Origin of the sequence: Sandarakinorhabdus sp., from assembly GCF_032115815.1 — a bacterium.
In the GTDB taxonomy this organism is placed as follows: domain Bacteria; phylum Pseudomonadota; class Alphaproteobacteria; order Sphingomonadales; family Sphingomonadaceae; genus Sandarakinorhabdus.
In genome coordinates this window covers 1-55,769 of sequence record NZ_JAUMBI010000032.1, presented here as the reverse complement: position 1 = coordinate 55,769, position 55,769 = coordinate 1, and the positions used below count along the sequence as shown (strand labels likewise).

The following is a 55,769-nucleotide window of genomic DNA, read 5'->3' as shown; positions in this document are numbered from 1 at the left end:
CCGCGATGCGCCGTTGGCGATCCCGGCGCTGGTGGCCAGCCATGCCGGGGTGTGGATTGCCGCGCCGGATGGCAGCGTGCGCGGGGTGGGGCGCGGCGAGGCGATGGCCCGCGCCGGGGACAGCCCGCACCTGCTGCTGAATGCGCCCGTCACGGCGAGCCGGCTGGGCATTGGCGAATTGTCGGGCCTTGATCTGCTGGAGTTGTTCGCTTTTCTGTATCCGGCGCGCTTTGCCGTGCCGACGGCGCATGGGCTGGCGGCGGCGTTGGGGATCGCGCCGCCCAAGGGCGAGAGTGATGCCGGCTTCCTGCAACGGGCGGCCGGGGCGTTGCTGGCGGTGGCGGCACAGCCCGATTGGCCAGAACGGCATGGCGCGTGGACGTCATTGCAAAGCCTTGGCCGCCAACGCTGGGCCTGGGCGCCGCATCTGGCAAAGTTGATCGAAAAGCCGCGCGCGCCCGAACGCCACGTGTTCCAGTTGCTGCCCAAGTGGGAGGAAGCGCCGCCGCGCCCCACGCCGCGTGTGGTGGCGCTGGAGGATGGTGCGGTGGCGGCGGAACTGGCGCGGCTGGTGGGCAGTGGCGCCGAACAGCGCGATGGCCAGCGCGATTATGCGCGGGCCGCCGCCGCCGCCTTCGCCCCGCGCGATGCCAGCGGTGCGCCGCAGATGATGCTGGCCGAAGCCGGGACGGGCATTGGCAAGACGTTGGGCTACCTGGCGCCGGCCAGCCTTTGGGCGCGCGAGGCGCAAGGGACGGTGTGGGTGGCGACCTTCACCAAGGCGCTGCAACGCCAATTGGATGCCGAAACCGCGCGGGTGTGGCCCGATCCGGCCGAACGCCGTGCCAAGGTGGTGGTGCGCAAGGGCCGGGAGAATTATCTCTGCCTGCTCAACCTAGAAGACGCGGTGCAGGGCGGTTTCGGCGGGCGCGCGGCGGTGTTTGCGCGGCTGGCCGAACGTTGGGCCGAATACACGCGCGATGGCGACATGGTAGGGGGCGATCTGCCCGGCTGGTTGCCGCCGCTGTTTGGCCGCACCAGCTTTGCCGGGCTGACCGATCGCCGCGGCGAGTGCATTTATGCGGCCTGCCCGCATTATCGCAGCTGCTTCATCGAACGCGCGACACGGGCCAGCGCTCAGGCCGATCTGGTGATCGCCAACCACGCGCTGGTGATGATCAACGCGGCGCGCGGCCGGGCCGAAGGCAGCGGCCTCACCCGGCTGGTGTTCGACGAAGGCCATCACCTGTTCGACGCCGCCGATGCAACGTTCGCGGTGGCGCTGACCGGCCGCGAGGCGGTGGAGTTGAAGAACTGGCTGCTCGGCCCGGAACGCGCGGCCGGGCGCGGCCGGCGGCGCGGGCTCGCGGCGCGGCTGGCCGATGCGATCAGCTATGATGATGAGGCAGCGCAGGCGGTGGAACGTATTGCGGCGGCGGCGCGGCACTTGCCCGGCGAAGGCTGGCTGGGGCGGGTGGGCACGGATGAAGCCGAAGGGCCATTGGAAGGCCTGTTCGCTGCCGTGCGCGGCCAAGTGCTGGCGCGCGCCGAGGAGGCTGATCACGGCTATGGCCTCGAAACCGAAGTCGCCGAAGTCCTGCCCCGGCTGGTGGAGGCCGCCGCCGCCGCTACTGCAGCGCTGGGCGCGATGGTGACGCCGATGGCGCAGCTGGAAGGCCGGCTGGCGCTGCTGCTGGAGGATCCGCCCGATTGGCTGGATGGCGGGGCGCGAGCGCGAGTGGAAGGCGCGCGCGCCGGCTTGACGTTGCGGGCGCAGTTGCTGGGCGCGTGGCAGCAACTGCTGGCGCGCCTTGGAGGCCCGGCCGATCCGGATTTCATCGATTGGCTGGACCTGGCGCGCGCCGAAGGGCGGCTGCTTGATGTCGGTATCCAGCGGCGCTGGCTTGATCCGATGCGGCCATTCGCCGGTGCGGTGCTGGAGCCGGCGCATGGCGTGCTGGTGACGTCGGCCACGCTGCGGTCGCGGCCCGATGCGTTGGCCGATGATTGGCGGGATGCCGAACTGCGTACCGGCGCGGCGCGGCTGCCGCGCCCGGCCAAGCATTTCGCGGCATCGAGCCCGTTTGATTACAGCGCCCAGGCGCGCGTGCTGATCGTGACCGACGTGAAACCGCGCGATATCGCCGGGCTGGCCCATGCCTATCGCACGCTGATCGAGGCGGCGGGCGGCGGCACGCTGGGCTTGTTCACGGCCATCGCGCGCTTGCGGGCGGTGCATGCGCGGCTGGCGGATCCGTTGGCGCGCGCTGGCCTGCCGCTTTATGCCCAGCATGTTGATCCCATCGATACGGCAACGCTGGTCGATATCTTCCGGGCCGAGCCGGGGGCGAGTCTGCTCGGCACGGATGCGCTGCGCGATGGGGTGGATGTGCCGGGCACGTCCTTGCGGCAGGTGATCATGGAAGGCGTGCCGTGGCCGCGCCGCACGGTTCTCCACGCAGCAAGGCGGCTCGCGGGCGGGGGCAATAGCTTTGATGATCGGGTGGTGATGGGCCGGCTGGCGCAGGCGTTCGGCCGGCTGATCCGGCGCGCCGATGATCATGGCCATTTCGTGCTGCTGGGGCCGGCGGTGCCGTCGCGGCTGCTCGGCGCCTTCCCGCCCGGTGTGCCGATCGAGCGCGTATCGCTGGAGGAGGCGGTGCGATTGGTGAAGGCCGGCGTTTCGGCCTCTGGAATCGTCGCCGGTGATGTGCCAAGCCTTGGCCACACATGAAGACGCTCACGCTCTTGCGCCACGCCAAGTCCGGCTATGACGATCCCCTGCTGCGGGATTTCGATCGGCCGCTGAACGATCGCGGCCGGCGCGCGGCGATGAAGGTGGGGCAGTGGCTGGGCGCTGCGATACGGCGCGGCGACATGCCGGATTTCGCGCTGGTCTTTGCCTCGCCCGCCGTGCGTGTGCGCCAGACCATCGAAGGCCTGGAAGCCGGCATGAACCGGCCGCTGGCGCCGGTGTATGAACAGCGCATCTATCTGTCCTCATCCGCCACGCTGATCGAACTCTGCGCCGGTTTTTCCGACGAGTTTTCCGATGCCATGCTGGTCGGCCACAATCCGGGGCTGGAAGATCTGCTGCTGGAACTGGTGCCGCCGGGCGGGAAACTGCGGGCCGAGGCGGAGCTGAAATATCCGACCGCCACGCTGGCCCGGCTCGATATCGCCATCGATCGTTGGGCGCAGATCGATGGCGGCCGGGCGGAGCTGACCAAGTTCGTGCGGCCGCGTGATCTCGATCCGAGCCTGGGCCCGGACGATTAGAGTTTCAGCACCCGCCCCAGCCGCCCGCGCACGGCCCACATGATCGCAGCGCCCGTCAGCGGGAAGGCGGCGTGGAGCAGCCAGAAGGCGCTGATGTCCATCGTCTCGTAAAAGCGCCCCAACCAGCCCGATATGGTGCTGCCAAGAAACACCGCGAACTGCACCGCGCCCAGCATCACGCCGGTGATGGCCATCGGGGCGGCGCGGGAAAACAGCGCGTTCACCGTTGGGACGAGGTAGAGCCAGCCGACATTCAGCACCAGGTGGAAAGCGACGACCCACAAGATGGGCGTCTTTTCGGCACCGCTGCCCGCCGCCAGCCAGACAAAGGCGCTTCCCATCAGCGCCATGCCGATGCCGATCTTGCCCAGTTCTTTCGGCTCCTTGCCGCGTGCTGCCTGCCAGCGCCACAGCGCCAGCGCCGGCGGCACGGCGAGGATGGGGGCCAGGCTGTCAAACGCCTGCAGCCAGGTAACGGGGACGTCAAAGCCCAGCACCATGCGATCCAGATGATCGCGGCCCCACAGAGAATAAACGTTCCACACTTGGCTTTGCGCCAGCCAGAACAGGCTGGTGAGCAGCATGACGCCGATCAGCGCTGCGATCGTTTTGCCGTCGCCCGGTTGCAGCCGGGCGCTGCGGCGGGTTTCGGGTGGGGTATCGGCCGGCATCAGGCCGTTGCCCACCAGCAGCGTGATCGCGGCCAGCGCCATGCAGCCGGAGGCCGCGGCAAAGCCCCATTGCCAGTTTACCCGTTCGCCCAGCGCGCCGATGAGCAGCGGGCCGAGGAAGGCGCCGGTGTTGAGGCCGGCGGCAAGAATGGAGAAGGCCGCATCGCGGCGAGCATCGTCGCGGGCATAGAGATGACCGGTCTGTGCGTTCAGGTTGCAGCGCAACGCGCCCGCGCCGAATGCGCAGACCAGCAGGCCGGGCAGGAATGTTGCCGGGATCACCACCATCACCATGCCGGTCGTGGCCAGCACCGCACCCAGGATGCAGGTGAGGCGCGGGCCCCAGAGGCGATCGCCCAACCAGCCGCCCAAAAGCGGGGTGAGGAAGAACAGGCCAAGATAAAGCCCCATCGTCTGGGTGGCGAGCGCCTGCAGACTCATCGGGCCGAACAGGCTTTCCAGCAGGCCGCGCCACGCATCGAAGCCGCCAACACTGGCCAGCTGATCGGGCGTGAACAGGAAATTTGCCATGTAGAGGATCAGCAGCGCCTGCACGCCATAGACGCCGGCCGCCTGCAGCGCTTCCGCCACGGTGACGATTGTCAGGCCCACCGGATGGCCTGCGAAAGTGCGCGTTTCCCCCATGGCCGGCACCGTGGACGGTGGCCGCGTCACCCGCAAGGGGTGATTAGCGGGGTGTGTCCTCTGCAGCGCGCCGCCGCTCGCGTGCTGCACGCTTGGCGTCGCGCTCGGCCTGCTCATCCGCCTTGCGGGCGGCGCGGCCGCGCTTGATGTCGGCCTCTTCCTGGCTTTCAGTGGCGGTGTCGTAGATGATTTCGCCGGCCTTGATCGGCGCGGTGATGATGGTCTTGGCGGCGCTCATCAGGCACCCGGCGAGCAGCAGCGGCAGGGGAAGCAGAAGCAACGGGCGCAACAACATGGTTACCTCATAACAGCAGTTTGCTGACGCTTTGATGAAGCGGCCTCAGGCAATTGCGGTTGCCGGCAGCGCCAACAGCTTCGGAATCGCCGCCTTGAACGGAAAGAAGCCCTTTTTCGCGTGCGGCCAGGCCACATCATCCCACGCCCGCCGCAACCGCACCAGCTGCACGCCGTCGGCGGCCAGCGCGGGGGCCAGCACGTCGAGCCGGTCCTTAACCGGGCCTACGGGCGAATCGGCCGTGATGATCTGCGTCAGCCGGTGGCGGGCGGCCCAATCGCGCATGGCGTCCACGCCGAAGGTGGCGTCCACCCGTTCCGGTTCCAGCCCCAGCCGCGTGGCGGCGCGTTCAAGCCCGTCGGCCAGCATCGCCATGGCCACCTGGTGTTTCAGCGGCGCCGGGGTGCCGCCGATATCAGCTGTGGCAGCCAGCGCCACGATGGCACCGGGCAGGGCCAGCGTTTCAAGGCTGGTGTCTTCCGTGGTGACGAACAGACCGGTGCGGGCGGCGGGATCGGCCTGGATCACCGGTGCGGGCGGGATCGGTGGCGGGATGATGTCCGCTGGCCACGGCGCGGCCTCGCGGGCCAAAGGCGCATCCACGGCAAAGCGTCCGCCCGACAGATCGCGGATCAGATCGGCGCGGGCCAGATAAGTCTTCCCCGCCGTCTGCAGGCCCACCACCCAGCGCCAGCCAAGCGTGTTGCTGGCCGGGCAAGCATCGAGGAGGTGCTTGTAGAAGAAGGCTGCGCCCAGCTGCCAGGGCAGGCGCAAAGTGAAGCACCAGATGCTGGCAAAGCTCATCCGCACATGGTTGTGCAGCCAGCCGGTTTCGATCAGTTCGTGCACCCAGGTATCGAAACAGTCGATGCCGGTGTTGCCGGTGAGTGCCAGTTCGTACCGGCGCTGCCACTTGCCGTCCTCGGCCAGCATCGCCTCCATGCGCACCACATCGGCCTGCCATCGTGTCCAGATTTCCGGGCGCTGCTGCAGCCAGCCGACCCAGTAAGTGCGCCAGCACACTTCCTGCACGAATTTTTCGGCGCCGGTGAAACCATGAGCAGCGATGGCGGCGGCGGCGACTTCGGCTTCGCTCACCAGCCGGCGGCGGATGGCGGGGGACAGCAGCGACGTGGTCGCGTTGCCCTCTGGCCCGCTGTCATGATTGCGCCGCGCGGCATAGGCGCGGCCGGCCATTGGCAGGAAACCGTGCAGTCGGACAAGGGCGGCGTCGCGGGTAAGGGGAAAGCGCATAGCGGCGGCATAGCGGTTTCACCGCCCATCTGCGCGACGCTGCGATGCCGCAGGCCTCAGACGGTAAAGCTTTCCCCGCAGCCGCAGCTGCCCTTGGCGTTGGGGTTATTGAACACGAAGCCGGCGGTGAAATCATCCTCGCGCCAGTCCATCGTGCTGCCAATCAGGTACATCAGGCTGCCACCATCGACGAACAACGTGCCGCCAGGCGTGTCGATGCGCTCGTCTGCCGGCTTGGCGGCGGTGACGTAGGCCAGATCGTAGGCGAGGCCGGAACAGCCGCGGCGCGGGGTAGAGAGGCGCACACCAACGGCATCGGCGGGAGCGGCGGCGAGGATCGCGGCGATGCGGTTCGATGCGCCTTCCGTCACGATCAACGGCGCGGGGCGCGGGCGGCGCAGCGTGGTGGTTTCCATCACAACATTCCCATCTCGAGCTTGGCTTCGTCGGTCATCTTGCCGGGGTCCCACGACGGCTCCCACACCAGATTGACGTCGCAGCTTTGCACGCCCGGCACGGCGCACACGCGGATTTCGACTTCGCCGGGCATGGATTCAGCCACCGGGCAGGTTGGCGTGGTCAGCGTCATCGTCACCACGGCGTGGCCGTTATCGACCTCGACGCCATAGATCAGGCCAAGATCGTAGATGTTCACCGGGATTTCCGGATCGTGGATCTGGCGCAGGGCGGCAACAATTTCATCCACCAGGTCGCTGCTCGCGTCGGCAGGGGCCGGCTCGGGCTTCTGTTTCAGGAAGCCATCGAGATAATCCGGTGTGTGGCCACTCGATTCCGCTTCCTGCATGGCGCGGATGGGCGGCGCCTTGGCCACCGGCTTGGCTTCGCCCACTTCTTCGACTTCGAAAGCGCGTTCGCTCATCACTTCACCCCAAAAATACGGGAAACACGGGAAAGGCCATCCACCAGCCGTTCGACATCGCGCGGGCTGGAATAGAGGCCGAAACTGGCACGGGCGGTGGCCGGCACGCCGAGCAGGTTCATCAGCGGCTGGGCGCAATGATGCCCGGCGCGGATGGCCACACCCGCTTCATCCAATATGGTGCCGATGTCGTGCGGATGCACCCCCTGCAGGGTGAAACTGAGGATGCCGGCGGAATCTTCTGGGCCCCACAGGCGGATGCTGTTGAGGCCGGAGAGGGCTTCGCGGGCTTGTGCAACCAGCGCGGCTTCGTGGGCGTGGATGCGGTCGAGCCCGATGCTTTCCACATAATCGATGGCGGCGGCGAGGCCGATCACGCCTTCAATATGCGGCGTGCCGGCCTCGAAACGGCCGGGCGGCGGGGCATAGGTGGTCTTCTCGAACGTCACCGTTTCGATCATGGCGCCCCCGCCCTGCCACGGCGGCATGGAGCCCAGAATCTCGGCCCGCGCCCACAGCACGCCGATGCCGGTCGGGCCATACAGCTTATGGCCCGACAGCACATAGAAATCGCAATCGAGCGCCGCCATGTCGAGCGCGAGGCGCGGTGCGGCCTGGCAGCCATCGACCATCAGCAGTGCACCGGCTGCATGGGCGGCATCGGCGATACGGCGCACATCGCCGACGCCGCCGAGCACGTTGGAGACATGCGCGATGCTGACCAGCTTGGTTTCCGGGCGGATCAGGGCGATTAGCGCAGCTTCGTCGATGCGGCCATCGTCGGTGAGCGGGGCGACATCGAGCACGGCGCCGCTGCGTTCGCACAGCATCTGCCACGGCACGATATTGCTGTGATGTTCCAGCGCCGAAATCAGGATGCGGTCACCGGCCTTCAGGCGCTGGCCCCAGCTTTGCGCGACCAGGTTGATGCCTTCAGTGGCGCCGCGCACGAATACGACTTCATCCGGAGAGCCTGCGCCGATGAAGCGGGCGACGGTGGCGCGGGCCTCCTCAAACCGCAGCGTCATCGTGGCGGAGCGTTCGTACACACCGCGATGCACAGTGGCATAATCCGGGCCATAGACACGGGCGATGGCGTCGATCACCGCTTGCGGCTTCTGCGAGGTCGCCGCCGTGTCGAGATAGGCCCAATCGCCGGCCAAACCGGGGAAATCCCCCTTCAGATCGAGCAAGGCAGGCGCAGTCGCCACGGTCACGCTGCCGTCTCCAGCAGGGCGGTGATTTCGGCGTCAAGCGCTTCGGTGGTCGCTTCGTCCAGGCCTTCCAGCGCGTCTGACAGGAAGGCGCGGGTGAGCAGGGCGCGGGCCGGGGCCGGCGGCACGCCGCGGCTGGTCATGTAGAACAGCGCGTTGTTGTCGATCTCGCCGATGGCAGCGCCGTGGGCGCATTTCACATCGTCGGCGAAGATTTCCAGTTCCGGCTTGGCGTTGGCCGTTGCGCCGCGGTTGAGCAGGATCGCCTTGAACGACTGGCTGGCGTCGGTCTTCTGGCCTTCGCGCGCCACGGCGACCTGGCCCAGATAACTGGTCGTCGCCGTGCCGCCGGCCACAGCGCGCACGATCTGGCGGCTGGTGGCATTTGGACCAACATGGCGGACGGTGGTGACCAGTTCGATGGTTTGCGCGCCGTTGCCGATGAGGATCGCGCCCAACTGGAAATCAGCGCCGTCGTGCAGCGTCACATCAAGCGCGATACGGCCATAGGTGCGGCCCGAATCGAGGATGGTGATCCGACAGGCCCCGCCCGCGCCGATATTGATGGCGAGGTGGCGGATGCCTTCTTCCGTGGCCCGGATGATGTCGGCATGCGCCTCGCCGGCCGGCACGACGACCGGCTCGACCGCGACCGGCCAGTGGCGGGCGACGGCGGCGAGGTCGCTGTAGCGCCAGGCTTCGTCTTTCCGGGTGGGAAGCGTGCTCATGCTGCGATGGCGGAATAGCCTTCCGCCTCCAGCTTGTGGGCCAGTTCCGCGCCGCCCGAATGGACGATGCGGCCATCCATCAGCACGTGGATATGATCGGGCACGACATAATCGAGCAGGCGCTGATAATGGGTGATCAGCAGCGTGGCGCGCTCCGGCCCGCGCATGCTGTTGATGCCATCGGACACCACGCGCAGGGCGTCGATGTCGAGGCCGGAGTCCGTCTCGTCGAGCACGGCGAGGAACGGCTGCAGCACGTGCATCTGGACCATCTCGTTGCGCTTCTTCTCGCCGCCCGAAAAACCCTGGTTCACGGCGCGCTTCATCATGTCGAAGGGCAGGCCGAGCTTTTCGGCGGCGGCCTTGGCCAGCTTCATGAATTCGGCGCCCGACGCTTCCGGCTCACCGCGCAGCGTGCGCTGGGCGTTGAGTGCGGTGCGCAGGAACAGCAGGTTCGACACGCCGGGGATTTCCACGGGATATTGCAGGCCCAGGAACAAGCCGGCAGCGGCGCGTTCGTGCGGGGCCTTGGCCAGCAGGTCCTCGCCGCGGAAGGTGACGGAACCGCCGGTCACTTCATAGCCGGCGCGGCCGGCCAGCACATAGGACAGGGTCGATTTGCCGGCGCCGTTCGGCCCCATGATGGCGTGCACCTCACCGGCATTCACGGTCAGTGTCAGGCCCTTCAGGATGGTTTTGCCATCAATTTCGGCGGTGAGATTGTCGATGACGAGCATGGTGTTCCTAGCGGGTTTCATTCTGGCGCTTAACGATGGCGACCACCGCGTTTTCGCGCAGTTCTTTTTCGATGACGCCCACGCTGGCTTCGGCAACAGCCTCGGCCTGGTTGGCTGTGTGGTTCGGGTGGCCAAGGCGATCGAAGGAGGCGACCTTGAGCCTGAGTGCGCCACGCAGCGGGCGGCAGGCCTTCACCGCCTCGATGGCGATGCTGCCGGCCGGATCGTTCGACACATCGGCGGCGGCGACCTTCTCATCGACGCACTTGCCATAATCGGCAGTCAATTTGTCGAGCTCGGTGCGCAGCTGCTGGCCCTTGGGATCGGCACGCGGCGGTGCGGCATCGCAGGCGGCCAGCGATAGCAACAGCAAGGCTGGTACCAGCCTCATCCGACCGAGCCCTCAAGACTGATGCCGAGCAATTTCTGCGCTTCGACCGCGAATTCCATCGGCAGTTGCTGCAACACCTCGCGGCAGAAGCCGTTGACGATCAGGCTGACGGCGGCTTCCGCATCCAGCCCGCGCGATTGGGCATAGAAAAGCTGATCATCGCTGATCTTGGACGTGGTGGCTTCATGCTCGATGGTGGCGCTGGGGTTGCGCACTTCGATGTAGGGCACGGTGTGGGCGCCGCACTGGCTGCCCAGCAGCAAGCTGTCGCACTGGGTGTGGTTGCGCGCGCCTTCCGCCGTTGCTGCCACCCGCACAAGGCCGCGATAGGTACCGCTCGACCGGCCGGCGCTGATGCCCTTCGACACGATGGTGGACGTGGTGTTCTTGCCCAGATGGATCATCTTGGTGCCGGTATCGGCCTGCTGGCGATTGTTGGTGACGGCAACCGAATAGAATTCACCCACGCTGCCATCGCCCGACAGCACGCAGCTCGGATATTTCCAGGTGATGGCGCTGCCGGTTTCGACCTGCGTCCAGCTCACCTTGCTGTTGCGCCCCAGGCAGTTGGCCCGCTTGGTGACGAAATTGTAGATGCCGCCCTTGCCCTCGGCGTCGCCGGGATACCAGTTCTGCACGGTCGAATATTTGATCTCGGCATCATCGAGCGCGACCAGTTCCACCACGGCGGCGTGCAGCTGGTTTTCATCGCGCATCGGGGCGGTGCAGCCTTCCAGATAGGAGACGTAAGAGCCCTTGTCGGCGATGATCAGCGTGCGTTCGAACTGGCCGGTGTTGGCGGCGTTGATGCGGAAATAGGTGCTCAGCTCCATCGGGCAGCGCACGCCCGGCGGGATGTAGACGAAGGTGCCATCGGAAAAGACGGCGCAGTTCAGGCAGGCAAAATAATTGTCGGTGACCGGCACGACGCTGCCCAGCCACTTTTTCACCAGATCAGGATATTCCTTCACCGCCTCGCTGATCGAGCGGAAGATGACGCCGGCCTTTTCCAGTTCGGCACGGAAAGTGGTGGCGACCGAGACGCTGTCGAACACGGCATCGACGGCGATGCGCCGCGAGCCTTCGACGCCGGCCAGCATCTTCTGCTCCTCGATCGGGATGCCAAGCTTTTCATAAGTGCGGCGGATTTCAGGATCGAGTTCATCGAGCGAGGCCAACGTCGGCTTGGCCTTGGGCGCGGCGTAATAATAGGCGTCCTGGTAATCGATCGGCGCGATATCGAGCTTGGCCCAATCCGGGCTCTCCATCGCTTCCCACTTGGCAAACGCCTTCAGCCGCCATTCCAGCAGCCATTCCGGCTCGCCCTTCTTGGCGGAGATGTAGCGGACGGTATCGGTGGTCAGCCCCTTGGGCGCCATTTCCGATTCAACGTCGGTGGAAAAGCCCCATTTGTAGGTGGCCAGATCGGCAACCGCCGCCCGCGCTTCCGCATCCTGGATGGGGGCATCCTGAACAGGTTCATTGTCCACGGCAGTGGCAGACACGTCTTCAGACATCACTCGTCTCTTTCAGTCAGTCAGCCAGCGCCGGGGCGGGCGCCGCCAATGGTGCCGCCGCTGCCGCCGGCCGCACCAGATCGGCCAGTGTCACGGCGGCGAGCGCGCCGCGCACGGCCTGGTTGATCGGGGCCCAATGGCCCCGGATCGCGCAATGGCCTTCCATCGCGCAGTCATTCACATCGTTGCCGGCACAGCTGGTCAGCGCGATCGGGCCGTCCACCGCTTCCACCACTTCCGCCACGCTGATACTTGCCGGATCGCGGGCAAGGGTGAAGCCGCCGGCCACACCGCGCGATGCGGTGAGCAGCCCGCCGCGGGCCAGCGTGCCCATCAGCTTGGCCACGGTCGGCGCCGGGATCATCGTCAATTCCGCCACCCGCGCCGCCGACAATTTCACCCCCGGCTCACGCGCGGCAGCGGCCATCACGACGACGGCATAATCGGCAAGGTTAGTGAGACGAATCAAGCGTCGGTTCCCAGCGGTGCCCGCAAAGTGGACAAATCTGGTCTACTTATGCGGTTCGGGCCGGCTGGTGTCAAGTTTTGCGCCGCTTTGGGCCCGGCGTCACGCTCAGGCGATGCGCACCAGGCTGGGCAGGCCAGGCAGGTGCCGGCGCTGGGTCATAGTGGCGCGGGTGAGCGGGGCGAGCTGGGCCTGAAAGCGCGCCGGGGTGATGCCGGTGAAGGCCTGGAATTCGCGAATGAAATGCGCCTGATCGTAAAAGGCATCGCCCGCCGCGTCCGACCAGTTTTGGGCGTCGCCCATTCCCAGTCGCACCGCAGCGCCAAGCGCCCGATATTTGCGCGCCAACAGCTTGGGCGATGCGCCATAGAGCCGGTGGGTGAGCCGTTCGACCGATCGTGACGACATGCCCGACGCCGCCACCAGCGCATCCACCTGCGGATTGGGGCTGGAGGTGAGCCATTCATCGGCCAGCCGGGTAAACCAGCAGGCGGCATGGCGGTTGGCAATCAGCCGCGCCTGCAGGAAATCGGTGACGATCTTGCAGCGACTGGCATTGGTGGATGCGCTGGCCAGCGCGTCCATCAGGCTTGTTACCAGCGCCGGCGGCAACACGCTGCCCAGATCAGTGGCATTATCGGCGAGTTCGTTGGCCGAAATGCCGATCAGTTCGGCCCAGCCCAGAGGCAGCAGGCCAACGCCGAACAGGCGCAGCCGCGTGTCGGCCGTGTATTGGGTTGGGGCGGTGGTCGGGCCCTGCAGGATGGCCCCGCTGCCTTCCCAGTGCTGGCCCGATTTATAGTTGTTGCGGGCGACGCCATCGATCAGCAGCCGGATCTGGCCCAGTTCGGCGCGCATCAGATCGGCAAAGCCCGGCGCCGCCGTTTCGAACCAATAGAGCGATGAGACGTGCAACCGCAACGCCGCCGGCGGCTCGAAATACTGGATGGAAATCATGGCCTGCCCTCCCCGGCTGGTCATGCCCTGTCCGCTGCTGCCACAGCATTCATTGCAACCCTGTTATACTGGACGATAACAGAAAGAACCATTTTGGCAACGCGCCGCAAAAAAGCGGCCCGGACAGCAAAGCCATCCGGGCCGTTGAAGTGCGGGAATTCCGACAAAGGCCGGATTTCCACGGGTCGCAGATTGTTCATAGGATCCGTTGCTGGAAACCGATTGTAGAATTCCGACAATAGCGACCCGGCCCGTGCACTTGCGTCAGAGGGCAGGCACCGCCCAGGCCAGGCGCGCCGGTCCGCGGCCGGGCTGGCGATCAACCTGCACGCCGCGTGCGGCCAGCGTGGCCGCCAGCGCATCGGCGTCGCCGCTGGCCACCACGGCCAGATCAAGCCGCTCGGCGGCCCAGGCCACGGTTTCGGGATCGGCCGGATCGGGTGGCAGCGGCGGCGGCACCAGCAACACCCGCCAACCGGGCGCGGTGGCGGCCACCCGGCGTTCGAGCATGCGGAAACTCGACAGCCCGGCGCCCGGCAGCGACGCTGCCACCACGCGGGCCAGTTTGGCCTCTCGGTCAATCAGGATGGATTCGGCGGGCACGCCTGCCACCAGCGCCAGCCGTTGCGCCAGTTCGGCCCCGGGCCGGGCGGTGGGGCGGGGTTCGGCGGGCGTTTCGATCCCGCCCAGCGGCACTTGTTCCAGTGTCAGCGTGACCTCGCGACCGAGCGCGCCGGACAGGCGGGCTTCCAACGCTGATTCGACGCCGCGGCGCGGACGGGCGGTGAACACCAGCGCATTCACGCTGATTGGTGTGCTGTCCAGCACCAGCTCCACCTCTCCCAGCCGGCTGGGGCGCGGGAATTCGGCCATCAATGTTTCGCGCACCCGGCGTTGGGCCAGGCTTTCCCAGCCGATCTGGCGCAGCGCCAGCCCGAGCGGCACTGCCAGCGCCACCAGCGTGACCAGGATCAACGCGCCCTGCACGGCGCCCTGCCGCGGCGACAGGCTGGCACCAAAGCCATAGAGGCGCGCCATCGCCGCGCAGGCCAGCGCGATCGCCATCAGGTTGGTAAAGAACAGAAAAGCCGCGCCGCCGGCCACATCGGCGTTGGCCGTGGCGATCCCAAAGCCCACCGTGGCCAGTGGCGGCATCACGGCAGTGGCGATGGCCACGCCCACGATCGCGCCCTGCCGGCTGCGCAGCGTGGCAAAGGTGCCGGCCAGGCCCGACAGCAGCGCCACCACAAGATCGAACAGATTGGGCCGGGTGCGGGCCGCAATCTCGTCGGTCACGGTTTGCAGTGGCGAGAAGATCACCAGCAGCGCGGCAAAGCCCACCGCCACCGCCACGCCCAAAGCCAGCGCCACCAGCGCCCGCCGCATCGCCACCAGATCCCACACGGCCAGGCCAAAACCCAGCCCGACGATCGGCCCCATCAACGGGGACAGCAGCATCGCGCCGATCACCACGGCTGGGGACGACAGCAACAGCCCCAGCATGGCGATGCCGGCGGCGATCACCACCATGAACAGATAGCGCCCGGTCCAGCGCGCATCCTCCTCCACGCCGGCCAGTATTTCGGCATGATCGATGCCCTGGCGCAGCTGCGCCAGCCACTGGCGGGGCGAAAGGGAAAGCGGTTCAGCGGTCATGTCGATTGCGTAACCCCCTTGCGCGACGTGGCAAAGCCCCTATGCGCAGCCACCATGGGCAGCACCGACAATTCAGCGCAAGCCGGCGCGCGCTGGGCCTTTCCGGCCATGATTACCGGATCGGCCTGCCTCGCCTTTGGCCCGTGGCTTGTGCGGCTGGCCGATGTCGGCCCGCTGGCTTCGGCCTTCTGGCGGCAGGCGTTGGCGGTGCCGTTTCTGTTTGCGCTGGCCCTGGTGGCGGGGCGGCGGCAAGGGCATGCGCCTTTTGCCGGCAGCACTGTGGGGCTGGTTGGGCTGGCGGCGCTGGCCGGCTTCGCCTTTGCGGCTGATCTGTCCGTTTGGCACCTCGGCATCATGCGCACCACGCTGGCCAATTCGACGCTGCTGGCCAATGCCGCCACCTTCCTGCTGCCGCTTTATGGCCTTGTTGTGTTGGGGCAGCGGCTTACGCGTCCCCAATGGTGGGCGCTCGCTGCTGCGGCGGCGGGCGTGGCGTTGTTGCTGGGCCGCAGCGCGGAAGTTTCGGCGCGGCATTTTGCGGGCGACCTGCTCTGCCTGGCGGCGGCGGTATTCTACACCATCTATCTTATCGCCATCGAGAAAGTGCGTGGCACCCTTGATGCCATGCCGGCACTGGTGCTGGCGACTCTGGCTTCGGCCCTTGCACTCGCTCCGTTGGCGGCGAGTGGCGCCTTCTGGCCGCAGGATTGGACCCCGGTGCTGGGCCTTGCCATTGGCAGCCAGGTGGTGGGCCAGGGTCTGATCGTCTATGCCGTGCGCCACCTGTCGCCATTGGTGGTGGGCCTCACCCTTCTGGTGCAGCCGGCGATCAGCGCCATCATCGGTGCCCTGCGCTTTGGCGAAGTGCCCGGCCCGCTGGAACTGGTGGGCGCCGGGTTGGTGGTGGCGGCGCTGCTGATCGCCCGCCTGCCGTCCCGCGCCTAGAATTTCGGCTGCGCTGTCCAGCCCGGTTTCTGCCAGCGGTTGGCCACGGTCAGCCCCACGCGCCACGCGGCCTCGGCTTCCTGTGCGGCAGCTTCGAAGGTGAAGCTGCTGCGGACTTCATCACACGGCTGGTGATAGCAGCGCTGGTTGTAATCATCGATCAGCGCCTGCCCGGCCGTCACGCCGCCCATCACCAGATCGCGCCCGGCGCGGAAGGCCAGCGCCGGCACGCCGCGCTGCGCAAAGGGAAAGTGATCTGACCGGAAATACCAGCCGGCTTCCGGATTGGGTTCGGGCACCACCACTAGGCCCATGGCTTTCGCCGCATCGCCCAGATCACCTTCCAGTGTGGTACGGCCGCCGCCGATCAGTTCCAGGCTGCGGGTGCGCGGCAATTGCACGTGCGGATCAAGATTGATCACCGCCACGGTGGTGGCCAGCGGAAACAGCGGGTTGGCCGCATAATGTTCGGCGCCGAGCAGGCCCTTTTCCTCCGCCGTCCACGCTGCAAACACCAAAGTGCGTGCAGGACGCGGGCCGGCGGCAAAGGCGCGGGCGACCTCGATCAGTTCGGCAGTGCCGGTGGCATTGTCGATGGCGCCATTGCGGATGGCGTCGCCCTTGGCATCGGCCACACCCTGCCCGTTGGCATCCCAGTGCGCGCCGAACAGCACGGTTTCGCTGGCCTGGGTCGTGCCGGGCAGCTTGCCCACGACGTTGTAACTGGTGAACGGCGTCGCGGTCAGCCGGCCGCTCGCGCTGGCGGTGGCGGGCAGCGCCAGGGCGCGGAAATCAGCTTTGCGAGCGGCGGCCTTGGCGCGGGCCAGATCCAGGCCCGCGGCGGCCAGCAACCGCTGGCCCAGCCCGCCTTCGATCCAGCTGGCAAAGCGGAAAGCGCCGCCAAATGTCGTCGCGCCCGGCACCATCTGCGCTACGCGTTCGGTGCCGACCAGCTGCGCCAGCGGATAGGAGGCGGCGAAATCCTCGTGCAGCACGATGGCACCCACGGCACCGGCCTTGGCGGCCGCCGCCATCTTGACGCCCACGCGTCCGGCATAGGTGAGGCGGCGGCCCTCGAAGCCCAGATCGGCCCCAGCCTCGCCATCGGGGTCACCGGCCAGCAGCAGAACCACCTTCCCTGCCACATCGACGCCGGCATAGGGATCATGCCCGCCTGCCACCACCCCAAAGCCGGCAAACACCATTGGCGCGGCGCTGATCGCCATGTCGCCGGGCAGGCGCAGCGCCAGCGTGGCGTTTTCGCCCAGCCGCACCGGCAGCGCCGTGCCGTTCATCTGCACCGACAGTGCGACTCCCGGCGTGCGGTCCAGACGGATCAGCGGTACAGGCTGCAGCCAGCTGCCATTCGGCCCGGCCGGCTCCAGCCCGGCGGCCTGAAAGCGCGCGGCAAGCAAGGCCAGCGTTTGTGCCTCACCCACTTCGCCTGGCCCCCGCCCGCCAAAGGCATCTGATGCGAGGGCTTTCACGTCGTCGCCGATCCGGGCGGCGGTGAAACGGAACGGCTCGGCCGCAACCGGCGAGGTGACGAGCAGGGCGGAGAGAAGAAGAGTGCGCATGCTGGTCACCTTGGCTGTTTGCCCGCGTGCTCGCAAGCTCTGGCGGGTTGGCGCGGCTGCGGCTATGTTCATGGCTCGTTCCTGTTTCTGCTGGAAGCCCGTCAGAGGATCTGCACTTGACCGAAATCCTGATCGCCCTTGTCGCGTTGTTGTTTGGCGCCGCCCTTGGCTGGCTTGTGGCCGCGCGGCAGTTGGCGGCCCTGCGTGCCGAAGCGGCGCTGCACCGGGAAACCATTGGCCGTTCGGCCGTCGAGATCGAAATGCAGCAGAAACGGCTGGCGGCGTTGGAAGGTGCCGAGCAGGCGCGCGAAACCTTGGCCAACGAGCTTGCTGCGATCAAGGCCAGCCAGAGCGAGCGTGACCGTGCCCACGCGTCCGAACTGGCGCGACTGCAGGAAACGTTCGGGGCGTTGGCCGGCAAAGCGCTGGAAGCGGCGCAGACCAAGCTGGCGGAAAGCGCCGAGCAACTGATGGCCAGGCACCGCGAAGCGGCCGGGGCCGGCCTGGAAGCCAATCGCAACCAATTGGCCGAACTGATCGCGCCAGTGAAGGACACGCTGGTCAAATATGAAAGCCGGCTGGGCGAAGTGGAAGCAGCGCGCAACGAAGCCTATGGCAACCTGAAGGCGCAGCTGGCCAATGTCGTGCTGGGACAGGAACGGGTGAGCGGCGCGGCGGCCAAGCTGGAAACCGCGCTGCGGTCGTCCGGCAAGGTGGCCGGGCGCTGGGGCGAGGAACAGTGCCGCAATGTGCTGGAAGCCGCCGGCCTGGTGGAAGGCATTGATTTCGAAACGCAATGGTCGGTCGATGGCGAGGATGGCAAGCAGCAGCGCCCGGATTTCAAGATCAACCTGCCGGGCGGGCGTGTGCTGGTGATCGACGTGAAATGTTCGATCGACGCCTATGTGAGTGCGGCCGAATGCGATGATATTGCCGCGCGGCAGACCTATCTGGCCGCGCACGCCCGCGCCGTGCGAACCCATGCGGATGGTCTGGCCAAGAAGGACTATGCCAAGGCGGTTGGCGGTGCGGTGGAATTTGTCGTGCTGTTCGTGCCCGGCGAGAATTTCCTGGGGGCTGCGCTGGAACAGGATCGCGGGCTGATGAATGACTTCTTCAAGCGCCAGGTCGTGTTGGCCGGCCCGGTCAATCTGGTTGCCGTGGCGCGCACGGTGGGAGCGCTGCGCGATCAGGCGCGGCTGGCCAAGGAAGCCGCCGAAATCGCCAAGCTGGGCCGCGACCTTTATGATTCGCTGCGCATCATGGGGGGCAATTTCGCCGCCGTGCAGAAGTCGCTGGAAGGCGCGGTGGGCAATTGGAACAAGCTGGTGGGCCAGGCAGATTCGCGCGTGATGGCGCGGGCCCGGCGCTTCAAGGACATGGGGGCGGCCACCGGGCTGGATGATCTGACCGAGCTGGTTCCTGTGGCCCAGGTGCCGATGCTGCCAACATCGGGAGAACTTGCGACCGGAATGCTGCTGCCGCCCGCCGCCGAATGATCAGTCGAACACGCCAAGCACGATCAGGATCAGGAAATAGAGGCTGAGTGTGAAGGCCGCGGCGATCGACATATAGATGGTGCGCCAGCCGGCGCCAAACACGCCAAGGCCATAGGCACCGCGCAGCGCGACGAACATGTGCAGCGAGGGCGCCAGCAGCAGCGGGACCCAGAAGGCTTCAGTCACGATGTCAGCTGTCAACGCCAGGCTGCCGGCAATGAACAGCAGGCTCATGAAGCTTATCGAATAGAGAGCGAAAATGGCATGATCATACAGGCCAACACCGCGTTTCCACAGGAAGACCAGCCACAGCCACGGCAGCGACATCGGCACCAGCAGGAAGCTGAGTTTATAGGCCTTGGTCTGCAATTTGTAGAGCACCAACCGCGGATTCTTCAGGGCCTCGCTGCCCTTGGCGTCCAGCGCCTTGATGCCCGTATTGACCTTCAGCTTGCCTGACCGGGCGGCGACTTCAATCTCGTCGGCGATCTTGTCGGTGATGCTGACATTGGCGCCCGGTACGCCAACGGTTGTCACCAGGCGGCGACCGGCCTCGAGCTCAGCCAGTTTTGCCGTGTCACCCTTGGCCTTGGCTTCAACAATGCCGGCATCGATATCGGCCAGCGCCTTGACAATGCCGGCCTGGTCGCTGGCAACGGCAGCCTTGCCGGCATCCTGATTGCCCACGCCCACCGTATCGTTGATGCTGACGAACGACAGCACAAAGAACATCAGGAAGATGACCATCAGGAACAGCGGTACCGGCGTGACATAGCGGGCGCGGTGGCCGTCGATATAGCTGCGGATCAGCTTGCCCGGCCGGAACAGCAGCATCGGCAACGTGGTCCAGGCCTTGCCGTCGAAATGCGTGATGCCGTGCAGGAATTCGTGGAACACGTCGCCCACGCTGCGGTGCAAATGGGCGCGCTGGCCGCACTGGCCGCAGAACGGCCCGATGAGCGCCGCGCCGCAATTGGTACAGGCACCGCCGTGCGCGCCGCCGCTGCCCGCCGGCTGATCCAGCGCATTGGCAGCGAGGCCTGCCGTGACCAGGGCACCGGCCGCTTCGATCTGGTCAGACATCAAGCCCCCCGGTGCCTTTGAACAGGGCAATGTTTGGCGTGAAATCCACAGCAAAGGCAAGTGGACAAGCCGCCACCACATTGCTTCGCCTGTGCCCCGGCGCTAGGGTTCGCAGCAAGATAGGGAGATAATGATGGCGGGCGTGAACAAGGTGATCCTGGTCGGACGGCTGGGCAAGGATCCGGAATCGAAGACCTTTGCCAATGGCGGCACCGTGGTGCAGTTCACCATGGCCACGTCGGAAAACTGGCGCGACAAGGCCACCGGCGAGCGCAAGGAAAAGACCGAGTGGCACAACATCGTCATTCGCAACGAGAATATCGGCCGGGTTGCCACGCAATATCTGCGCAAGGGCAGCGAGGTTTACATCGAAGGCTCGATCGCCACGCGCAAATGGCAGGATCAGAACGGCGCTGACCGTTACACCACCGAAATCGTGATTGGCCCGTTCAAGGGTGAACTGACGCTGATCGGCGGTCGTGAAGGCGGTGGTGGCGGCGGCATGGGCGGCGGCGGCGGTCGTGGTGCCGATGATTTCGGCGGTGGCGGCGGTTATGGCGGCGCGCCGGCCGGCGGCGGCTTTGGTGGTGCCCCGGCGGGTGGCGGCAAGCGCCCAGGCGCGTTTGACGACGATCTCGACGACGATGTTCCGTTCTGATCGGGCCGTTCTGAGGTTCAGCTCTTCTTCAGCACCGCAAATGGGCTGCGCAGGGCCACCGCTTCGTCTTCGCTGATCACGCCAGGCACGCTGACCGGCAAGCGCGGATAGGGATCAAGGCCGAGCGCAAGGGCCTGGGCGGCAATCTCGCCCAGATCGACGATGTCACCGTCCAATGGTTCAACCTCGAGATCGGCGCTCGAAAGCTCGATCTCGCCGCCCCCAGGCGTGGCCTCAGTCAGCAGCAGCGCAATGCGTTCCTTCACCAGGAACGGTACTGGTTCGCCGCTGGCCACGCACGGCTGGTTGCCGGCGCCGTTTACTTCGCCTGTGATGCGGATGCCGCGCGACTCGCGCTTCACCTCCAGCGCCGCCGTCAGCCGATCAAGGCTGAGCAGGATGAAGCGCGTGGCCAGCGCGGCGCGTTCGCCGGCATCGGCTTCCAGCATATGCTGCTTGGGGCTGCCGATTTCGTGGGCGCGCACGATGTGACTGAATTCAGGGGCGGCGTTGCTCACGCGTTTGGCTCCAGCTGGCCGGCGGCCAGCCGGTCATAGGGGGTGGCAGACAAGCGGCTCCACAGGCGCAACGCCGCCGCGGCCACGAAAGCGACGGCGGCATCGGCCACCGGTTCGCCGCGATAGAGGTTGCGGCGCAGGGCCTGGCCCATGGCTTCGGCATCGCCGCGCGCGTCGCGATAGGCGCCGATCCGGCCACCCAAGGCTGCCATCATGCGGCCCATATGCTTGGGGATCACCTGATCGCCGATACCGTCCTGGCGCAGATTGCCTTCCATGTCGGTGAGGAAATGATCAGCCAGATCGGCGGACAGCTGCGCCGCCGGGTGCTGGGCATCGCCAACGGCGACCTCTTCCAGCCGCAGCAGCAGCAACGACAGCACCAGCACCACCATGTCGAAGCGGCCATCCAGCGTATCGGGTACTTCGCCTTCAACATAATAGGCCGGCTGCCGCGCTTCGGCCACCACGGCGGCATACAGTGGTTCCACCGCCGACGGCGATGCGCCGCCAACAAGACGTTTCAGGCTATCGAGCAATCCCATGTCGTGAGGCGCTAGCATAATCACGCCGGCTGACATAATGAACTTGCCGAAGAAGAATGTCGCAGCGGGGGCGTAGCGAACTTGGGGCGGCCGCTGGAGTGTGAGATGAAGACGAGACTTGCCACCATTGCCCTGATCGGCGCCGCTCTGGCTACGTCGGGCTGCTCGCGCATCAAAGCGCAGCAGGGCTATCTGATCGATGAAACCCTGTTCACCTCGATCCTGCCGGGTGTGGACAATCGCGAATCGGTGTCGCGCACCTTGGGCCGGCCCACCTTCGCCGCCCAGTTCGATACCGGCAGCTGGTATTATGTCAGCCGCCTTACCGGACAATATGCCTTTGTCGCGCCGAAAACCCTGCAGCAACAGATCCTGATCGTCAGCTTCGATGAGCAGGGCAATGTGTCGACCGTGCAGCGCCGCGGCATGGAAAAGATCGCCCGCATCAACCCGGTTGACGACAAGACCGCAACGCTCGGCAAGTCGGAAAGCTTCTTCCAGGAACTGTTCGGCAACGTGGGCCAGGTCGGCGCCGGCGGCGGCCCGCTGGGCGGCCAGCCGACAGGACGCGACGGCCCGCGCTGAGCGGCGCTGCCGCGATGCGTCGTGCGTTCTTGTTGGCCGGCCTGATCGCCGCTCCGGCGCTCGCTGCCGATCCTGTCCCCGATCCCGTTGCCCAACCACGCCTTGAGGGCCGCTGGCTGGGCCTTGCCGCATCCGATGCGCCGGCCGGTCTGTGGTGGGCCAGCCCCGCCCGGCGCGATGCCGCCGGACCCGACACGCTGGCCGAAGCGCTGGCCAGCGTTCCGGGCCTGATTCTCATCCCTGCCCCTGGCAATGGCAGTGCCGCACTTATCGTGCGCCATGGCCGCAGCCAGCCTGATCTCGCCTTCGGCCCAGTGGCCCAACCCGGCGCGCCGCTGCTGCTCGCCGGCCTGTTCGATCATGATCTGTTGCTGGTGGCTCCTGCCGGCGGGCTGGCTGGCGCGGCCGGTGACATCAGCCTGTCGCTGCGCCGGCCGGGTGACCGCCTGGCAGGGCTTGGCGAATTTGCCGCCGGCGCGTTCGGCAGCCGCAGGGCGCAGGCGCGGATCGACGTGCCGGTGGCCAAGGGCGTGCGGCTGGGGCTCGGCGGCCATCTCCAGCATGATCTGGGCTGGCTTCGCAACACCACCACTGGTGAACGTCTCAACCGCGGCTTGCGCGCCGGCCTGGCGGGCACGCTCGACATCGATCTGGCCCCCTCGCTGAGCCTGGCGCTGACCAGCCTCTATGCCCGCAGCAAGGCCGGCAATCTGCCGGCCTTTGCCTGTGACCCAAACGCGCCGGCGAATTGCGATGGGCGCTTTGCCAGCACCGGGTCGGCCGATCTCGCTACGCAGCCGCCGGGCCAGCGCGCCGATGTGGCGTTGTATGATTTGCGGCTGGTGCATCAGCGTGCGACGCTGCGGCTGGAACTGATCGGCACGCTGGCGCGGCAGACCGGACAGCTTGGCCTTGATCTGGGTGAAGACAGGCGCCTGGCCGCGCCGGTTGGCGGCGGATATGGCCTGATTGCCCGCACGGTTGAGGACAGAACGGGGCTTGATCTGATCGGCCAGGCCGATCTGGGCGTGCTTATCCTGCGCGCCGGTGCCGGTCTCAGCGCGGCTGAGACAAGCCGTGATGCGGCCGACACGCTGGCCGGCCTGGTGCTCGCCGATCGCCGCATCAGCCAGAACCGCGACAGCGTTCATGGCTTTGGCCAGATGAGGCTGGAACCCGGCCACGGCCTGGCGCTTGAGGCCGGGGTGCGGGTGGACCGGCAGACGCTGGCGCTGGCCGTGAGCGACCGCCGCCCGGCCTGTGCGCCCAATGCCATAGCGTGCTTGGTGCCCGCTGGCCCGGCCCGGCAGCAACGCACGCTGGTTACCCCCGAATTAGCGCTGTCGTGGGCGCCGTCGCCGCAATGGCGGCTGTTTGCCCGCAGCGCTCGCAGCGCCCGGCTGCCGGGCTGGAACCTGCTGGCGCGCACCAGCGCCGAACTGGTTTTGCTGCCGGCGGAAACCGGCTGGCACCACCAGGTTGGGATGAAGGCCGAACTGTGGGATGGCCGGGTGCGGCTGGATGCCAGCGGCTTTGCGGCGCGGACGCGGGCCTTGGTTTCGCCGCTGTTCGGCATTGATCCGCTGGCGATGGCCTTGGCGGCGACCCTGCGGCTCGACATGACCAATCACGGGGCGGACGTGACGCTGGAAGCGCGACCGCTCGACCGGCTGGAACTGGCAGCGACGCTGGGTTGGCAGCAGGCGCGCTGGACTGGAGCCGTGCCGGCAACAGCGCCCATGCGCCCGCTCTATGCGCCCGACTCCACGGCCAGCCTGTCGGCGGCATGGCGGCAGCCGCTGGTCGGCACCGGTTCCGTGCTGGTGCCGCGCGTGGCCGCGCGCTGGCGCAGTGCCATGGCGGTTGGGCCGGCGCTCGGTTTGACCGACGGGATGTCGCCCGGCGGTTGGCAGGTGGCTGCAGCCCTGCAGCTGGAGATCCCCGATGGTGGCTGGCTGATGAGTCTGGAGTGCGAGAATTGCCTCGACCAGATGCTGACCGAAGGCGCGGTGGTCGGCCTGCCCACGCTGAATCCACCGCGCTGGTGGCAGCTGCGCTTCACGCGTCGTTTCTGACCGCCTGTTGCGATAGGGTCGAAAGTGGCACGAAAGTCACGTTCTGGCGTCTTTTCGCGCTATATTGCGGTGCGATGACAAAATTCCGCTTGCACCGTGGGGGACAAGCCCGCTTTAAGCCATTCATCAGGGGAAAACTGATGCAGGGTGCCCCCCGCGGGGCGTGTTTCACGAGAAGGGGATTTTATGGCCACTGAAGCCAAGAGCGGACGCAATACCTCGGCGCTGATGAAGCCGCTGACGCCGCAAGGCCCGCTCGCCGTCATCGTGGGTGCCAGCCCGCTGCCGCGCGGCCAGGTTGTTGCCAAGGTGTGGGATTATATCCGCGCCAACAACCTGCAAAAGCCGACCGACAAGCGCGTTATCGTGGCCGATGCCAAGCTGAAGGCTGTGTTCGGCAAGGACGAATGCACCATGTTCGAAATGAACAAGTTCATCGCCCAATATCTGAAGTAAGATCTTCGGAAACTTCATGCGTGGGGCGCTGCCGGGTATGGCCCGGCAGCGCCCCTTTCGCGTTCAGCTGTCCAGTTTGCGGAAGCGGGCGATGAAGAAGCCGTCGATACCGCCCTCCACCTGGCCGGGCAGGGTGCGCACCCAGCCGTCTGCAGCGGGCATGAGGCCGGCCGGCAGTTCGCTGGCCTCGATCATCTCGCGCGGCAGGCCGGCAATCACGCGCTCGGCAATGCGCTCGCCTTCCTGCGGGAACAGGCTGCAAGTGGCATAGATCAGCCGGCCGCCGGGTTTCAGCCAGGCCGCTGCGCGGCGCAGCAAGGCGGCCTGTAACAGCGTGACGGGCGCGAGATCGGTGGTGCCTTTCAGGTGCAGAACGTCGGGATGGCGGCGGAAGATGCCGGTTGCCGAACAGGGCGCATCAATCAGGATATGATCGAACAGCTCCTCCGGTTGCCAGCGCAGTGCATCGGCGGCAACCAGATCGGCGGTGAGCCCGGTGCGGGCCAGATTCTCGCGCACGCGTTCCAGCCGGTGATCGGACACGTCAAGCGCGGTGACATGGCAGCCGCGCGCCGCCAGTTGCAGTGTCTTGCCACCCGGTGCCGCGCACAGATCAAGCACGCGGTCACCCGCCTTGGCCGGCAGCAGCCGCGCCGGGAGGCTGGCGGCGAGATCCTGCACCCACCAGGCGCCTTCGGCAAAGCCGGGCCATTCGGTAATGCTGCCCTTGCGCGCAGTGCGGACATGGCCGGAGGCCAGGCTGATGCCCTCCAGCGCCTGCGCCCAGTGTTCGGTCTGCGACGGGTCTTTCAGGGTCAGATCGGTCGCCGGTTCTTCGGCCAGCGCGGCACTGGCGGCTTCGGCGACGGCGACACCCCAATCGCGCGCCCAATAGACATCGAACGGATCGGGCAGGCGCGGCGTTGGCGGCAAGGTGGCCGGGCGGCGGATCAGGCTGCCGAGAACGCCATGCACCAGCCGGCGCGGCCCGCCTTCCACCAGCGGCAGCGCGGTGGCGACGACGGCGTGCGGCGGCGTTTCCAGCTTCAGCCAGCCGGCCAGCGCGACGCGCAGCGCATGGCGGGCGCGGGCATCGACGGGCAGCGGACGCGGCGTGGCGCTGTCGATCAGCGCGTCCAGTTCCGGCAGCCAGCGCAGCACGGTCAACGCCAGTAGCCGGGCGAGACCGCGATCCTGCGGCAGCGGCAGATCATCGGCGTGGCTGGTGGCGGCATCGAAGGGCGCGCCGCGATCGAGCACCGCCTGCACGATTTTGAGTGCGGCGCGTCGGGCGGCGACGCCAGTATCATCGCGATTGGTGGTCGGGCGGCCAGAGCGTTCCGGCTTGCGTTCGGGTTTGCGGGGGTTGTTCATGCTCGCGCCCCTTGCCGCAAATGGGGGCGCTTTCCCACCTATTTCCGCCTTCCAAGGAAATTGCCGATCACCTTGAAATAGGAAACCGGGAACAGCCGCACCATCCAATCGATGAACTTCGCATCCGGGCCGATCAGCACGCGGGTGCTGCGTTTGGCCATGCCGGTGACGATCGTTTCGGCGGCCTGCTCGGGCGTTGTCGGCGCGTTCTTCTCGAATTCGGCGGCGAAATCGGTGTTTGGATCCTGCCCGGGCAGCAGGGCGATCTGCTTGCTGTTCTTCGCGACGTTGGTCTTGATGCCACCGGGGTGGACGCGGATCACGGCGACATTGGGATCGGTCACCGCCAGTTCCAGCGCCATGGCTTCGGTGAGCCCGCGCACCGCATATTTGCTGGCGTTATAGGCGCTCTGGGTGGGGTAGCCCATCATGCCGAACACGCTGGAAATATTGACGATCCAGCCCACGCCGTCCTTGGCGGCGCTGGACCTGACATGCGGCAGCGCCGCACGGCAGCCGGCGACCACGGCATTGAAGTTAACGTTCATCACCCGGTCGAAATCCGCTTCCGGGCAATCGGCAAAGGGCGCCACCACGCTGAGCCCGGCATTGTTGATGATGCCATCCAGCTTGCCGAAATCCGTCACCGCGCCCGCAACCCAGGCGTTGAGCGCAGCCGTGTCGGTCACATCCAGCGCCGTGATGCTTGCCGGCCGATTGCCGAGCAGCCGCTTGGTCTCCGCCAAGCCGTCCGCATCCTTGTCGGCCAGCGCCAGCACCGCGCCGCGCCCCGCCAGGTTCAGCGCCAACGCCCGCCCGATGCCGCTGCCGGCGCCGGTAATGGCGATCACCTTGTTTTCGAACATGCGGCTCCCCTGCTTCGCTTCACCCCATTGCTAACAGGCGGCCGGCGGTGGCAACACTGGCTTATGGACAAGGACAAGCTCACACCCGATCCGCGCCACAAGCAGCCGGAAGCCCCACCGCCGCCACCGACCGACAAGGAAGTGGGCGGTCGCAAGGGCCCCGATCCGGTGCGCTATGGCGATTGGGAAAAGGGTGGCATCGCCGTCGACTTTTGAGATTGCGCGCTATTCTGCCTTCAATGGCCGCGCCAGCAGGGCGCTGATCGTTTCCCGCACGGGAGCCCCGGCAAGCAGGGCGGCCACGGCGGCAGAGATCGGCATTTCGACCCCGGCGGCGCGGGCGGCTTCCACCAGCACGGGCGCAGTGGCGGCACCTTCCGCAACGGCGGGCCCGGCAAGCAGTTCGGCGATGGCGCGGCCCTGGCCCAGGCCCACACCCAGGCGGAAATTCCGGCTGTTTTCGGAACTGCAGGTCAGCACGAGATCGCCCAGGCCCGACAGGCCAGCCAGTGTTTCGGCGCGGGCGCCGCGGGCGATGCCAAAGCGGGTCATTTCGGCAAAGCCGCGCGCAATCAGCGCTGCGCGGGCGTTGAGACCCAGGCCAGCGCCCTCCACAACCCCGCAGGCGATGGCGAGCACGTTCTTCACCGCGCCGCCGATCTCGGCCCCCACCACGTCGTCGGATTGGTAAAGCCGGAACGTCGGACGGGCCATGGCGGCCACCAGCCGTTCGCCCAGCGCGCTGTCAGAGCAGGCCAGCGTGATGGCGCAGGGCAGGCCCTTGGCGACTTCGGCCGCGAAACTTGGGCCGGAAAGCACGGCGATCGGGTTGGGCACGAGATCGCGGGCCACCTCCACCATCAGGTCATGGCTGCCGGCCTCGATGCCCTTGGCGCACAGCACCAGCGGCGTGGCGGCGGGGATGGCGGCTTGGCTGAGGACGGCGCGCAGATGCTGAGCGGGGACGACGAGAAGGATGATGTCGCAGCCGGCCATGTCGGAGAGGTTGGTGGTCGCCGTGATGCCGGCGGGCAGCTTGATGCCGGGCAGGAAGACCGGGTTTTCGCGAGACGTGTTGATCGCGGAGACGACATCAGCTTCGCGCGCCCACAGTGTCACCGGGCTATTGCCGGCCAAGGTGCTGGCCAGTGCCGTGCCCCAGGCGCCGGCACCGATCACGCCGAATGTGGTCACGCCTTCACCCCCGCCCCGCGCACGGTTTCGGCACTGGGATCCAGCGGCCAGCGCGGGCGGGCGGGGGCGTGAAGATCGTCCACGTCGCCCGTCCTGAGTCGCTCCAGCCCGGCCCAGGCGATCATCGCGCCATTGTCGGTGCACAGCCACATTGGCGGGGCGACGAAGGGCAGGCCATGGGTGGCGGCAAGACTGGCCAGTGCCGTGCGAATGGCCTGATTGGCGGCGACCCCGCCGGCGACCACCAGCGCGGTGGCTTCCGGAAAGGCGGCGATGGCGCGCGCCGTGCGGTCGGTCAGGCAATCGCAGGCGGCTTGCTGGAAGCTGGCGGCGAGATCGGCGATGTCCTGCCCTGTCGGTTCCGCAATGGCGGCGCGGGCGCGCAGCACGGCGGATTTCAGGCCGGCGAAGGAGAAATGCGGTTCGTCACTGCCCACCAGCGGGCGCGGCAGGGCAAAGCGCGGCGTGCCGTTTTTGGCCGCCCGTTCCAGCGCCGGGCCGCCGGGAAAGCCCAGGTCCAGTACCTTGGCGGACTTGTCGAAAGCTTCGCCCACCGCATCGTCGATGGTCGTGGCCAACCGCCGATAGCGGCCAACACCTTCGACGCCGAGCAACTGGCAATGGCCACCCGACACCAGCAGCAGCAGATAGGGGAATTGCAGGCGCGCGTCGGCCAGCCGTGGGCTGAGCGCGTGGCCTTCGAGGTGATTGACGGCGATCAGCGGTTTGCCCGCGGCAAAGGCCAGTGCCTTGGCGGTGACCAGCCCGACCATCACGCCGCCGATCAGGCCTGGCCCGGCGGTGCCGGCGATAGCGTCCACGTCTGCAAGTGCGATGCCGGCTTCGACCAATACTGTCTCCACCATCGGCGCCAGCCGGTCGGCATGGGCGCGGGCAGCGAGTTCGGGCACCACGCCGCCGAACCGTTCATGGGCTTCGTTCTGGCTGGCGATGCGCTGGGCCAGGATGGTACGATCACCGCGCACCAGGGCCACCGCGGTTTCATCGCAGCTGGATTCGATGCCAAGAACGAGCGAATTGTTCACGTGGTTGACCTAGGGCCAGTCTTGCCAATCCGCAACCGTCGCGCCATGGCTGCGGTCATGAGCTTCAAGATTGGCACCCGTGGTTCCCCGCTTGCATTGGCGCAAGCCAACATGACGGCTGACGCCCTGAAGGCCGCCCACGGCTGGGGCGAGGCCGATGTGGAAATCATCATCATCCACACCACCGGCGACAAGGTGCAGGACCGGGCGCTGGCCGAAATCGGCGGCAAGGCGCTGTGGACCAAGGAGCTGGACGCCGCCCTGATGGACGGCCGAATCGATATCGGCGTGCATTCGATGAAGGACGTCGAAACCCTGCTGAAAGACGGTATCGCGCTCGCCGCCATGCTGCCGCGCGCTGATGTGCGGGAGCGCTTGATCGGGGCGACGAGCATTTCTGCTCTGCCGCAGGGTGCGCGCATCGGCACCTCAAGCCCGCGCCGGGCGGCGCAGTTGAAGGCGAAGCGGCCGGATCTGGTGACCGAAATCCTGCGCGGTAACGTTGCGCGCCGGCTGGCCCAGGTTGAAGCGGGCGTTATCGATGCCACACTGCTGGCCGCCGCCGGCCTCGACCGGCTGGGTCAGACGGTCGGCAGCCTCATCGAGCTCGACGAGATGCTCCCTGCCAGTGCGCAGGGCGCCGTGGGCATCACCGCCCGCGACGGCGATGAAGCGACGCTGGCGCGGTTGGAACCGATCAACCACCTGCCCACCTTCCAGTGTGTGAGCATCGAACGCGCCTTTCTGGCGGCACTGGGCGGCACCTGCCATTCGCCGGTGGCGGCGCTGGCCCGGCTGGAAGGCGAAGGCGTCACGTTCCGCGGCCAGATCCTCGCCGAAGACGGCAGCGAGTGCCAGGAGGGCGGCTTCAACGCATCGCTGCACGAAGCGCACGAGCGGGTAGCCGAACTGGCTGCCGAATTGCTTGGCCGCGCCGGGCCGGCGGTGCGCGGGCTGTTCACCGCCTGATGCGCATCCTGGTTGTCCGCCCGCAGCCGGGTGCGGACGCGACTGCCGCCCGGCTGGCGGCGCTGGGGCATGAAGCGGTGGTGCAGTCGCTACTGGAAACGCGCCCCCTTCCGTGGGTGGTGCCAACAGCGCTGCCCGATGCCGTGATATTGTCGAGCGCGGCGGCGGTGCGTCATGCCGGCGCGCAGGCCGATGCACTAAAGGCGGTGTCCGCCCATGCGGTGGGGGAAGCAACTGCCAGGGCTGCGCGTGCGGCAGGTTGGATCGATGTCAGCACCGGGCCGGGAACGATGCAGGCACTGCTCGATGGTCTTGCGGCTGGGCAGTATCTGCATCTGGCCGGCGCTGATGTGACGGCAGTGGTGGTGCCGCCCGGCCTGTGCCTCACCCGCATCGCCGTCTATGAAACGCCGCTGCAGCCGTTGCCGGCCTTGCCCGATATTGCAGCCGTGCTGCTGCACTCACCGCGCACGGCCGGCCAGTTTGCAGCGGAATGGGATCGGCTTGGTGGCCGGCGCGCAGCGCTGGCGCTGTTTGCCATCAGCCCAGCCACGCTGGCAGCGGCGGGCGGCGGCTGGGGCAGCGCCGTCGCCGCGCCGAAGCCGAACGATGTGGCCCTGCTGGCGATGCTGCCCAAAGCCTTGTAGGAAGGCGCCATGAACGATCCTTTCGACCGCAGCGACATCGGGGAATCGAGCTTGGCCGCCACCGAACGGCTGCGCGCCCGGCTGATGGCGCCGGGGCCGGCGCGCGCGCAGCAGACTGCGCGGCGCGGCGGTTTTGCCTGGGCGATTGCGGCGGCCCTGTTCGCCTTTGCTGCCGGGCTGATTGCCAACCCGTGGTTCGAACAGGCGGTGCGCGGCCGGCTGCCGTTCGTGGTGGCGGCAAGCAGTGGCGAGGCCGATGCGTTGGAAAAGCGGCTGGCGGCGCTGGAACGCGCCCGGGGGGCGGCGCCGGTGGTGCCATCGGAGCGGCTGGCCCGCACCGAAGCCAAGGTGGAAAGCAGCACCGATCAGATCCAGCGCGATGCCGAGCGCATCGATGAACTCAACCGCCAGTTCGCCCGGCTGGCCGAACGATTGGCGGCCACGGAAGCCCGCGACGCCAGCGTGGTCGCCGCTGCGCAGGGTGCCGCCGATCGGGCTGAATCGATGCTCACCGTGCTGTTGCTGCGCCGCGCAGTAGAAGATGGCCGTTCGCTCGATGCGCTGCTGCCGGCCACGCGCCGGCTGTTTGGCGAGCAATATGCCGACGAAGTGGCGGCACTGGAGGCGCTGTCGGCCGCGCCGGCGACGCGGTTGCAACTGGCACGGCAACTGGCCGGGCTTTCGGATGCCGGGCCGGGCTCCACGCGGCCCGATTGGTGGCAGGCCTTCATGCGGCGGGTGGAAACCACCTTTTCCGCCAGCGAAGGTGCTGGCCCGGTGGCACAGGCGCAAGGCTTGATGGCGCGCGGCAATGTGGCGGCGGCGGCGGCCGCACTGCGCCGGTCGACGGCGCTGCGCGGCAATGCCACGGTGCGTGGCTGGCTGGCGGCTGCGGATCGCCTGTTGGCCGGCGAGACCGCGCTGGTGGCACTGGAGGCTGCTGCCGCTGCGCCGCTGCCGGCACCAGTCGCTGTCACTGCGCCAACGCGTTGAGCGATACCGCATCCCCGCGTGCAACAAGGGCCTGGGCGCTGGCCCAGGCGGTGCGTGATCCCTATGTGATCCTGATCACCATCTACATCTTCATGCCGTGGTTCGTGCGCGCCGTGGTGGGCGATCCGGTGCAGGGCCAGGCGCTGGTGGCACAGGGCGGCAAATGGGGAGGCTGGGCAGTGATGCTGTCCATGCCGCTTCTGGGCGCCACGATCGACCGGTTGGGGCCACGCAAGCCGCTGCTGGCGCCGGTCGTGCTGGCAATGGTGGTGATCACGACCAGCCTGTGGTGGGTGATGCCGGCCGGCCATGCCGGGCTGGGCGTGATGTGGGTGATCGGCGCCGGCGCGGTGATGACCTGGCTGTTTTCCGCACACGAGATGCTGCACAATGCGCTGCTGGTGCCGGCGGCCGGCCATGCCGGGGTGGCGCAGGCCAGCGGGCTGGGGCTGGCCGGCGGCAATGCCATGAGCGTGGGGCTGCTGCTGTTCGTGCTGCTGGCCTTTGCGCTGCCGGGATCGGTGGATTGGGCCTTCGTGCCGGCCACCCCATTGCTGGGCCTTGATCCGGCGCTGGGCGAACCGGCGCGCATCACCGGGCCCATCGTGGGGGCGCTGATGCTTGTGGGCAGCATCCCGTTGTTCCGATCCGTGCCCGACATGCCGCGCACCAGTGCCCGGCTGGGCGCCGCGCTGGTGGGCGGCGCCAACGATCTGTGGCGGTTGCTGCGCGATGTGCGCGGCAATGCCAATCCCCTGCTCTATCTGCTGGCGCGGATGATTTTTACCGACGGTCTCACCGCTATCCTGCTGTTTGGCGGCATCTATGCGGCCGGCACCATGGGCTGGGGCACGTTGCCGATGCTGGGCTATGGCATCGTGCTCAGTTGTGCGGCGGTGGCGGGTGGCCTGCTGGCGCCGCGGCTGGATGGCTGGCTGGGGCCGCGCCATGCCTTGATGCTGGAACTGCTGCTGCTGATTGTCTTGCAATCACTGGTGCTGGGGATGGGGCAGGATCGCATCCTTTTCCAGCCGGCTGCGGCCACGCCAATCTGGGACGCGCCGATGTTCACCACCCTGCCGGAACTGGTGTTCTTGGGCCTGGGTTGCGGCCTCGCCATCACCGTCACGGCGGCCTATGCGTCGTCACGCACGCTGCTTACCCGGCTGGTGCCGCCAGACAGGCTGGGGGCATTTTTCGGGCTTTATGCCTTGTCGGGCACCGCCACCATGTGGCTGGGGCCGCTGCTGGTAGAGCAGGCGACTCGCATCGGCGGCAGCCAGGCGGCCGGCTTCGTGCCGGTGATCGGCCTGCTGGCGGTGGGGTTGGCGCTGCTGCTGTTCGTGCGCGGCGGCGGGAAGCTTTAGCCTTCGATCTTCTCGCGCGCGTAAGTGCCCCACATCTGGCCGCGCAGGATGTAACCGGATTTGCCATCCTTGCTCACCCGGCACCAGATATCCTCGCACAGGGTGATGTTCACCACCGCGCCTGGTGCGATCCGCCAGGCGATGCGGCTCTTCATGTCGGGCGCGACGTAGAGCAAGCGCTGCTGATCCCGCACCATGCCGGTGCGCTGCCCGGTGAGCAGCGCCTTGTTCATCCAGCCGATGGTGCCATCGGGATCGCGCACCTGCCGCCAGATCTCATATTCCTTGAGGATTTCCATCGGCAGGCCGGGGCGCTTGTATTCCCACAGGATGGGAAAACGCTCGCCCGGGCCAGATCGCATCATGGCGCTGCCGCCCTTGATCGAGACAAAGCGTGGTTTTGGCAAATCGGTGGTGCCATCGGCGAATTCGGCGGCGAACACCGGGCTCGCGATGAGCGCAATTGACAGGAGCAGGGCGGTCTTCATGGGCCTTCCTCTTGACCGTTTGGCCGTTGCCGCGCAAGCCTTGCCCATCGCTGCGAACCTGAATTCGGACCCGTTCATGCCCAACAAGCCCCGCCCCAAGGTCATCGTCACCCGCCGCCTGCCGCAGGCCGTGGAAACCCGAATGGCCGAATTGTTCGATGTCGAGTTGAATCTCACCGATACCCCATTCACGCAGGAACAGCTCTGCACGGCGGCGCGCAACTGCGACGTGCTGGTGCCCACCGTGACGGATCATGTTGATGCGGCGGTGTTTGCGGCGGCGGCCGAGGCAGGCCGGCTGAAGCTGTGCGCCAATTTTGGCGTGGGTGTCGATCACATCGATCTGCATGCTGCCCACGCGGCCAAGGTGACGGTGACCAACACGCCCGGCGTGCTGACCGACGACACCGCCGACATGGTGATGGCGCTGATCCTCGCGGTGCCGCGCCGGTTGGGCGCTGGTGAAAAACTGGTGCGCGCCGGCGAATGGGCCGGCTGGTCTCCCACCGGCATGCTGGGCCACCGCATTACCGGCAAGCGGCTGGGCATCATCGGCATGGGCCGCATCGGCAGCGCCGTCGCCCGCCGTGCCCGCGCCTTCGGCCTGACCGTGCATTACCACAACCGCCACCGCCTGCCGGCCAGTGTGGAGGCGGAAATGGAAGCGACCTGGTGGGCCGATCTTGATGCCATGCTGGCGCGGGTGGACATCATCACCATCAACTGCCCGCACACGCCTGACACGCACCATCTGATCGACGCGCGCCGCTTTGGCCTGATGCAGAAGAGCGCCTATCTGATCAACGCGGCGCGCGGCGAGATCGTGGACGAAAATGCGCTGTCCGAAGCGCTGGCCGCCGGGCAGATCGCAGGGGCCGGGCTGGACGTGTTCGAACATGAACCGGCGGTCGATCCGCGTCTGCTGGCGATGACCAATGTGGTGCTGCTGCCCCACATGGGCAGCGCCACCTTCGAAGGGCGGCAGGCGATGGGCGAAAAGGTGATCGCCAACATTCGCGTGTGGGTGGATGGGCATCGGCCGCCGGATATTGTTCTCGAAGGCTGGGTCTGACGCTCTTTCCCTCCCGCAAGCGGGAGGGAAGCCAATCGCTCCTGCCGCGCTAGGCTGCCCGCAACCAAGGGAGCCTGCCCAATGAAAGCCATCCGCCTCCGCCACCCCGCCGGGATCGACAATCTGCGCCATGAAGACATGGCCGAACCCGGCGCACCCGGTCCCGGCCAGATCAAGGTGCGGCTGCGCGCATCAAGCCTGAATTATCACGATTATATCGTCGTGGTGGGCGGCATCCCCACTCCCGATGGCCGCATCCCGATGAGCGATGGCGCCGGCGAAGTGCTGGCCGTGGGCGATGGCGTCACCGAATTCCGCCCCGGCGACATGGTGGTCTCCACCTTCTTCCCGACCTGGCTCGACGGCAAGCCCAACATGGCGGGCTTTGCCGGCGTGCCGGGCGATGGCGCCGATGGCTATGCGGTGGAAGAAGTGGTCGCGCCGGCCACCAGCTTCACCCACGCGCCGTTCGGCTATTCCCATGCCGAATCCGCCACCCTCACCTGCGCCGGCCTCACCGCCTGGCGGGCGCTGGTACCGGAAGGCAATCTGAAGGCCGGCGATGTCGTGCTGGTGCAGGGCACCGGCGGCGTTTCCATCTTTGCGCTGCAATTTGCCAAGGCGATGGGCGCCACTGTGATCGCCACCAGCTCAAGCGACGAAAAGCTCGGCCGCTTGGCGGCGATGGGCGCCGATCACCTGATCAACTACAAATCCACCCCCGGCTGGGGCGCGGAAGCCATGAAGCTCACCCAGGGCCGCGGCGTGGATCATATCGTCGAGATCGGCGGGGCAGGCACCATGCCCGAATCGATCACCGCCTGCGCCGTGGGCGGCCATATCAGCCTGATCGGCGTGCTCGCCGGCTATGCCGGGCCGGTTTCCACCGTGCAGTTGATGGCGAAACAGATCCGCCTGATCGGCATCACCGTCGGCACGCGCCGCCAGCAGCAGGACATGATCCGCGCCATCAACCAGAACGGCATCCGCCCGGTGATCGATTCGCACTTCCCGCTGGCCGAACTGGGCGCGGCGTTCCGCCACCAGGAATCGGGCAAGCATTTCGGCAAGATCTGCGTCGACATCTGAGGAAGGAAAGGGGCCTCCGGCGGGCAGGGTCTGCGACCCTGCCCGCCGGAGGCCTCACTTCTGCCTGAACCTCAAGCCCCCGTGAGAATCCGGTCCACCAGTTGCTTCACCGTCGGGATGAAGCCGTTCGAATACCAAGGGTCGCTGGCGAAGCGGTAAGCGCTGTGGCCGGCAAAGGCCAGATTCTGTTCGGGATCACCGCCATGGGCGATATCCTGCAGTGTTTTCTGGATGCAGAAGCTGCGCGGATCGGCGAGACGCCCGGTGCTGTTGCTATCCGTATCCTTCCACGCCGAAAAGCCGCAGTGCGACAGACAGCCCATGCAATCGGCCTGATCCTTGCGGATGGTGGCGCGGTCGGACGGGGTCACGAACACCAGTGTGTTGTCCGGGGTTTTCAGCGCTTCGGTAAAGCCCGCGCCATGCCATTCGCGCGCGTGCAGCAGATCGCCGCCGGTCACGAAAAAGCGTTTGCTGCCGACGCCGACATCCAGCGCAAACTGGTGATCACCGGTTGCGGTGGTGGAAAAGGCGATTTGCCGCTCGCTGCGCGTTTCCAGCGCGCGCAGGTAAGGATTGCGGATGGCCGACGAATAGAATCCGGTCGGCGAAAACTTGTGCAGCAGGATATCGCCTTCGTTCAGATGCAGCAGGCGCTCTTTCCACGCCTGCGGAATCGGACTTTCCTGCGTCAGCAGCGGCCGCGTGCCGAATTGGAACACCACCTGGCCCAATTCGGGATTGTCGAACCAGTTGGCCCATTCGTCCAGCCGCCACACGCCGCCGGCCATCACGATCGGCACTGATTCGGACACGCCGAGTTCCCGCATGGTGGCGCGCAGCTCGGCAACGCGCGGGTATGGATCCTGGGGTGCGCGCGGGTCTTCGGCGTTGGACAGGCCGTTGTGGCCACCGGCCAGCCACGGGTCTTCATACACCACCGCGCCCAGCCACTCGGCCGCCTTGGAATAGGCGCGCTTCCAAAGCGCGCGGAAGGCTCGAGCCGAGCTGATGATCGGGTAATAATGCACGCCATATTGCGCAGCGATTTCGGAGAGTTTGTAGGGCATGCCGGCCCCGCAGGTTACGCCGTTCACCATGCCGCGCGTGCCTTCCAGCACGCCATGCAGGATGCGCTGGGCCCCGCCCATTTCCCACAACACATTGATGTTGATGGCGCCGATGCCGCGCTGCAATTCCGGGGCGGCGATCTCATAGGCGCGCTGCACCTGGGCTATGCCGCCATCGATGCCGTACTGCACCAGTTCTTCATGACGATCGCGGCGGGTGGCGGCGCGGTAGATTTGCGGGATGATGTTGCCGTCGGCATCATAGCTGTCGGCGTTGACGGCCGAGACCGTGCCCACGCCACCCGCCAGTGCCCATGCGCCCGAAGAGGCGTGGTTGGTGGCGGAAACACCCTTGCCGCCTTCCACCAGCGGCCACACCTCGCGGCCACCCATCACCAGCGATTTCACACCAGAAAGCATCGTTTTCCGTTCTGTCACGGCCGGACCCATCCACCGGCCACCGCCCTCTTGCGGCAAAGATGTGGCAGTGTGCAAGCCGTGCTGTTGTCTCAGGTGGTCATAGGCAGCCTGCATCTGGCATAGCGGAAGGCCGGCCCGTCGAGATCAACCTGCGGGATCTCATCCTTTTCGCGCCAATAATCCTGGGTGTGGCGCCATTCCGGCCCGGGCGCGGTTTTCGGCAGCAGGTGCTGGCCGCGGGCAAGATAACCGGGGTTGAAGTCATCCGGATCGACCCAAAGGCCGCGTGGGCTGTCGACAAGGTCGGGCGGCAACACCACCTCGACCCTGTCGACGCCTTTGTCGTCCATGTGCTGCAGCAGCCGGCAGGTGAATTCAGAGATCATGTCGGAACGCAGTGTCCAACTCGCCCGGAAATAGCCGAACACCCAGACAAGGTTGGGCACGCCGGTAAACATCATGCCGCGCCAGGTGACAGTATCGCCCATGTCCAGTGGCTTGCCGTCGATCGAGAAGGCGATGTCACCGAACACGCACAGATTGAAGCCGGTGGCGAGCACGATCATGTCGGCCGGGACGGTGGTCCCATCCTGCATCTCCACGCCATCGGGCGTGAAGCGCGCAATCGTGCCGGTGACGACATCGGCCTTGCCGGCACGCACGCCGGCGAACAGATCGCCATCGGGCACGAAGGCGATCCGCTGCCGCCACGGGCGATAGGCGGGCGTAAAGTGGCGCATGTCGAACCCTTCTGGCAGCAGCGCTTGCACCCCGGCCAGCAGTTCGGCCGCCATTGCTTCGGGTGCTTCCCGGCATTGGCGCACGACCTGATCCTGATCGTAAATCACCTTCTTGCGCACGATGTCGTGGATGGTGGCTTCGTCCACCCCGATCGGGCGCAACAGCTCGGCCATCTCGTTTTCATTGCGGCCGGGAATGAAATAGGTCGGGCTGCGCTGGATCATGGTGATGTGATCAGCTTTTTCCGCCATCGCCGGCACCACGGTGGCCGCCGTTGCGCCCGATCCGATCAGCACGACTCGTTTGCCGCTGTAATCGGTGGCTTCGTCCCATTCCTCGGTGTGGAGGATCGGGCCCTTGAAATCGGCCATGCCTGGATAGTCCGGCCAATAGCCCTGATGATGCCGGTAATAGCCTTGCGCCATCCACAGGAACGGCGCGAGAAACTGGCGGCGCGTCCCATCAGACAGGCAGGCCGTGACCGTCCAGCGGGCGGCGGCGCTGTCCCATTCGGCGGTTTCGATGCTGTGGTTGTAACGGATGTGGCGATCAAGGTCGTTCTCCTCGATCATCTCGCCCAGATAGGCCTGGATTTCGGCGGCCGTGGCGATCGGCGGCCCCACCCACGGCTTGAAGCCGAAGCCGAATGTATAGAGATCGCTATCGGAACGGATGCCGGGGAATTTGTGGGTGAGCCAGGTGCCGCCGTAACTCGCCTCCCGTTCCAGCACCAGGAAGCGCTTGTGCGGCAGACGCTGCTGCAGGTGCCAGGCCGCAGAGAGCCCGGAAATGCCGGCACCAATCACCAGCACATCAACATCGGTGATCGCGCCTTCAGGGGCCGGGCGGGCCGGGGTGTGAGCGTCCATCATCTATCCTCCCAGATCTGTGTTGCAGTTTCGGGCCGCTGGTAGCGTAGTGCCTTGATCTGGATCAAAGGCCACGCCTGCCCTTTTCCACAGGCGCGCAATCGGGCATGGCGCCCACCATGTCTGACACCGCTTCCGATCCCACCACCATCCGCCGCCTTTATGGCCGCCGGCAGGGCCACGCCTTGCGCCAGGGCCAGGCCGAATTGTTTGCCGATCTGTTGCCGCGCATTGCGGTGCCAGCCGAAGGCGCGATCACGGCGCCGGGCCTGTTTGGCAATGATCGCCCGCTGTGGCTGGAAATCGGCTTTGGCAAGGGCGAGCACATGGCCGGGCAGGCGGCGATGCGCCCCGATGTTGGCCTGATCGGTGCGGAACCGTTTGTGGACGGCGTGGTCGGCGCGCTGATGGCGGTGCGTGACAATAGTCTCACCAACGTGCGAATCCATCATGGCGACGCGCTTGATGTGCTGGAACGGCTGCCAGAAGCGAGCGTGGAACGCGTGTTCCTGCTCCACCCGGACCCGTGGCCCAAGGCCCGCCACGCCAAGCGCCGTTTCATGAATCCAGGCCCGATCGATCGCATCGCCCGCGTGCTGAAACCGGGCGGCGAGTTCCGGTTCGGTACCGATCACCCGATCTATTGCCGCTGGGCCCTGATGCAGATGGGCAAGCGCCGCGATTTCCGCTGGCTGGGCGACACGGCGGCGGATTTCCTCACCCGCCCCGCCGATTGGCCGCAGACGCGCTATGAAGCCAAGGCGCGCCGGTTGGGCCATGAGGTGTGGTATTTCCGTTGGCAGCGGCAGTGAGCTTGGCTGTGACGTTGCGGCCATTGACCACGCCGCGTCATTTCGCCTAGGCCAAGCCTTGTGAGCACCTATCTCGACTTTGAAAAGCCGATCGCCCAGATCGCCCAGCGCGCGACCGATTATCGCGCTGCCGGCGATGATGCCGGCGCCCGCCACGCCGAAGGCGCCGCGCGCCGCCTGTTGGCCGAAACCTATGCGAAGCTGTCGCCATGGCAGAAGACGCTGGTGGCCCGTCACCCGGCGCGGCCGCATTTTTCCGACATCGCCAAGGCACTGGTGGAGGATTTCACGCCGCTGGCTGGCGATCGTGCCTATGGCGAGGATCTCGCCATCCTGGGTGGACTGGGCAAGCTGCGCGGGCTGAACGTGCCGGTGATGCTGATCGGCCATGAAAAGGGCAACGACACCGCATCCCGCGTTCGCCACAATTTCGGCATGGGCCGGCCCGAAGGCTATCGCAAGGCAGCCCGCTTGGTGGAACTCGCCGCCCGCTTCAACGTGCCGGTGATCACCCTGGTTGACAGTGCCGGCGCCTATCCGGGCGTCGACGGTGAAGCCCGCGGCCAGGCCGAAGCCATTGCGCGTGCCACCGCCGCCTTTCTGGGCGCGCCTGTGCCGATCATTACCGCCATCACCGGTGAAGGCATGTCGGGCGGTGCCATCGGCATCGCGGCGGCGGATCGGGTGATCATGCTGGAACACGCGGTTTATGCGGTGATCTCGCCAGAAGGCTGTGCCTCCATCCTGTGGCGCAATGCCGACAAGCAGGCCAATCGCGCGGCGGATGCCGCCGAAGCGATGAAGGTGACGGCGGCCGACTGCAAGGCGCTGGGCGTGATCGATACCATCGTGTCCGAACCGCTGGGCGGTGCCCATCGTGATCCGGCCGCCGCCATTGCCTCGCTGTCGATGGCGATTGCCAGCGAATTGCAGCCGTTGCTGGCGCTGTCACCGGCGGCGTTGGTGAAGGCCCGCCGCGCCAAATATCTGGCGATGGGCCGCAATCTTTAGAACCGCCGGCCGCCGCCGTCTGGCGCGGTGACCCGCTTTCACGTTATGCTGCGCCGATGAAGAATCTGGTTCGCACGCTTGCCTTGTCAGCCTTGCTGGCAGCCCCGGTGCTGGCGCAGGCACCCCCCGGCCTGACCGAAAGCGAGCGCCGGTCGGGCGCGCAGGCCCATCCGCAGATCCTGCAGCAGTTCGGCGGTGCCATGAGCGGGCCGGTGGCGGATTATGTGCGCGGCGTGGGCCAGAAAATCGCCGTGCAATCGGGCGGAGGCGCGCGGGCGACGGATTACACCGTCACCTTGCTGAATTCCAACGTGAACAACGCGTTCGCCATTCCGGGCGGCTATGTCTACATCACTCGCCAGCTGCTGGCGCTGATGAACGACGAGGCCGAACTGGCCTTCGTGATGGGCCATGAAGTGGCGCATGTCGCCGCCCGCCACGGGCAGAAGCGTCAGAACCGCGCCGCGCTGTCCAACGTGCTGGCCGGCGTGGCCGGGGTGCTCACCGGGTCCGATCTGATCGGGCGCGGTGCCGGCGTGGTCGCCGGGCTGACGACGCTGGGTTACAGCCGTGATCAGGAACGCCAGGCCGACAGCTTGGGCGTACGTTATCTGGTCAATGCCGGCTATGATCCCGATGCTGCCACTGACAGCCTGGCCGCGCTGGGCGCGCAGACGGCGCTGGAAGCGCGGCTGAAGGGCCAGGGCGGCGCCGAACCATCGAAGTGGCTTTCCACCCATCCGCCCAGCGGCGAACGCGTGGCCCGGATGCGCAGCGAGGCACAGGCGATTCGCACCTCCAGCCGCACCCTCAACCGCGATGCGTTCCTGAATGCCATCGACGGCATGATCTATGATGATGATCCAGCCGAAGGCGTGGTGGTGGGCAGCGGCTTCCGCCACGGCGGGCTGGCGCTGGCCCTCGATGCGCCGCGGGGTTTTGCCATTGCCAACAGCCCGCAAGCGGTCACCGGCAGCGGGCCGGGCAATCTGAAATTCGATCTGCGTGCCGCCGATGCGCGCGCCGCCGATCTGAACAGCATTGCCGGCGCGCGCTGGCAGCAACTGGGCGTTTCGGCCCAGCCTATGCGCGCCACCCGCATCAACGGGGTAGAGGCGCTGGAAGGCAGCATCCGCGCCGGATCACAGGCCGGCCCGGTGGAAGCCACGCTCACCGTCTACCGCTGGTCGCCGCAGCTGGCGCTCACCTTGGTCAGCATTGCGCCACAGGGCCAATTGGCGGGCGTGACGCCGGTGGCGGCCAGTGTGCGCCGGCTCGGCCCGCAGGACATCGCCAGCATCCGCAGCCGCCGCATCCAGGTGGTGCGTGTAGGGGCCAACGACACGCTGCAAAGCCTTGCCAACCGCATGGCTTATGATGACGACAAGATGGCGCGCTTCCTCACCCTCAATCAGCTGGAGGCCAGTGCCCGGTTGAAGGCCGGCGACCGTGTGAAGCTGGTCGTCGTGCGCTGATGAAGATCGTTCACGTGGTGGCCGCCGCCTTGGTGGACGGCGAAGGCCGGGTGCTGCTCGCCCAGCGCCCGGAAGGCAAATCGCTGGCCGGGATGTGGGAGTTTCCCGGCGGCAAGCTGGAGCCCGGCGAATCGCCGGAGACCGCGCTGGTACGCGAATTGGAGGAGGAACTGGGCATCGTGGCCGAGGGGTTGGCACCCTTCACCTTCGTGAGCTTTGCCTATCCCGATTTCCACCTGGTGATGCTGCTGTACTGGTGCCGGCAGTGGCAGGGGCAGCCGCACGGCCGTGATGGCCAGGCGCTGCGTTGGGAGCGCCCGGAAGTGATGGCGGCGCTGCCGATGCCGCCAGCCGATGTGCCCTTGGTCGAGGCTTTGGTGGCCGCAATCGGCGCGTGAAGCCGCAGCCAAGGTTGCACCCATGTGACAGGGCGGCTATGGCCGGCCAAACCCGTCAGCCCACACCCCTCAGTCAGGCGCGCGCGAAATGAAGATTCTGGCCGGCAACGGCAACCCGGAACTGGCCCAGGCGATTGCCGCCTATCTGGAAATCCCGCTCACCAGCGCTTCGGTGCGCCGCTTTGCCGATGAAGAAATCTTCGTTGAAATCCATGAGAATGTGCGCGGCGAAGATGTGTTCGTGGTCCAGTCCACCGCCGCCCCTGCCAATGACAATCTGATGGAATTGCTGATCTGCATCGATGCGCTGCGCCGCGCGTCGGCGCGGCGGATCACGGCGGTGGTGCCCTATTTCGGTTACGCACGCCAGGATCGCAAATCGGGCTCGCGCACGCCGATTTCGGCCAAGCTGGTGGCCAATCTGATCACCACCGCCGGCGCCGATCGTGTGCTCAGCGTGGATCTTCACGCCGGCCAGATCCAGGGCTTCTTCGATATTCCGACCGACAATCTGTTTGCCGCCCCGGTAATGGCTGCCGACATCACCGCGCGCATGGGCATGGACAATCTGATGGTCGTCTCGCCTGACGTGGGCGGCGTGGTGCGCGCCCGTGCGCTGGCCAAGCGGCTGGGCAATGCCCCGCTCGCCATCGTCGACAAGCGTCGGGAACGCCCGGGTGAATCCGAAGTGATGAACATCATCGGTGATGTGCGCGGCCGTCGCTGCATCCTGGTCGATGATATCGTCGATTCGGCCGGCACCCTGTGCAACGCGGCTGCAGCCTTGCTCCAGGCCGGCGCGCAGAGTGCGACGGCCTATGTGAGCCACGGCGTGCTGTCTGGCGGCGCGGTGGCGCGTGTCGATGGTTCGGCGCTGTCGGAACTGGTCGTCACCGATTCGATCGCGGCCACGGCTGCGGTCAAGGCCGCGCAGAAGGTGCGCCGCATCACCATCGCGCCGCTGCTGGCCGAAGCCATGCGACGGACGGCAGAAGAAAGTTCGGTCAGCAGCCTGTTCGATTGAGAGTTGCAGCCCGCTGCCTCAATCGCCGCCCGCCTCAATCACCCGTGGAACGATTGATCACCGTGCCATCGGGCTTGTAGACCTTTTCCGGCGTCACATATTCGCCCTTGGCCGTGCAGATGCCGCCCGGATCCTTGGCGCGCATCTTGGCGCAGAATTCGGTGTCGGGCTTGGGTTGGGCTTGGGCATGGGCCGGAGCAAGCGCCAAGACGCTGCCCATGGCAATGGCCAAGGCACCAAGAGCTGCGGTGATGATCGTGCGGTTCATGGAGTCCTGATACACCGCAATGGCTTGCGCCGCCATGAACAACCGCACTAATCCGGTGCTGTGTCACCCCCGGACCCTCCTCCGCCGCAAGCGCGGCTGCTGCTCGATAGTGCGGCGCTGATTGCTAATTGGCAGGATTTCGCCGGTGCCGTGGCTGGTGCCGCCTGCGGTGCGGCGATCAAGGCGGATGGCTATGGCTTGGGCGCGCGGGCAGCGCTGGTGCGGTTTGCCGCGGCGGGCTGCCGGCATTTCTATGTGGCGCACTGGCAGGAAGTGCCGCCATTGTTGCCGCTTCCCGATGGCGTCACCTTGTCCGTCCTCCACGGCGTTACCGCCGAAGAGATGGCCGCCGCGCTGGCTCTGCCGGCCCGGCCCGTGCTGGTGACGGCGGCCCAGGTCGCACTGTGGCGGCAGACCGGGCGGCCGTGTGAAGCGATGGTGGACAGCGGCATGAACCGGTTGGGCCTCGCCCCGGCGGAAACGGCGGATGTGCTGGCCGGGATGGCGGTGGCGGTGCTGCACAGCCATCTCGCCTGTGCCGACAGTCCGGCGCACCCGCTGAATGAAGCGCAGCGCGCCTGCTTTGCCGACGTGACAGCGCGGGTGCCGGCAGACGCCTATGCACTGGCCAACAGTGCCGGCATTGCGCTCGGTGCGGCCTTTCATCTTGATCTGGTGCGCCCCGGCATCGGCCTGTTTGGCGGCGGGCTGATGCCTGATGGCCGGGTGTCGCGCACGGTGGCGCGCATGCAGGCCCGCATCATCCAGCTGCGCGACGTGCCGGCCGGCGGCACGGTGGGTTATGCCGCCGCGTTCACCGCCACACGGCCCAGCCGTATTGCCACGGTGGCCTTGGGCTATGCCGATGGCTATGCGCGCGGCCTGTCGGGAGCCGGCTGGGCAGAGGTGGCCGGCGTGCGCTGCCCGGCAGCTGGCCGCGTTTCCATGGATCTGGCCGCGTTCGACGTTACCGACGCGCCGGCGCTGGCCGAAGGTGACTGGCTCGATATCCCCTTCGATCCCGAAACCATGGCCAGCCTGTCGGGCCGGACCAGCTATGAACTGCTGGTGGCGCTGGGCCAGCGCTTTGATCGGGTGTGGGCGTGATCGCCGCGCTGGTCGCCATCGGCGCGCCGGTGCTGGCGGCGTTCGCGGCAATCGGCCGGCTGACGCGCTTTGCCGTCACCGCGCTCACCCGGATGCTGCAGCCGCCCTGGTATCCGGCGCAACTGGCACAGCAGATGCTGGTGATCGGCTGGCTGTCGTTGCCGGTGGTTGGCCTCACCGCGATCTTCACCGGTTCGGCGCTGGCGCAGCAGATCTTCATTGGGGGCAGCCGCTTCAACGCGGCGTCTACCGTCCCAGCCGTTACCGTGATCGGCGTCGTGCGCGAGTTGGGCCCGGTGCTGGGCGGGCTGATGGTGGCCGGGCGGGTGGCAAGCGCCATGGCGGCCGAATTGGGCACGATGCGGGTGACGGAGCAGATCGACGCGCTGGTGACGTTGCGCACGGATCCCTTCCGCTGGCTGGTGGGCCCACGCATTCTCGCCGCCGTGCTGGTGATGCCGTTCCTGGTGCTGGTGTCGAACGCACTGGGCGTGATGGGCGGCTGGCTGCTGGCGACCCAGCGGCTGGGCTTCAACAGCGCCCAATATCTGGCGACGACGCAGCGCTATCTTGAGGTGGATGACGTCGTCTCGTCGCTGGTGAAGGCCGGCGTGTTCGGATTTTTCATCGCGTTGATGGGCTGTTACCATGGCTATCACAGCGGCGGCGGCGCGGCCGGGGTGGGGCGGGCGACCACCAATGCCGTCGTTTCCAGCTTCATCCTGATCCTGCTGTCCAACCTGATCATCACCGTGATCGTGTTCGGATCATGATTCCCCGGATTGAACTGAGCGGCGTGTCCAAGCGCTTTGGCAGCCGCCAGGTGCTCGATGGCCTTGATGTGGCGGTGATGCCGGGCGAAAGCCTGGTGATCATCGGCGGGTCGGGCACCGGCAAATCGGTGACGCTGAAGTGCATATTGGGCCTGATCCCGATCGATGCAGGATCGATGAAGGTGGATGGGCAGGAAGTCGCCGGGCTGAAGGGCGCCGCGCTAGATGCCCACCGCACCCGCTTCGGCATGTTGTTCCAGGGCGGTGCACTGTTCGATTCGCTGCCCGTGTGGCGCAACATCAGTTTTGCGCTGCCTGGCAGCGCAGCGGAGCGCAAGGCCGCCGCCATCGACAATCTTGCCCGCGTTGGCCTGGCAGCGGAGGTGGCCGACTTGAAGCCTGCGGAGCTTTCCGGCGGGATGCAGAAACGTGTCGCCCTGGCTCGCGCCATTGCAGCGCGCCCGCCGATCATCTTCTTCGATGAACCGACGGCGGGGCTGGACCCGATCACGGCGGCGGTCATCAACACGCTGATCCGCACGCTGGTTACGGATTTGAAAATCGCCGCAATTACCATTACGCACGACATGGCGAGTGTGCGTTTGATCGCCGACAGGGTTGCCATGCTGCACGCAGGAAAGATCATCTGGAACGGGCCGTTGGCCAGCCTTGATGGCTGCGACAATGCTTACGTGCGCCAGTTCATCACCGGGAGCACCGAAGGCCCGATCCAGATGCCGGGTGCCCGGCCATGAACCGCCCGAATCAAGCAGTTACTGCTGGTGGGGCTGAACTGGCGAGGTTGCTGCAGCGGGTGGCCGATGGCGATGCCGCCGCCTTCCAGACATTCTATGATCGCACCAGTGCAAAACTTTTCGGCGTGATCCTGCGTATCTTGGTCGAACGGCAGGAATCCGAAGACGTGTTGCAGGAAGTGTATCTCAGCGTGTGGCGCAAGGCGGCGACCTTTGATGCGGCGAAAGCCAGCCCGATCACCTGGGCGGCCACCATCGCGCGCAACCGCGCCATCGATCGGCTGCGTGCCCGCCCACCACGCGCCCATGCGCCGGTGGAGTCTGCCTTTGATCTGGCCGATGACGGCCCCTCCGCCGATGCCGGGCTGATCCATGATCAGGATGCGCGGCGCATCGCGGCCGCCCTGGCAACGCTGGAACCGCGCCATGCCGCCGCCATCCGCGCCTGCTATTTTGATGGCGTCACCTATGATGAACTGGCGGCGCGCGAACAGGTGCCGGTGGGCACGTTGAAAAGCTGGGTGCGGCGCGGCCTGATCCGGCTGCGCGATCAGCTGGAAGGGAGCCAGGCATGAGCCAGCAGCCCCAACCGAGCGGCCTTGATGGCCTGACCGAACTGGAAGCGCTGGCCATGGACCATGCGCTGGGTGGCGGCAGCCGCGCCGAGCGCAAGGCGGCCGAACTGCGCCTGATGAGCGATCCCGAATTCCGTGCCGCGGTTGAACGCTGGCAGGTGATGCTGGCGCCGCTGGATGATGTGACGCCGGGCATTGCCCCGCCGCCATCGGTATGGGCTGGAATCGCGGCAGAGATTGAGCCGCAGCCACGCCGTGCCGCGCCGCAGCCGGCGATGTCCGGCGGCTGGTGGAACAGTGTCGGCCTGTGGCGGGGGCTGGCGTTCGGTGGCCCGGTGCTGGCGGCGGTGGCCGTCGCCGTTCTGGTGCAACCCGGCGCCGTGGCGCCCGGTGTGCCGACCGAGGTGGCCGGGGGTCCGGCGCTGGTGGCCACATTGGCCGATGCCGATGGCAAACCGCTGATTGCCGCCGCCTATGATCCGGCCAGCGGCCAGGTGCGCTTTGCCCCGGTTGCAGCCAGCGATCAGGCCACCGGCGGCAAGGTGCCGGAATTGTGGGTGATCGAAGGCAAGAATCCGCCGCGGTCGCTGGGCGTGATCGATATTGCTGCCGGTCGCAGCCAGGCGATCCCGCGTGACCGGCTGGCTGGGCTGAAACCTGGGGCGGTGCTGGCCATTTCGATCGAACCCACCGGCGGTTCGCCCACCGGTGCGCCCACCGGGCCAGTGATCGCCACGGGAAAATTGTCAGCCGCCTGATTGCTGGCCCATTTCGTCGCAGCGGCACTGGCAAGCGCAGCCTTGCCACCCATCTTGCGTAACTGAGGGGCCCGCCTATCCCGGCGGCACCTGATCAACGAGATGGAGAATCTCATGCGTTCCAACACTGCCCTGCGCGCCGCGCTGTTTGCCATTGCTGCGGCCGGCCTTGCCCCCATGGCCAGCGCACAGCCAATCGTGGGCGGCGCCCCCATGCTGCCGACCAAGGACATCATCGATAATGCCGTGAACTCGGCTGATCACACCACGCTGGTGGCCGCCGTGAAGGCTGCCGGCCTGGTCGATACGCTGAAGGGCAAGGGCCCGTTCACCGTGTTCGCTCCTACCAACGCCGCCTTTGCCAAGCTGCCGGCCGGCACGGTGGAAAATCTGCTGAAGCCGGAAAACAAGGCCACGCTCGCCGCCGTGCTCACCTATCACGTGGTGCCGGGCAAGTTCACCGCCGCTGATGTGGTCGGTGCCATCAAGGCCGGCGGCGGCAAGGCCGAGCTGACCACTGTGCAGGGCGGCAAACTGACCGCCTCCATGATGGGCAACCTTGTCATGCTGCGCGATGCCAAGGGCGGCATGAGCCACGTGCGCGTGGCCGATGTGATGCAGTCCAACGGCGTGATCCACGTGGTTGACGCGGTCGTGCTGCCGTAAGCGTTTCGTTTGTTGCGTGAAAAAGGGGGCCGGCTCTTGCGAGCCGGCCCCCGATTTTCTTCAGCTGGAGCTGATTAGGCCGTGATGGCGCGGCGACGGCGGGCGGTGGCGCCCACCAGGCCAAAGCCGGCGATCAGCATCGCCCAGCTCGACGGTTCCGGCACGGCCATGGCGCCGGCGATGAAATCCTTGTGGATATACACCGGCACATAGCCGCTGAATTCGCCGAAGCTGCTGTTGAGGCCACCGCGGATGTCACCGAAAGCGGTGCCGAAGCTGATCCCATAGCTGGTCACCGACATGATGCGGCCGAACTGATCGAACTGCGGACCGCCCGAATCGCCACCGGCAACGGCCACTTCACTGGCGCCACGGCCCAGATTGCAGAACTTGGCGGTGCCGGCGATGCCGAGGCCAGTGAAGTTGCCCGCGCTGGCCAAGCGGCAGCTTGCATCGTTGGCGGCCAGGCCATTGTCGAAATCGGCTAGGTAGGAAAATTCGGTGCGCGATTGCGGCCCGAAGATGTTGTACCCGCGGCCGTCAAAGACCGCATCACCCACGCGCCAGGCCATGTTGTTGTCACCCTGGCGCAGGCGACCGGTGCCGGCGTTGTTGCCGAAGTCGCCGCCGATGGTGGAGCGGGCACCGTAACCGGCGACGTTGAAGTCCTGCCCGGTCAGATCGGTCAGATCCGACAGTTCATAGCTAGTGGCCCACGACGGTGCGGCGCGATTAAGGCGCAGCACGGCGATGTCGTTCTGATCGATCACGAAGCCGGTGTAGGCGCTGTTCACGATCGTGCCGCTGACGTTGCGGGTAACACCGTTCAGCGTCGGCAGGAAATCCGGATCGGCGCTCTGGCCACCCGGGCCGCCGTAGAAGAAGGCGCGGGTGCTGAGCGGACCGGCCGTGCCGGCGCCATCGGACACGCAGTGGGCCGCCGTGAGGATCGACACGCGATCCGACATCAGCGAGCCGGAGCAGATGAAGACCTGGCCGCCGCCGTAATCCATCAGCAGCGCCACGGTGCCGCTATACTTCGGCGCAGTCGCAAAATAGCGCGAGTCGCCACCGGCAACCGCGGTTGCGGTTGACGTCACGCCAACGATCTTGCTGGTCGCCTCCCAGGCGAGGTCACCAAAGCTGCCCGACTGGGTCCTTGGCGCGGCGAAGGCCGGAATGGCCATCGCGGTCGCCGTTGTTACCAGCAGCATTTTTGTTACATTACGCATCGAATTGCCCCTCTAACAGTAAATACTAGGTAAATTTACTATTAAGAGATTTACGCATTTGCAACGAAAATTTCATGTCGGCCAGCGCCTGCGGCAAGGTTGACCGACGCGACTGCACTGGCCGCCACGCCGGGGGGCAGCTTGTTCGATGGAGCGATGGAGTTTGCGCGCAATCTCAGCGTGTTGGTTCAGGCCGTGGCAGGTTCGGCCCGGTCGTCTGTGGGGGAGTCTTCCTCGGCCTGTTGCAGCGCCCACATCTCGGCATAGGCGCCGGCGCGGGCCAGCAGCTCGTCGTGGCGGCCGCGTTCGATGATGCGGCCGGCGTCCATCACGATGATTTCATCAGCATCGGTGATGGTGGAAAGGCGGTGGGCGATGACAATGGTGGTGCGCCCGGCGGAAACGCCGCCCAGCGCCTCCTGGATACTGGCTTCTGTCGCCGAATCGAGCGCGCTGGTGGCTTCATCGAGGATCAGGATCGCCGGGTTTTTCAGGATGGTGCGGGCGATGGCGACGCGCTGTTTTTCCCCGCCCGACAGTTTCAGCCCGCGTTCGCCCACCTGCGTCTTGTAGCCATCGGGCAGGCTGAGAATGAAATCGTGGATGGCCGCGCCGCGTGCTGCCGCGATGATTTCCGCCTCGCTGGCGTCAGGCCGGCCATAAGCGATGTTGTAGCCGATGCTGTCGTTGAACAGCACCGTATCCTGCGGCACGATGCCGATGGCGCGGCGCAGACTGTCTTGCGTGACATGGGCGATATCCTGCCCGTCGATCAGCACGCGGCCGCCCTGGATGTCGTAGAAGCGGTAGAGGATGCGGCTGAGCGTTGATTTGCCGGCGCCCGAATGCCCGATAACGGCGAGCTTGCGGCCCGGCGACACGTCGAAATTCACTCCGTGCAATATCTGCCGGCGCGGATCGTAACCGAATTGCACCGCTTCGAAGGTGATGCGGGCGCCGGCCAGCTGCAGCGGCACCGCATCGGGCGCATCGGCGATTTCGGGTGAGGTATCGATCAGGCGGAACATCGCTTCCATGTCGATCAGGCCCTGGCGGATCTCGCGATAGACCATGCCGAGCAGATCGAGCGGGCGGAACAGCTGCATGAGCAAGCCGTTGACGAAGGCGATATCGCCGATGGTGAAGCGGCCCTGATCCCAGCCCCAGACGACATAGACCAATGCGCCGGCCATCAGGGCGTTGGTGATGAAGCTTTGCCCGATGTTGAGCCAGGCCAGGCTGACTTCGGACTTGGTGGCAGCATCGGTGTAGCGCTTGATGGCGTGGCCATAATTGGCGTTCTCATGCGCTTCGGCGTTGAAATATTTGACCGTTTCGTAGTTCAGCAGGCTGTCCACCGCCCGCGCGGTCGCCTTCTGATCGCTTTCCACCATCTGGCGGCGCAGATTGGCGCGCCAATCGGTGATGCGCTGGGTGTAGACGATATAGGCCGCCACGGTTCCCAGCGTGGCCAGCACCAGTTCCCAGCCAAACCCGCGCCCGAACAGGATGCAGACGGCGGTGAGTTCGATCACGGTGGGGAAGATGTTGAACAGCAGGAAATAAAGCATCGTGTCGATGCTCTTGGTGCCGCGTTCGATCAGGCGGGTGAGGGCGCCGGTGCGGCGTTCGAGGTGGAAGCGTAGCGAAAGCCGGTGGATGTGGCTGAACACATCGAGGCTGAGGTGCCGCGCGGCTTCCTGGCCAACCTTTTCGAACAGGGCGTTGCGGAAATTGTCGAACAGCACGCCGCCGAAGCGGGCGAGCGCATAGGAGGCGACCAGCGCCATCGCCACACCGGCGCCGCCCGACAGATTGGCGGACATCGCATCCAGCGCCAGCTTCAGCGTGTAGGGCATGGCCAGCATGACGCTTTTGGCCAGCAGCACCAGGCACAGCGCGCCGACCACGCGCAGTTTCAGATCGGAGCGATCGGCCGGCCACAGATAGGGCAGGAAACGCTTCAGCGTCTTGAAGTCGGCCTCACCCTGCGGCGGGCCGGACGGAGCGGCCATGGATTGCATGGGGACGCATATGGGCCGCGTCGGGTTTCCGCACAATGGGATGGATTGTCCCTTCCGCAAGCGGAAGGGTGGGGGCGCACTTGCCCCACCTGCCCCAAACGCCCATGGTAATCCCATGCCGCGCACCCCCCGCAACAACCCGCATCCCGGCCTGCCTGATCGGCAAGCCATATTGGATTTCATCGCCACCCAGAAAACCAGCGTGGGCAAGCGCGAGATCGCCAAGGCGTTCGGCCTGCACGCTCAGGACAAGATCGCGCTGAAAGCCCTGCTGAAGGAGATGATGGAGGCCGGCGAACTGGAAACCGGCCCCGGCCGCAACCTGCACAAGGGCGGCGGCCTGCCCAAGGTGACGGTGATCCGCATCTGTGATGTTGCCGATGGCGTGGCGATTGCCGTGCCCGACAGATGGGAACACGCCACCCCGCCGCCGCGCCTGCGGGTGATCGAGCCGCGCCGCCGCGGCGCGTTTGGTCTGGGTGATCGGCTGCTGGCGCGGATCGAGGAACAGGGCGGCGGGCTGCTGGCGTTCCCGATGAAGGCGCTGGCGAAATCCGAAGAGTTTGTGCTCGGCATCTTGCGCAAGGAAGCGTTGGGCTGGCGGCTGGTGCCGGTGGACAAGAAGGCGCGCACCGATCTGGCGATCAACGATCCTGGCGACGGCCAGCCTGGCGATCTGGTACTGGCCGAGCCATCGGGCCGCCCGCCGCGCCAATATGGCCGCGTTGTCGAAGTGCTGGGCGATCCGTTCCAGCCCAAATCGTTCAGCCTGATCGCCATTCACGCCAAGGGCATCCCCAACCGCTTTGACGAATCGACGCTCGATGAAGCCGAGCGCATGGCCCGGCAATCACTTGGCGATCGGGAGGATCTGCGCGCGCTGCCGTTCCTCACCATCGATCCCGCCGACGCGCGCGATCATGATGATGCGGTGTGGGCGGCGCCGGATGACGAAAAGCCGGGCCATTTCCGCGCCATCGTCGCCATTGCCGATGTGAGCTTTTACGTGCGCCCCGGCACCGCGCTCGACCGTTCGGCGCGCAGCCGCGGCAACAGCGTCTATTTCCCTGATCGCGTCGTGCCGATGCTGCCCGAAGTGCTGTCGGCGCACGTGTGCAGCCTGGTGGAGAATGAAGACCGCGCCGTGCTGGCCTGCCATCTGCACATCGATCCCGAAGGCAAGTTGCTCGATTGGCGCTTCACCCGCGCCGCCATCCGCTGCGTCACCAACATCGCCTATGAGGAAGCGCAGGCGACGATGGATGCCGCCAAGGGCGAGTGGCTGCATGTGCTGCAACCGTTGTGGGCCGCATGGGGTGCGTTGGCCAAGGCGCGCGCCGACCGCGAACCGCTCGATCTGGAACTGCCCGAGAAACGCGTGGTGCTGGATGAGGCCGGGCGCATTGCCGGCATCTCGATCCGCGAGCATCTGACCGCGCACCGCGTGATCGAAGATTACATGATCGCCGCCAACGTCGCTGCGGCCAAGGCGCTGGAGAAGAAGAAAGCCGGCTGCATCTTCCGCTGCCACGAGGCACCGAGCCGCGAAAAGATCGTCGCGCTGCGGGATTATCTCGAAACGCTGGGGCAGAATATCGCGCTGGGCCAGGTGGCCAAGCCGGCGGTGTTCAATCGCATCCTCGCCCGCGCCAAGGACGGCGAAAACTATGAGCAGGTGACCGAGCAGGTGCTGCGCACGCAGACCCAGGCCTATTATTCGCCGGCCAACGTCGGCCACTTCGGGTTGAGCCTGGGCAGTTATGCCCACTTCACCTCGCCGATCCGCCGCTATGCCGATCTGGTGGTGCATCGCAGCCTGGTCGCGGCCTATCGGCTCGGCGACGGCGCGCTGCACAAGGAAGAGGAAAAGGGGCTGACCAAGACCGCTGATCACATCAGCATGACCGAACGCCGCGCCATGGAAGCCGAACGCGACACCATCGATCGCTATGTCGCGGCGTTCCTGTCGACCAAGGTCGGCGAGATCGTGCAGACGCGCATCACCGGCGTGGCCAAGTTCGGCTTCTTCGCCACAGTCGATGGGCTGGGCGGCGACGGGCTGGTGCCGGTCTCCACGCTGGGTGAAGAACGCTTCGTGTTCGATGAAGACGCGCGCATCCTGGAAGGCATCCAAACCGGCACGCGCTATGCCGTCGGTCAGCGCATGGAACTGCGCCTCGCCGAAGCCAGCCCGATCACCGGATCGCTGCGTTTTGAGTTGCCAGAGGGCGGCAGCAGCAGCGGTCCGCGCCGGGATCGGACGCGGCCACGTGGGTTCACGCCCCGGCCTGGCAAGTCACGTGTCCCGCCGGGGGTGCGGCGGGGCAGGAAGTGATCAGCCACCAACCCCGTCATCCCGGCGAAAGCCGGGACCCATCTCCCGACCGTCTTGCCTGGTAGCTCGTGCAGGCGATGGGCCCCGGCTTTCGCCGGGGTGACGGCGGGGATAAAAACAGTCGTGCCGGAATTGAGCGCGAACCCAAGACATGCCATCACCGCGCCACTGGATTTCAGGGGAGATTGATGTTGAACAAGTTGCTGATCGCCGGCCTGCTGCTGGCCGTTGCCCATCCCGCCCTCGCCCAGGAAAAGCGCCAGACGCCGCGTGACGCCATGATCGCCGAAGCCGATGCCGCCACCGCCCGCGCGCCGGTCGAGGAACAAGCCTCCGTGTCCAAGGGCAGCGTGAGCATCAAGGGCAAGGCCGTCGCCTATACCGCCACCGCCGGCACGCTCACCATCCGTGACGACAACGCCCGGCCCACCGGCAGCCTGTTCTACACCGCCTACACCACCGGCGAAGCGAACCGCCCCGTCACCTTCTTCTACAACGGCGGCCCGGGTTCGGCGACGATCTGGCTGCACATGGGCAGCTTTGGCCCGGTGCGTGTGAAGACCGACAAGCCGGTCTATGTGACGCCCGATCAGTACAGCGTGACCCAGAACCCGTGGAGCCTGCTCGACAAGACCGATATCGTCTTCATCGATGCCATGGGCGCCGGCTGGTCGCGGCCTTTGGGCGACAAGACCGGCAAGGATTTCAACGGCGTCGATCAGGATGCCGATGCCTTTGCCCGCGCCATCATGCGTTACGTGGCCAAGAACAACCGCTGGAAATCGCCGAAATTCATCCTGGGTGAATCCTACGGCACGCTGCGTTCCGGCGCGGTCGTCGCCCTCCTGGAACAACGCGGCATGTCGCTGCACGGTGTCGCGCTGCTCTCCACCATCATGAACTACGGCGTGCGCCAGCCCGGTTATGACCAGAATTACCAGGTGCTGTTCCCCGGCTATGCCGCCACCGCCTGGTATCACGGCACGCTGCCTGGCCAGAAGCCGGCCGATCTCGATGCGTTCGTGAACGACGTGCGCGGCTTCGTCAGCGGCCCCTATGCCGCCGCACTGGCCAAGGGCAGCAGAATCTCGGACGCCGAAAAGGACGCCGTTGCCCGCCAGATGAACGCCTATACCGGGCTTTCGGTGGACTTCCTCAAGCGCGCCAACCTGCGCGTGGACCTGGCCCTGTTCCAGACCGAACTGCTGCGCACGCGTGGTCTCTCCATCGGCCGCCTCGACGCGCGCTACACGCTGCTGCCCACAAACGCCAACGCCGCGCAGCCGGATGAAGACCCGGCCTCCACCGCCATCACTGGCGCCTATGTCTCCGCCTTCCACGATTATGCGGTGAAGACCCTCGGCGTGAAAACCGAACTGCCCTACAAGCTTTCGGCGCGCGAACCGGGCTGGAGCTGGGACTGGAACCACCGCCCGCCGCGTGGGCAGAGCCAGACAACGCCCAACACGGCTGTCGATCTCGCCTACACAATGCGTGCCAATCCGAAGCTGAAGGTGCTGTTCCTGAACGGCTATTACGACATGGCGACGCCCTTCTATGGCGCCGAATTCGACGCCAGCCACATGTTGCTGCCGGCCGAACTGAACAAGAACATCAAGTTCACCTATTACCAGTCGGGTCACATGATCTATCTGGCGGAAAGCGAACTCGCCAAGATGCGGGACGATGTGGCGGCCTGGTATGATGAGGCGTTGAGGTA

55 protein-coding genes and 2 pseudogenes (1 of these 57 running past the window's edge) are annotated in these 55,769 nt (G+C 66.5%); 28 read left to right on the top strand and 29 right to left on the bottom strand.

Translation table 11 applies throughout. From position 1 onward, the window contains the following. Both RT662_RS01840 and RT662_RS01835 read left to right on the top strand, forming a co-directional pair. Window positions 1-2,734, top strand: the 3' portion of a protein-coding gene (locus RT662_RS01840) for an ATP-dependent DNA helicase (RefSeq protein WP_313668685.1). It extends 17 nt beyond the left edge of the window; 2,734 of the gene's 2,751 nt are visible here — the last part of the coding sequence; the start codon falls outside the window, past its left edge; the stop codon is at window positions 2,732-2,734. After that, window positions 2,731-3,279 carry a SixA phosphatase family protein gene (locus RT662_RS01835; protein WP_022679574.1) on the top strand — a complete coding sequence of 183 codons (549 nt, stop codon included), beginning with the start codon at window positions 2,731-2,733 and terminating at the stop codon, window positions 3,277-3,279. The genes RT662_RS01840 and RT662_RS01835 overlap by 4 nt, the downstream gene beginning before the upstream one ends. Here RT662_RS01835 and RT662_RS01830 read toward each other — a convergent pair. The 14 genes from RT662_RS01830 to RT662_RS01765 all read right to left on the bottom strand — a co-directional run bounded on the left by RT662_RS01830 (window position 3,276) and on the right by RT662_RS01765 (window position 14,690). Further along, the gene (locus RT662_RS01830) at window positions 3,276-4,625 is read right to left on the bottom strand and encodes an MFS transporter (RefSeq protein ID WP_313668667.1); all 1,350 of its coding nucleotides are present in this window, start codon (window positions 4,623-4,625) and stop codon (window positions 3,276-3,278) included. The two genes, RT662_RS01835 and RT662_RS01830, sit on opposite strands and share 4 nt — an antisense overlap. A 13-nt stretch (window positions 4,626-4,638) precedes the next feature. Beyond that, entirely contained in the window at window positions 4,639-4,890 is a 252-nt protein-coding gene (locus RT662_RS01825; RefSeq protein ID WP_313668665.1) for a hypothetical protein, read from the bottom strand. A gap of 45 nt (window positions 4,891-4,935) precedes the next feature. Continuing rightward, window positions 4,936-6,144: an FAD-binding domain-containing protein gene (locus RT662_RS01820; RefSeq protein ID WP_313668664.1), complete on the bottom strand. Its 1,209-nt coding sequence runs from the start codon at window positions 6,142-6,144 to the stop codon at window positions 4,936-4,938. Between the two features lie 56 nt (window positions 6,145-6,200). Beyond that, complete coding sequence (locus tag RT662_RS01815) at window positions 6,201-6,560, bottom strand: iron-sulfur cluster assembly accessory protein (protein ID WP_273461182.1); 360 nt, start codon at window positions 6,558-6,560, stop codon at window positions 6,201-6,203. After that, window positions 6,560-7,027 (bottom strand): DUF59 domain-containing protein, encoded by a 468-nt coding sequence (locus tag RT662_RS01810; protein WP_409530126.1) that lies wholly within the window; start codon window positions 7,025-7,027, stop codon window positions 6,560-6,562. The genes RT662_RS01815 and RT662_RS01810 overlap by 1 nt, the downstream gene beginning before the upstream one ends. Further along, window positions 7,024-8,241, bottom strand: coding sequence for a cysteine desulfurase (locus RT662_RS01805; RefSeq protein WP_313668661.1), 1,218 nt, complete (start codon window positions 8,239-8,241; stop codon window positions 7,024-7,026). The genes RT662_RS01810 and RT662_RS01805 overlap by 4 nt, the downstream gene beginning before the upstream one ends. Further along, window positions 8,238-8,966: a SufD family Fe-S cluster assembly protein gene (locus RT662_RS01800; protein ID WP_313668659.1), complete on the bottom strand. Its 729-nt coding sequence runs from the start codon at window positions 8,964-8,966 to the stop codon at window positions 8,238-8,240. The genes RT662_RS01805 and RT662_RS01800 overlap by 4 nt, the downstream gene beginning before the upstream one ends. Further along, window positions 8,963-9,703, bottom strand: coding sequence for a Fe-S cluster assembly ATPase SufC (sufC, locus tag RT662_RS01795; protein WP_313668682.1), 741 nt, complete (start codon window positions 9,701-9,703; stop codon window positions 8,963-8,965). Before sufC ends, RT662_RS01800 begins: the two co-directional genes overlap by 4 nt. 7 nt (window positions 9,704-9,710) lie before the next feature. Next, a complete protein-coding gene (locus RT662_RS01790; protein ID WP_313668658.1) occupies window positions 9,711-10,094 on the bottom strand; it encodes a hypothetical protein in 384 nt (127 codons plus the stop codon). Then, window positions 10,091-11,611 carry a Fe-S cluster assembly protein SufB gene (gene sufB / locus RT662_RS01785; protein ID WP_313668657.1) on the bottom strand — a complete coding sequence of 507 codons (1,521 nt, stop codon included), beginning with the start codon at window positions 11,609-11,611 and terminating at the stop codon, window positions 10,091-10,093. The genes RT662_RS01790 and sufB overlap by 4 nt, the downstream gene beginning before the upstream one ends. 16 nt (window positions 11,612-11,627) lie before the next feature. Further along, on the bottom strand, window positions 11,628-12,080 hold the full coding sequence (locus tag RT662_RS01780; protein WP_313668655.1) for an SUF system Fe-S cluster assembly regulator: 453 nt from the start codon (window positions 12,078-12,080) through the stop codon (window positions 11,628-11,630). 105 nt (window positions 12,081-12,185) lie between these two features. Next, a complete protein-coding gene (locus RT662_RS01775; RefSeq protein ID WP_313668653.1) occupies window positions 12,186-13,058 on the bottom strand; it encodes an AraC family transcriptional regulator in 873 nt (290 codons plus the stop codon). Beyond that, complete coding sequence (locus RT662_RS01770; RefSeq protein WP_313668652.1) at window positions 13,055-13,216, bottom strand: hypothetical protein; 162 nt, start codon at window positions 13,214-13,216, stop codon at window positions 13,055-13,057. The genes RT662_RS01775 and RT662_RS01770 overlap by 4 nt, the downstream gene beginning before the upstream one ends. 82 nt (window positions 13,217-13,298) lie before the next feature. Beyond that, on the bottom strand, window positions 13,299-14,690 hold the full coding sequence (locus RT662_RS01765; protein ID WP_313668650.1) for a DUF389 domain-containing protein: 1,392 nt from the start codon (window positions 14,688-14,690) through the stop codon (window positions 13,299-13,301). A gap of 54 nt (window positions 14,691-14,744) precedes the next feature. Between RT662_RS01765 and RT662_RS01760 the strand changes: the two genes are divergently transcribed. Beyond that, on the top strand, window positions 14,745-15,635 hold the full coding sequence (locus tag RT662_RS01760) for a DMT family transporter (protein WP_313668648.1): 891 nt from the start codon (window positions 14,745-14,747) through the stop codon (window positions 15,633-15,635). Here RT662_RS01760 and RT662_RS01755 read toward each other — a convergent pair. After that, a complete protein-coding gene (locus RT662_RS01755) occupies window positions 15,632-17,212 on the bottom strand; it encodes a M28 family peptidase (protein WP_313668646.1) in 1,581 nt (526 codons plus the stop codon). The genes RT662_RS01760 and RT662_RS01755 overlap by 4 nt on opposite strands. A gap of 116 nt (window positions 17,213-17,328) precedes the next feature. On the opposite strand from RT662_RS01755, the gene rmuC reads away from it, so the two are divergent. Continuing rightward, window positions 17,329-18,711 carry a DNA recombination protein RmuC gene (gene rmuC, locus RT662_RS01750; protein ID WP_313668644.1) on the top strand — a complete coding sequence of 461 codons (1,383 nt, stop codon included), beginning with the start codon at window positions 17,329-17,331 and terminating at the stop codon, window positions 18,709-18,711. Here rmuC and RT662_RS01745 read toward each other — a convergent pair whose 3' ends face one another. Beyond that, complete coding sequence (locus RT662_RS01745; protein ID WP_313668642.1) at window positions 18,712-19,794, bottom strand: DUF3667 domain-containing protein; 1,083 nt, start codon at window positions 19,792-19,794, stop codon at window positions 18,712-18,714. A gap of 130 nt (window positions 19,795-19,924) precedes the next feature. Here RT662_RS01745 and ssb point away from each other — a divergent pair, with 130 nt between their 5' ends. Further along, the gene (gene ssb, locus RT662_RS01740; RefSeq protein ID WP_313668640.1) at window positions 19,925-20,452 is read left to right on the top strand and encodes a single-stranded DNA-binding protein; all 528 of its coding nucleotides are present in this window, start codon (window positions 19,925-19,927) and stop codon (window positions 20,450-20,452) included. Between the two features lie 17 nt (window positions 20,453-20,469). On the opposite strand, the gene RT662_RS01735 is transcribed toward ssb, so the two are convergent. Both RT662_RS01735 and RT662_RS01730 read right to left on the bottom strand, forming a co-directional pair. Continuing rightward, a complete protein-coding gene (locus RT662_RS01735) occupies window positions 20,470-20,970 on the bottom strand; it encodes a DUF177 domain-containing protein (protein ID WP_313668638.1) in 501 nt (166 codons plus the stop codon). Continuing rightward, window positions 20,967-21,515, bottom strand: coding sequence for a ubiquinol-cytochrome C chaperone family protein (locus RT662_RS01730; RefSeq protein WP_313668636.1), 549 nt, complete (start codon window positions 21,513-21,515; stop codon window positions 20,967-20,969). The genes RT662_RS01735 and RT662_RS01730 overlap by 4 nt, the downstream gene beginning before the upstream one ends. A 105-nt stretch (window positions 21,516-21,620) precedes the next feature. Between RT662_RS01730 and RT662_RS01725 the strand changes: the two genes are divergently transcribed. The 3 genes from RT662_RS01725 to RT662_RS01715 all read left to right on the top strand — a co-directional run bounded on the left by RT662_RS01725 (window position 21,621) and on the right by RT662_RS01715 (window position 24,631). Further along, a complete protein-coding gene (locus RT662_RS01725; protein ID WP_313668634.1) occupies window positions 21,621-22,100 on the top strand; it encodes an outer membrane protein assembly factor BamE in 480 nt (159 codons plus the stop codon). 14 nt (window positions 22,101-22,114) lie between these two features. Beyond that, a complete protein-coding gene (locus tag RT662_RS01720; RefSeq protein WP_313668633.1) occupies window positions 22,115-24,175 on the top strand; it encodes a TonB-dependent receptor in 2,061 nt (686 codons plus the stop codon). Window positions 24,176-24,361: 186 nt separating this feature from the next. Continuing rightward, window positions 24,362-24,631: an SWIB/MDM2 domain-containing protein gene (locus RT662_RS01715; protein ID WP_313668631.1), complete on the top strand. Its 270-nt coding sequence runs from the start codon at window positions 24,362-24,364 to the stop codon at window positions 24,629-24,631. Between the two features lie 63 nt (window positions 24,632-24,694). Here the strand turns inward: RT662_RS01715 and RT662_RS01710 are convergent, their stop codons facing one another. Both RT662_RS01710 and RT662_RS01705 read right to left on the bottom strand, forming a co-directional pair. After that, window positions 24,695-26,005 (bottom strand): RsmB/NOP family class I SAM-dependent RNA methyltransferase, encoded by a 1,311-nt coding sequence (locus RT662_RS01710; RefSeq protein WP_313668629.1) that lies wholly within the window; start codon window positions 26,003-26,005, stop codon window positions 24,695-24,697. Between the two features lie 38 nt (window positions 26,006-26,043). Beyond that, window positions 26,044-26,871, bottom strand: coding sequence for an SDR family oxidoreductase (locus tag RT662_RS01705; protein ID WP_313668628.1), 828 nt, complete (start codon window positions 26,869-26,871; stop codon window positions 26,044-26,046). A gap of 63 nt (window positions 26,872-26,934) precedes the next feature. On the opposite strand from RT662_RS01705, the gene RT662_RS01700 reads away from it, so the two are divergent. Beyond that, the gene (locus RT662_RS01700; protein ID WP_313668625.1) at window positions 26,935-27,087 is read left to right on the top strand and encodes a DUF1674 domain-containing protein; all 153 of its coding nucleotides are present in this window, start codon (window positions 26,935-26,937) and stop codon (window positions 27,085-27,087) included. Between the two features lie 9 nt (window positions 27,088-27,096). Here RT662_RS01700 and RT662_RS01695 read toward each other — a convergent pair whose 3' ends face one another. Together RT662_RS01695 and tsaD are read right to left on the bottom strand one after the other, a co-directional pair. After that, a complete protein-coding gene (locus tag RT662_RS01695; RefSeq protein WP_313668623.1) occupies window positions 27,097-28,065 on the bottom strand; it encodes an NAD(P)H-dependent glycerol-3-phosphate dehydrogenase in 969 nt (322 codons plus the stop codon). Then, window positions 28,062-29,111, bottom strand: a complete 1,050-nt coding sequence (tsaD, locus tag RT662_RS01690) for a tRNA (adenosine(37)-N6)-threonylcarbamoyltransferase complex transferase subunit TsaD (RefSeq protein WP_313668621.1) — start codon at window positions 29,109-29,111, stop codon at window positions 28,062-28,064. Before tsaD ends, RT662_RS01695 begins: the two co-directional genes overlap by 4 nt. Before the next feature lie 57 nt (window positions 29,112-29,168). Here tsaD and hemC point away from each other — a divergent pair, with 57 nt between their 5' ends. From hemC to RT662_RS01670, 4 genes are read left to right on the top strand one after another with little or no spacing between them, the layout of a single operon-like run. After that, on the top strand, window positions 29,169-30,080 hold the full coding sequence (gene hemC, locus RT662_RS01685) for a hydroxymethylbilane synthase (RefSeq protein ID WP_313668619.1): 912 nt from the start codon (window positions 29,169-29,171) through the stop codon (window positions 30,078-30,080). After that, window positions 30,080-30,727: a uroporphyrinogen-III synthase gene (locus RT662_RS01680; protein WP_313668617.1), complete on the top strand. Its 648-nt coding sequence runs from the start codon at window positions 30,080-30,082 to the stop codon at window positions 30,725-30,727. Before hemC ends, RT662_RS01680 begins: the two co-directional genes overlap by 1 nt. A 9-nt stretch (window positions 30,728-30,736) precedes the next feature. After that, window positions 30,737-31,720 carry a hypothetical protein gene (locus tag RT662_RS01675; protein WP_313668615.1) on the top strand — a complete coding sequence of 328 codons (984 nt, stop codon included), beginning with the start codon at window positions 30,737-30,739 and terminating at the stop codon, window positions 31,718-31,720. Then, the gene (locus tag RT662_RS01670; protein ID WP_313668614.1) at window positions 31,717-33,087 is read left to right on the top strand and encodes an MFS transporter; all 1,371 of its coding nucleotides are present in this window, start codon (window positions 31,717-31,719) and stop codon (window positions 33,085-33,087) included. Before RT662_RS01675 ends, RT662_RS01670 begins: the two co-directional genes overlap by 4 nt. Here the strand turns inward: RT662_RS01670 and RT662_RS01665 are convergent. Beyond that, complete coding sequence (locus RT662_RS01665) at window positions 33,084-33,575, bottom strand: SH3 domain-containing protein (protein WP_313668613.1); 492 nt, start codon at window positions 33,573-33,575, stop codon at window positions 33,084-33,086. The genes RT662_RS01670 and RT662_RS01665 overlap by 4 nt on opposite strands. A gap of 76 nt (window positions 33,576-33,651) precedes the next feature. On the opposite strand from RT662_RS01665, the gene RT662_RS01660 reads away from it, so the two are divergent. Then, a complete protein-coding gene (locus RT662_RS01660; protein WP_313668611.1) occupies window positions 33,652-34,647 on the top strand; it encodes a D-glycerate dehydrogenase in 996 nt (331 codons plus the stop codon). A gap of 81 nt (window positions 34,648-34,728) precedes the next feature. After that, window positions 34,729-35,736 carry an NAD(P)-dependent alcohol dehydrogenase gene (locus RT662_RS01655; protein ID WP_313668609.1) on the top strand — a complete coding sequence of 336 codons (1,008 nt, stop codon included), beginning with the start codon at window positions 34,729-34,731 and terminating at the stop codon, window positions 35,734-35,736. Between the two features lie 71 nt (window positions 35,737-35,807). Here RT662_RS01655 and RT662_RS01650 read toward each other — a convergent pair whose 3' ends face one another. Both RT662_RS01650 and RT662_RS01645 read right to left on the bottom strand, forming a co-directional pair. Further along, window positions 35,808-37,226, bottom strand: coding sequence for a nitronate monooxygenase (locus RT662_RS01650; RefSeq protein WP_313668607.1), 1,419 nt, complete (start codon window positions 37,224-37,226; stop codon window positions 35,808-35,810). Between the two features lie 89 nt (window positions 37,227-37,315). Beyond that, entirely contained in the window at window positions 37,316-38,836 is a 1,521-nt protein-coding gene (locus RT662_RS01645; RefSeq protein WP_313668605.1) for an NAD(P)/FAD-dependent oxidoreductase, read from the bottom strand. Window positions 38,837-38,955: 119 nt separating this feature from the next. On the opposite strand from RT662_RS01645, the gene trmB reads away from it, so the two are divergent. The 5 genes from trmB to RT662_RS01620 all read left to right on the top strand — a co-directional run bounded on the left by trmB (window position 38,956) and on the right by RT662_RS01620 (window position 43,556). After that, window positions 38,956-39,648: a tRNA (guanosine(46)-N7)-methyltransferase TrmB gene (trmB, locus tag RT662_RS01640; protein ID WP_313668603.1), complete on the top strand. Its 693-nt coding sequence runs from the start codon at window positions 38,956-38,958 to the stop codon at window positions 39,646-39,648. A gap of 60 nt (window positions 39,649-39,708) precedes the next feature. Continuing rightward, window positions 39,709-40,659 (top strand): acetyl-CoA carboxylase carboxyltransferase subunit alpha, encoded by a 951-nt coding sequence (locus RT662_RS01635; protein ID WP_022679536.1) that lies wholly within the window; start codon window positions 39,709-39,711, stop codon window positions 40,657-40,659. A 56-nt stretch (window positions 40,660-40,715) separates the two neighbouring features. After that, window positions 40,716-42,134 (top strand): M48 family metalloprotease, encoded by a 1,419-nt coding sequence (locus RT662_RS01630; RefSeq protein WP_313668600.1) that lies wholly within the window; start codon window positions 40,716-40,718, stop codon window positions 42,132-42,134. Further along, window positions 42,134-42,532, top strand: coding sequence for an 8-oxo-dGTP diphosphatase MutT (gene mutT / locus RT662_RS01625; RefSeq protein ID WP_313668596.1), 399 nt, complete (start codon window positions 42,134-42,136; stop codon window positions 42,530-42,532). The genes RT662_RS01630 and mutT overlap by 1 nt, the downstream gene beginning before the upstream one ends. A gap of 88 nt (window positions 42,533-42,620) precedes the next feature. Then, window positions 42,621-43,556, top strand: a complete 936-nt coding sequence (locus RT662_RS01620; protein WP_313668595.1) for a ribose-phosphate pyrophosphokinase — start codon at window positions 42,621-42,623, stop codon at window positions 43,554-43,556. 34 nt (window positions 43,557-43,590) lie between these two features. Here RT662_RS01620 and RT662_RS01615 read toward each other — a convergent pair whose 3' ends face one another. Beyond that, complete coding sequence (locus tag RT662_RS01615; protein WP_313668594.1) at window positions 43,591-43,824, bottom strand: hypothetical protein; 234 nt, start codon at window positions 43,822-43,824, stop codon at window positions 43,591-43,593. A 60-nt stretch (window positions 43,825-43,884) separates the two neighbouring features. On the opposite strand from RT662_RS01615, the gene RT662_RS01610 reads away from it, so the two are divergent. From RT662_RS01610 to RT662_RS01585, 6 genes are all read left to right on the top strand, one after another. Continuing rightward, window positions 43,885-44,931, top strand: coding sequence for an alanine racemase (locus tag RT662_RS01610; protein ID WP_313668593.1), 1,047 nt, complete (start codon window positions 43,885-43,887; stop codon window positions 44,929-44,931). Continuing rightward, window positions 44,922-45,704 carry an ABC transporter permease gene (locus RT662_RS01605; RefSeq protein ID WP_313668591.1) on the top strand — a complete coding sequence of 261 codons (783 nt, stop codon included), beginning with the start codon at window positions 44,922-44,924 and terminating at the stop codon, window positions 45,702-45,704. Before RT662_RS01610 ends, RT662_RS01605 begins: the two co-directional genes overlap by 10 nt. Next, window positions 45,701-46,459 carry an ATP-binding cassette domain-containing protein gene (locus tag RT662_RS01600; RefSeq protein WP_313668589.1) on the top strand — a complete coding sequence of 253 codons (759 nt, stop codon included), beginning with the start codon at window positions 45,701-45,703 and terminating at the stop codon, window positions 46,457-46,459. Before RT662_RS01605 ends, RT662_RS01600 begins: the two co-directional genes overlap by 4 nt. Next, window positions 46,456-47,034: a sigma-70 family RNA polymerase sigma factor gene (locus RT662_RS01595; protein WP_313668586.1), complete on the top strand. Its 579-nt coding sequence runs from the start codon at window positions 46,456-46,458 to the stop codon at window positions 47,032-47,034. The genes RT662_RS01600 and RT662_RS01595 overlap by 4 nt, the downstream gene beginning before the upstream one ends. Further along, window positions 47,031-47,792 (top strand): anti-sigma factor domain-containing protein, encoded by a 762-nt coding sequence (locus RT662_RS01590; protein WP_313668585.1) that lies wholly within the window; start codon window positions 47,031-47,033, stop codon window positions 47,790-47,792. Before RT662_RS01595 ends, RT662_RS01590 begins: the two co-directional genes overlap by 4 nt. A 114-nt stretch (window positions 47,793-47,906) precedes the next feature. Next, window positions 47,907-48,458, top strand: a complete 552-nt coding sequence (locus RT662_RS01585) for a fasciclin domain-containing protein (protein WP_409530125.1) — start codon at window positions 47,907-47,909, stop codon at window positions 48,456-48,458. 74 nt (window positions 48,459-48,532) lie between these two features. On the opposite strand, the pseudogene RT662_RS16200 reads toward RT662_RS01585, so the two are convergent. The 3 genes and pseudogenes from RT662_RS16200 to RT662_RS01575 form a co-directional block, all read right to left on the bottom strand. Further along, window positions 48,533-48,628: pseudogene (locus RT662_RS16200) on the bottom strand (PEPxxWA-CTERM sorting domain-containing protein); the annotation flags it as partial. A gap of 468 nt (window positions 48,629-49,096) precedes the next feature. Next, window positions 49,097-49,471 (bottom strand): annotated as a pseudogene (locus RT662_RS16195) (trypsin-like serine protease); the annotation flags it as partial. Window positions 49,472-49,878: 407 nt separating this feature from the next. Next, entirely contained in the window at window positions 49,879-51,714 is a 1,836-nt protein-coding gene (locus tag RT662_RS01575) for an ABC transporter ATP-binding protein/permease (RefSeq protein WP_313668581.1), read from the bottom strand. 115 nt (window positions 51,715-51,829) lie between these two features. On the opposite strand from RT662_RS01575, the gene RT662_RS01570 reads away from it, so the two are divergent. Both RT662_RS01570 and RT662_RS01565 read left to right on the top strand, forming a co-directional pair. Beyond that, window positions 51,830-54,049, top strand: coding sequence for a VacB/RNase II family 3'-5' exoribonuclease (locus RT662_RS01570; protein WP_313668579.1), 2,220 nt, complete (start codon window positions 51,830-51,832; stop codon window positions 54,047-54,049). 188 nt (window positions 54,050-54,237) lie between these two features. Continuing rightward, a partial coding sequence (locus RT662_RS01565; RefSeq protein ID WP_313668578.1) for a S10 family serine carboxypeptidase-like protein occupies window positions 54,238-55,769 on the top strand: 1,532 nt, incomplete at its 3' end.

Excerpts from the sequence above, each read along its gene's own strand:
- RT662_RS01835 (WP_022679574.1), top strand. The coding sequence starts at position 2,731 with ATGAAGACGCTCACGCTCTTGCGCCACGCCAAGTCCGGCTATGACGAT.
- RT662_RS01825 (WP_313668665.1), bottom strand. The coding sequence starts at position 4,890 with ATGTTGTTGCGCCCGTTGCTTCTGCTTCCCCTGCCGCTGCTGCTCGCC.
- RT662_RS01820 (WP_313668664.1), bottom strand. The coding sequence starts at position 6,144 with ATGCGCTTTCCCCTTACCCGCGACGCCGCCCTTGTCCGACTGCACGGT.
- RT662_RS01815 (WP_273461182.1), bottom strand. The coding sequence starts at position 6,560 with ATGGAAACCACCACGCTGCGCCGCCCGCGCCCCGCGCCGTTGATCGTG.
- RT662_RS01800 (WP_313668659.1), bottom strand. The coding sequence starts at position 8,966 with ATGAGCACGCTTCCCACCCGGAAAGACGAAGCCTGGCGCTACAGCGAC.
- sufC (WP_313668682.1), bottom strand. The coding sequence starts at position 9,703 with ATGCTCGTCATCGACAATCTCACCGCCGAAATTGATGGCAAAACCATC.
- RT662_RS01790 (WP_313668658.1), bottom strand. The coding sequence starts at position 10,094 with ATGAGGCTGGTACCAGCCTTGCTGTTGCTATCGCTGGCCGCCTGCGAT.
- sufB (WP_313668657.1), bottom strand. The coding sequence starts at position 11,611 with ATGTCTGAAGACGTGTCTGCCACTGCCGTGGACAATGAACCTGTTCAG.
- RT662_RS01775 (WP_313668653.1), bottom strand. The coding sequence starts at position 13,058 with ATGACCAGCCGGGGAGGGCAGGCCATGATTTCCATCCAGTATTTCGAG.
- RT662_RS01765 (WP_313668650.1), bottom strand. The coding sequence starts at position 14,690 with ATGACCGCTGAACCGCTTTCCCTTTCGCCCCGCCAGTGGCTGGCGCAG.
- RT662_RS01760 (WP_313668648.1), top strand. The coding sequence starts at position 14,745 with ATGGGCAGCACCGACAATTCAGCGCAAGCCGGCGCGCGCTGGGCCTTT.
- RT662_RS01755 (WP_313668646.1), bottom strand. The coding sequence starts at position 17,212 with ATGCGCACTCTTCTTCTCTCCGCCCTGCTCGTCACCTCGCCGGTTGCG.
- RT662_RS01745 (WP_313668642.1), bottom strand. The coding sequence starts at position 19,794 with ATGTCTGACCAGATCGAAGCGGCCGGTGCCCTGGTCACGGCAGGCCTC.
- ssb (WP_313668640.1), top strand. The coding sequence starts at position 19,925 with ATGATGGCGGGCGTGAACAAGGTGATCCTGGTCGGACGGCTGGGCAAG.
- RT662_RS01730 (WP_313668636.1), bottom strand. The coding sequence starts at position 21,515 with ATGGGATTGCTCGATAGCCTGAAACGTCTTGTTGGCGGCGCATCGCCG.
- RT662_RS01725 (WP_313668634.1), top strand. The coding sequence starts at position 21,621 with ATGAAGACGAGACTTGCCACCATTGCCCTGATCGGCGCCGCTCTGGCT.
- RT662_RS01720 (WP_313668633.1), top strand. The coding sequence starts at position 22,115 with ATGCGTCGTGCGTTCTTGTTGGCCGGCCTGATCGCCGCTCCGGCGCTC.
- RT662_RS01715 (WP_313668631.1), top strand. The coding sequence starts at position 24,362 with ATGGCCACTGAAGCCAAGAGCGGACGCAATACCTCGGCGCTGATGAAG.
- RT662_RS01710 (WP_313668629.1), bottom strand. The coding sequence starts at position 26,005 with ATGAACAACCCCCGCAAACCCGAACGCAAGCCGGAACGCTCTGGCCGC.
- RT662_RS01705 (WP_313668628.1), bottom strand. The coding sequence starts at position 26,871 with ATGTTCGAAAACAAGGTGATCGCCATTACCGGCGCCGGCAGCGGCATC.
- RT662_RS01700 (WP_313668625.1), top strand. The coding sequence starts at position 26,935 with ATGGACAAGGACAAGCTCACACCCGATCCGCGCCACAAGCAGCCGGAA.
- hemC (WP_313668619.1), top strand. The coding sequence starts at position 29,169 with ATGAGCTTCAAGATTGGCACCCGTGGTTCCCCGCTTGCATTGGCGCAA.
- RT662_RS01680 (WP_313668617.1), top strand. The coding sequence starts at position 30,080 with ATGCGCATCCTGGTTGTCCGCCCGCAGCCGGGTGCGGACGCGACTGCC.
- RT662_RS01675 (WP_313668615.1), top strand. The coding sequence starts at position 30,737 with ATGAACGATCCTTTCGACCGCAGCGACATCGGGGAATCGAGCTTGGCC.
- RT662_RS01665 (WP_313668613.1), bottom strand. The coding sequence starts at position 33,575 with ATGAAGACCGCCCTGCTCCTGTCAATTGCGCTCATCGCGAGCCCGGTG.
- RT662_RS01660 (WP_313668611.1), top strand. The coding sequence starts at position 33,652 with ATGCCCAACAAGCCCCGCCCCAAGGTCATCGTCACCCGCCGCCTGCCG.
- RT662_RS01655 (WP_313668609.1), top strand. The coding sequence starts at position 34,729 with ATGAAAGCCATCCGCCTCCGCCACCCCGCCGGGATCGACAATCTGCGC.
- RT662_RS01650 (WP_313668607.1), bottom strand. The coding sequence starts at position 37,226 with ATGCTTTCTGGTGTGAAATCGCTGGTGATGGGTGGCCGCGAGGTGTGG.
- RT662_RS01645 (WP_313668605.1), bottom strand. The coding sequence starts at position 38,836 with ATGGACGCTCACACCCCGGCCCGCCCGGCCCCTGAAGGCGCGATCACC.
- trmB (WP_313668603.1), top strand. The coding sequence starts at position 38,956 with ATGTCTGACACCGCTTCCGATCCCACCACCATCCGCCGCCTTTATGGC.
- RT662_RS01630 (WP_313668600.1), top strand. The coding sequence starts at position 40,716 with ATGAAGAATCTGGTTCGCACGCTTGCCTTGTCAGCCTTGCTGGCAGCC.
- mutT (WP_313668596.1), top strand. The coding sequence starts at position 42,134 with ATGAAGATCGTTCACGTGGTGGCCGCCGCCTTGGTGGACGGCGAAGGC.
- RT662_RS01620 (WP_313668595.1), top strand. The coding sequence starts at position 42,621 with ATGAAGATTCTGGCCGGCAACGGCAACCCGGAACTGGCCCAGGCGATT.
- RT662_RS01615 (WP_313668594.1), bottom strand. The coding sequence starts at position 43,824 with ATGAACCGCACGATCATCACCGCAGCTCTTGGTGCCTTGGCCATTGCC.
- RT662_RS01600 (WP_313668589.1), top strand. The coding sequence starts at position 45,701 with ATGATTCCCCGGATTGAACTGAGCGGCGTGTCCAAGCGCTTTGGCAGC.
- RT662_RS01595 (WP_313668586.1), top strand. The coding sequence starts at position 46,456 with ATGAACCGCCCGAATCAAGCAGTTACTGCTGGTGGGGCTGAACTGGCG.
- RT662_RS01590 (WP_313668585.1), top strand. The coding sequence starts at position 47,031 with ATGAGCCAGCAGCCCCAACCGAGCGGCCTTGATGGCCTGACCGAACTG.
- RT662_RS01585 (WP_409530125.1), top strand. The coding sequence starts at position 47,907 with ATGCGTTCCAACACTGCCCTGCGCGCCGCGCTGTTTGCCATTGCTGCG.
- RT662_RS01575 (WP_313668581.1), bottom strand. The coding sequence starts at position 51,714 with ATGCAATCCATGGCCGCTCCGTCCGGCCCGCCGCAGGGTGAGGCCGAC.
- RT662_RS01570 (WP_313668579.1), top strand. The coding sequence starts at position 51,830 with ATGCCGCGCACCCCCCGCAACAACCCGCATCCCGGCCTGCCTGATCGG.